66 protein-coding genes, 1 tRNA gene and 1 pseudogene (1 of these 68 running past the window's edge) are annotated in these 54,458 nt (G+C 51.5%); 47 read left to right on the top strand and 21 right to left on the bottom strand.

The annotated features are described in order from the left end of the window. The 29 genes and pseudogenes from tuf to rplQ form a co-directional block, all read left to right on the top strand. Window positions 1–262, top strand: a pseudogene (gene tuf / locus ACT6RZ_RS06475) (elongation factor Tu); the annotation flags it as partial. 58 nt (window positions 263–320) lie between these two features. Beyond that, window positions 321–629: a 30S ribosomal protein S10 gene (gene rpsJ, locus ACT6RZ_RS06480; protein WP_018986280.1), complete on the top strand. Its 309-nt coding sequence runs from the start codon at window positions 321–323 to the stop codon at window positions 627–629. A 138-nt stretch (window positions 630–767) separates the two neighbouring features. Then, window positions 768–1,418 carry a 50S ribosomal protein L3 gene (gene rplC, locus ACT6RZ_RS06485; RefSeq protein WP_442584714.1) on the top strand — a complete coding sequence of 217 codons (651 nt, stop codon included), beginning with the start codon at window positions 768–770 and terminating at the stop codon, window positions 1,416–1,418. After that, window positions 1,418–2,044 carry a 50S ribosomal protein L4 gene (gene rplD / locus ACT6RZ_RS06490; RefSeq protein ID WP_379032507.1) on the top strand — a complete coding sequence of 209 codons (627 nt, stop codon included), beginning with the start codon at window positions 1,418–1,420 and terminating at the stop codon, window positions 2,042–2,044. The genes rplC and rplD overlap by 1 nt, the downstream gene beginning before the upstream one ends. Then, window positions 2,041–2,355 carry a 50S ribosomal protein L23 gene (rplW, locus tag ACT6RZ_RS06495; RefSeq protein WP_444701335.1) on the top strand — a complete coding sequence of 105 codons (315 nt, stop codon included), beginning with the start codon at window positions 2,041–2,043 and terminating at the stop codon, window positions 2,353–2,355. The genes rplD and rplW overlap by 4 nt, the downstream gene beginning before the upstream one ends. Before the next feature lie 11 nt (window positions 2,356–2,366). Next, window positions 2,367–3,200 carry a 50S ribosomal protein L2 gene (gene rplB / locus ACT6RZ_RS06500; protein ID WP_325241270.1) on the top strand — a complete coding sequence of 278 codons (834 nt, stop codon included), beginning with the start codon at window positions 2,367–2,369 and terminating at the stop codon, window positions 3,198–3,200. A 5-nt stretch (window positions 3,201–3,205) separates the two neighbouring features. After that, window positions 3,206–3,481 carry a 30S ribosomal protein S19 gene (rpsS, locus tag ACT6RZ_RS06505; protein ID WP_055827137.1) on the top strand — a complete coding sequence of 92 codons (276 nt, stop codon included), beginning with the start codon at window positions 3,206–3,208 and terminating at the stop codon, window positions 3,479–3,481. Between the two features lie 9 nt (window positions 3,482–3,490). Next, entirely contained in the window at window positions 3,491–3,829 is a 339-nt protein-coding gene (rplV, locus tag ACT6RZ_RS06510; protein ID WP_379032499.1) for a 50S ribosomal protein L22, read from the top strand. Window position 3,830: 1 nt separating this feature from the next. After that, entirely contained in the window at window positions 3,831–4,544 is a 714-nt protein-coding gene (gene rpsC / locus ACT6RZ_RS06515) for a 30S ribosomal protein S3 (RefSeq protein ID WP_444701336.1), read from the top strand. Continuing rightward, the gene (rplP, locus tag ACT6RZ_RS06520) at window positions 4,528–4,944 is read left to right on the top strand and encodes a 50S ribosomal protein L16 (protein WP_055827127.1); all 417 of its coding nucleotides are present in this window, start codon (window positions 4,528–4,530) and stop codon (window positions 4,942–4,944) included. Before rpsC ends, rplP begins: the two co-directional genes overlap by 17 nt. 11 nt (window positions 4,945–4,955) lie before the next feature. After that, complete coding sequence (gene rpmC / locus ACT6RZ_RS06525; protein WP_055827124.1) at window positions 4,956–5,150, top strand: 50S ribosomal protein L29; 195 nt, start codon at window positions 4,956–4,958, stop codon at window positions 5,148–5,150. After that, on the top strand, window positions 5,147–5,404 hold the full coding sequence (gene rpsQ / locus ACT6RZ_RS06530; RefSeq protein WP_444701337.1) for a 30S ribosomal protein S17: 258 nt from the start codon (window positions 5,147–5,149) through the stop codon (window positions 5,402–5,404). Before rpmC ends, rpsQ begins: the two co-directional genes overlap by 4 nt. A 205-nt stretch (window positions 5,405–5,609) precedes the next feature. Beyond that, window positions 5,610–5,978 (top strand): 50S ribosomal protein L14, encoded by a 369-nt coding sequence (rplN, locus tag ACT6RZ_RS06535; RefSeq protein ID WP_019881229.1) that lies wholly within the window; start codon window positions 5,610–5,612, stop codon window positions 5,976–5,978. A gap of 17 nt (window positions 5,979–5,995) precedes the next feature. Further along, complete coding sequence (rplX, locus tag ACT6RZ_RS06540; protein ID WP_444701338.1) at window positions 5,996–6,313, top strand: 50S ribosomal protein L24; 318 nt, start codon at window positions 5,996–5,998, stop codon at window positions 6,311–6,313. A gap of 8 nt (window positions 6,314–6,321) precedes the next feature. Next, the gene (gene rplE / locus ACT6RZ_RS06545; protein WP_379032490.1) at window positions 6,322–6,861 is read left to right on the top strand and encodes a 50S ribosomal protein L5; all 540 of its coding nucleotides are present in this window, start codon (window positions 6,322–6,324) and stop codon (window positions 6,859–6,861) included. 3 nt (window positions 6,862–6,864) lie between these two features. Next, window positions 6,865–7,170, top strand: coding sequence for a 30S ribosomal protein S14 (gene rpsN, locus ACT6RZ_RS06550; protein ID WP_379032487.1), 306 nt, complete (start codon window positions 6,865–6,867; stop codon window positions 7,168–7,170). Window positions 7,171–7,184: 14 nt separating this feature from the next. Then, window positions 7,185–7,580, top strand: coding sequence for a 30S ribosomal protein S8 (rpsH, locus tag ACT6RZ_RS06555; protein WP_379032485.1), 396 nt, complete (start codon window positions 7,185–7,187; stop codon window positions 7,578–7,580). A 12-nt stretch (window positions 7,581–7,592) separates the two neighbouring features. Further along, the gene (gene rplF / locus ACT6RZ_RS06560; RefSeq protein ID WP_444701339.1) at window positions 7,593–8,126 is read left to right on the top strand and encodes a 50S ribosomal protein L6; all 534 of its coding nucleotides are present in this window, start codon (window positions 7,593–7,595) and stop codon (window positions 8,124–8,126) included. 60 nt (window positions 8,127–8,186) lie between these two features. Continuing rightward, on the top strand, window positions 8,187–8,540 hold the full coding sequence (gene rplR, locus ACT6RZ_RS06565) for a 50S ribosomal protein L18 (RefSeq protein ID WP_444701340.1): 354 nt from the start codon (window positions 8,187–8,189) through the stop codon (window positions 8,538–8,540). Between the two features lie 13 nt (window positions 8,541–8,553). Then, a complete protein-coding gene (gene rpsE / locus ACT6RZ_RS06570) occupies window positions 8,554–9,060 on the top strand; it encodes a 30S ribosomal protein S5 (RefSeq protein ID WP_444701341.1) in 507 nt (168 codons plus the stop codon). Window positions 9,061–9,062: 2 nt separating this feature from the next. After that, window positions 9,063–9,260 carry a 50S ribosomal protein L30 gene (rpmD, locus tag ACT6RZ_RS06575; protein WP_325241244.1) on the top strand — a complete coding sequence of 66 codons (198 nt, stop codon included), beginning with the start codon at window positions 9,063–9,065 and terminating at the stop codon, window positions 9,258–9,260. Continuing rightward, complete coding sequence (gene rplO, locus ACT6RZ_RS06580) at window positions 9,260–9,697, top strand: 50S ribosomal protein L15 (RefSeq protein WP_444701342.1); 438 nt, start codon at window positions 9,260–9,262, stop codon at window positions 9,695–9,697. Before rpmD ends, rplO begins: the two co-directional genes overlap by 1 nt. Window positions 9,698–9,721: 24 nt before the next feature. Then, the gene (gene secY / locus ACT6RZ_RS06585; RefSeq protein ID WP_379032474.1) at window positions 9,722–11,035 is read left to right on the top strand and encodes a preprotein translocase subunit SecY; all 1,314 of its coding nucleotides are present in this window, start codon (window positions 9,722–9,724) and stop codon (window positions 11,033–11,035) included. Between the two features lie 111 nt (window positions 11,036–11,146). Beyond that, window positions 11,147–11,260 (top strand): 50S ribosomal protein L36, encoded by a 114-nt coding sequence (gene rpmJ, locus ACT6RZ_RS06590; RefSeq protein ID WP_325241676.1) that lies wholly within the window; start codon window positions 11,147–11,149, stop codon window positions 11,258–11,260. Between the two features lie 110 nt (window positions 11,261–11,370). Continuing rightward, window positions 11,371–11,733 (top strand): 30S ribosomal protein S13, encoded by a 363-nt coding sequence (rpsM, locus tag ACT6RZ_RS06595; protein WP_444701343.1) that lies wholly within the window; start codon window positions 11,371–11,373, stop codon window positions 11,731–11,733. Window positions 11,734–11,771: 38 nt separating this feature from the next. Beyond that, on the top strand, window positions 11,772–12,161 hold the full coding sequence (rpsK, locus tag ACT6RZ_RS06600; protein ID WP_018986256.1) for a 30S ribosomal protein S11: 390 nt from the start codon (window positions 11,772–11,774) through the stop codon (window positions 12,159–12,161). Between the two features lie 48 nt (window positions 12,162–12,209). Then, complete coding sequence (rpsD, locus tag ACT6RZ_RS06605) at window positions 12,210–12,839, top strand: 30S ribosomal protein S4 (protein ID WP_444701344.1); 630 nt, start codon at window positions 12,210–12,212, stop codon at window positions 12,837–12,839. A 56-nt stretch (window positions 12,840–12,895) separates the two neighbouring features. Then, on the top strand, window positions 12,896–13,882 hold the full coding sequence (locus ACT6RZ_RS06610; protein ID WP_055827085.1) for a DNA-directed RNA polymerase subunit alpha: 987 nt from the start codon (window positions 12,896–12,898) through the stop codon (window positions 13,880–13,882). A 32-nt stretch (window positions 13,883–13,914) separates the two neighbouring features. After that, window positions 13,915–14,304, top strand: coding sequence for a 50S ribosomal protein L17 (gene rplQ / locus ACT6RZ_RS06615; protein WP_055827082.1), 390 nt, complete (start codon window positions 13,915–13,917; stop codon window positions 14,302–14,304). Between the two features lie 114 nt (window positions 14,305–14,418). Here the strand turns inward: rplQ and ACT6RZ_RS06620 are convergent, their stop codons facing one another. Beyond that, window positions 14,419–14,652, bottom strand: coding sequence for a glutaredoxin family protein (locus ACT6RZ_RS06620; RefSeq protein ID WP_444701345.1), 234 nt, complete (start codon window positions 14,650–14,652; stop codon window positions 14,419–14,421). A gap of 78 nt (window positions 14,653–14,730) precedes the next feature. On the opposite strand from ACT6RZ_RS06620, the gene mgtE reads away from it, so the two are divergent. Both mgtE and ACT6RZ_RS06630 read left to right on the top strand, forming a co-directional pair. Continuing rightward, complete coding sequence (gene mgtE, locus ACT6RZ_RS06625; protein WP_444701346.1) at window positions 14,731–16,188, top strand: magnesium transporter; 1,458 nt, start codon at window positions 14,731–14,733, stop codon at window positions 16,186–16,188. Between the two features lie 8 nt (window positions 16,189–16,196). Continuing rightward, on the top strand, window positions 16,197–17,492 hold the full coding sequence (locus tag ACT6RZ_RS06630) for a mechanosensitive ion channel family protein (RefSeq protein ID WP_444701347.1): 1,296 nt from the start codon (window positions 16,197–16,199) through the stop codon (window positions 17,490–17,492). 76 nt (window positions 17,493–17,568) lie between these two features. Here ACT6RZ_RS06630 and rpmG read toward each other — a convergent pair whose 3' ends face one another. From rpmG to coaBC, 5 genes are all read right to left on the bottom strand, one after another. Further along, window positions 17,569–17,724, bottom strand: coding sequence for a 50S ribosomal protein L33 (gene rpmG, locus ACT6RZ_RS06635; protein WP_011478679.1), 156 nt, complete (start codon window positions 17,722–17,724; stop codon window positions 17,569–17,571). A gap of 32 nt (window positions 17,725–17,756) precedes the next feature. Continuing rightward, on the bottom strand, window positions 17,757–17,993 hold the full coding sequence (gene rpmB, locus ACT6RZ_RS06640) for a 50S ribosomal protein L28 (protein ID WP_055827066.1): 237 nt from the start codon (window positions 17,991–17,993) through the stop codon (window positions 17,757–17,759). A gap of 93 nt (window positions 17,994–18,086) precedes the next feature. Then, window positions 18,087–18,539, bottom strand: coding sequence for a dUTP diphosphatase (gene dut, locus ACT6RZ_RS06645; protein WP_229007974.1), 453 nt, complete (start codon window positions 18,537–18,539; stop codon window positions 18,087–18,089). 118 nt (window positions 18,540–18,657) lie between these two features. Then, entirely contained in the window at window positions 18,658–20,760 is a 2,103-nt protein-coding gene (locus ACT6RZ_RS06650) for a TonB-dependent receptor family protein (protein ID WP_444701348.1), read from the bottom strand. Window positions 20,761–20,869: 109 nt separating this feature from the next. After that, window positions 20,870–22,060: a bifunctional phosphopantothenoylcysteine decarboxylase/phosphopantothenate--cysteine ligase CoaBC gene (gene coaBC / locus ACT6RZ_RS06655; RefSeq protein WP_444701349.1), complete on the bottom strand. Its 1,191-nt coding sequence runs from the start codon at window positions 22,058–22,060 to the stop codon at window positions 20,870–20,872. 109 nt (window positions 22,061–22,169) lie between these two features. On the opposite strand from coaBC, the gene ACT6RZ_RS06660 reads away from it, so the two are divergent. After that, window positions 22,170–22,937 carry a hypothetical protein gene (locus ACT6RZ_RS06660; protein WP_444701350.1) on the top strand — a complete coding sequence of 256 codons (768 nt, stop codon included), beginning with the start codon at window positions 22,170–22,172 and terminating at the stop codon, window positions 22,935–22,937. 35 nt (window positions 22,938–22,972) lie between these two features. Then, window positions 22,973–23,647, top strand: a complete 675-nt coding sequence (gene radC / locus ACT6RZ_RS06665) for a RadC family protein (RefSeq protein WP_444701351.1) — start codon at window positions 22,973–22,975, stop codon at window positions 23,645–23,647. Between the two features lie 91 nt (window positions 23,648–23,738). Here radC and ACT6RZ_RS06670 read toward each other — a convergent pair. Together ACT6RZ_RS06670 and ACT6RZ_RS06675 are read right to left on the bottom strand one after the other, a co-directional pair. Then, window positions 23,739–23,814, bottom strand: a tRNA-Val gene (locus ACT6RZ_RS06670). Window positions 23,815–23,920: 106 nt separating this feature from the next. Then, window positions 23,921–24,154 (bottom strand): ANTAR domain-containing protein, encoded by a 234-nt coding sequence (locus ACT6RZ_RS06675; RefSeq protein ID WP_444701352.1) that lies wholly within the window; start codon window positions 24,152–24,154, stop codon window positions 23,921–23,923. A 228-nt stretch (window positions 24,155–24,382) separates the two neighbouring features. Here ACT6RZ_RS06675 and ACT6RZ_RS06680 point away from each other — a divergent pair, with 228 nt between their 5' ends. From ACT6RZ_RS06680 to ACT6RZ_RS06700, 5 genes are all read left to right on the top strand, one after another. Next, entirely contained in the window at window positions 24,383–26,452 is a 2,070-nt protein-coding gene (locus ACT6RZ_RS06680) for a carbon starvation CstA family protein (RefSeq protein ID WP_444701353.1), read from the top strand. 11 nt (window positions 26,453–26,463) lie between these two features. Then, window positions 26,464–26,652 (top strand): CstA-like transporter-associated (seleno)protein, encoded by a 189-nt coding sequence (locus tag ACT6RZ_RS06685; RefSeq protein WP_444701354.1) that lies wholly within the window; start codon window positions 26,464–26,466, stop codon window positions 26,650–26,652. Between the two features lie 266 nt (window positions 26,653–26,918). Then, window positions 26,919–28,778, top strand: a complete 1,860-nt coding sequence (gene ilvD, locus ACT6RZ_RS06690; protein ID WP_444701355.1) for a dihydroxy-acid dehydratase — start codon at window positions 26,919–26,921, stop codon at window positions 28,776–28,778. Continuing rightward, window positions 28,775–29,710, top strand: coding sequence for a D-hexose-6-phosphate mutarotase (locus ACT6RZ_RS06695; RefSeq protein ID WP_444701356.1), 936 nt, complete (start codon window positions 28,775–28,777; stop codon window positions 29,708–29,710). Before ilvD ends, ACT6RZ_RS06695 begins: the two co-directional genes overlap by 4 nt. 205 nt (window positions 29,711–29,915) lie before the next feature. Next, window positions 29,916–30,239 (top strand): c-type cytochrome, encoded by a 324-nt coding sequence (locus ACT6RZ_RS06700; RefSeq protein ID WP_442586895.1) that lies wholly within the window; start codon window positions 29,916–29,918, stop codon window positions 30,237–30,239. Window positions 30,240–30,305: 66 nt separating this feature from the next. Here the strand turns inward: ACT6RZ_RS06700 and ACT6RZ_RS06705 are convergent, their stop codons facing one another. The 8 genes from ACT6RZ_RS06705 to ACT6RZ_RS06740 all read right to left on the bottom strand — a co-directional run bounded on the left by ACT6RZ_RS06705 (window position 30,306) and on the right by ACT6RZ_RS06740 (window position 39,070). Then, window positions 30,306–31,703, bottom strand: coding sequence for an amino acid permease (locus ACT6RZ_RS06705; protein WP_444701357.1), 1,398 nt, complete (start codon window positions 31,701–31,703; stop codon window positions 30,306–30,308). A 90-nt stretch (window positions 31,704–31,793) separates the two neighbouring features. Continuing rightward, window positions 31,794–33,098, bottom strand: coding sequence for a M18 family aminopeptidase (locus ACT6RZ_RS06710; RefSeq protein WP_444701358.1), 1,305 nt, complete (start codon window positions 33,096–33,098; stop codon window positions 31,794–31,796). Window position 33,099: 1 nt separating this feature from the next. Then, window positions 33,100–34,014 carry an oxygen-dependent coproporphyrinogen oxidase gene (gene hemF, locus ACT6RZ_RS06715; RefSeq protein ID WP_444701359.1) on the bottom strand — a complete coding sequence of 305 codons (915 nt, stop codon included), beginning with the start codon at window positions 34,012–34,014 and terminating at the stop codon, window positions 33,100–33,102. 11 nt (window positions 34,015–34,025) lie between these two features. After that, entirely contained in the window at window positions 34,026–35,294 is a 1,269-nt protein-coding gene (gene purD / locus ACT6RZ_RS06720; RefSeq protein ID WP_444701360.1) for a phosphoribosylamine--glycine ligase, read from the bottom strand. Window positions 35,295–35,399: 105 nt separating this feature from the next. Beyond that, window positions 35,400–37,004: a bifunctional phosphoribosylaminoimidazolecarboxamide formyltransferase/IMP cyclohydrolase gene (purH, locus tag ACT6RZ_RS06725; RefSeq protein WP_444701361.1), complete on the bottom strand. Its 1,605-nt coding sequence runs from the start codon at window positions 37,002–37,004 to the stop codon at window positions 35,400–35,402. Between the two features lie 73 nt (window positions 37,005–37,077). Then, window positions 37,078–37,314 carry a helix-turn-helix domain-containing protein gene (locus ACT6RZ_RS06730; protein ID WP_379032405.1) on the bottom strand — a complete coding sequence of 79 codons (237 nt, stop codon included), beginning with the start codon at window positions 37,312–37,314 and terminating at the stop codon, window positions 37,078–37,080. Beyond that, window positions 37,314–38,354 carry a tRNA dihydrouridine synthase DusB gene (gene dusB, locus ACT6RZ_RS06735; RefSeq protein ID WP_444701362.1) on the bottom strand — a complete coding sequence of 347 codons (1,041 nt, stop codon included), beginning with the start codon at window positions 38,352–38,354 and terminating at the stop codon, window positions 37,314–37,316. The genes ACT6RZ_RS06730 and dusB overlap by 1 nt, the downstream gene beginning before the upstream one ends. Before the next feature lie 89 nt (window positions 38,355–38,443). Next, on the bottom strand, window positions 38,444–39,070 hold the full coding sequence (locus ACT6RZ_RS06740) for a TetR family transcriptional regulator (RefSeq protein WP_444701363.1): 627 nt from the start codon (window positions 39,068–39,070) through the stop codon (window positions 38,444–38,446). A 216-nt stretch (window positions 39,071–39,286) separates the two neighbouring features. Between ACT6RZ_RS06740 and ACT6RZ_RS06745 the strand changes: the two genes are divergently transcribed. From ACT6RZ_RS06745 to lgt, 5 genes are all read left to right on the top strand, one after another. After that, a complete protein-coding gene (locus tag ACT6RZ_RS06745) occupies window positions 39,287–40,423 on the top strand; it encodes an efflux RND transporter periplasmic adaptor subunit (protein ID WP_444701364.1) in 1,137 nt (378 codons plus the stop codon). 88 nt (window positions 40,424–40,511) lie between these two features. Next, window positions 40,512–43,646, top strand: coding sequence for an efflux RND transporter permease subunit (locus ACT6RZ_RS06750; protein WP_444701365.1), 3,135 nt, complete (start codon window positions 40,512–40,514; stop codon window positions 43,644–43,646). 8 nt (window positions 43,647–43,654) lie between these two features. Beyond that, a complete protein-coding gene (locus ACT6RZ_RS06755) occupies window positions 43,655–45,106 on the top strand; it encodes an efflux transporter outer membrane subunit (protein ID WP_444701366.1) in 1,452 nt (483 codons plus the stop codon). A 103-nt stretch (window positions 45,107–45,209) separates the two neighbouring features. Continuing rightward, on the top strand, window positions 45,210–46,535 hold the full coding sequence (locus tag ACT6RZ_RS06760; protein WP_444701367.1) for an MFS transporter: 1,326 nt from the start codon (window positions 45,210–45,212) through the stop codon (window positions 46,533–46,535). Window positions 46,536–46,587: 52 nt separating this feature from the next. Then, window positions 46,588–47,379: a prolipoprotein diacylglyceryl transferase gene (lgt, locus tag ACT6RZ_RS06765; RefSeq protein WP_444701368.1), complete on the top strand. Its 792-nt coding sequence runs from the start codon at window positions 46,588–46,590 to the stop codon at window positions 47,377–47,379. 7 nt (window positions 47,380–47,386) lie between these two features. Here lgt and ACT6RZ_RS06770 read toward each other — a convergent pair whose 3' ends face one another. From ACT6RZ_RS06770 to polA, 5 genes are all read right to left on the bottom strand, one after another. Continuing rightward, complete coding sequence (locus ACT6RZ_RS06770; protein ID WP_444701369.1) at window positions 47,387–47,656, bottom strand: YkgJ family cysteine cluster protein; 270 nt, start codon at window positions 47,654–47,656, stop codon at window positions 47,387–47,389. 4 nt (window positions 47,657–47,660) lie between these two features. Beyond that, the gene (locus ACT6RZ_RS06775) at window positions 47,661–48,401 is read right to left on the bottom strand and encodes a competence/damage-inducible protein A (protein ID WP_444701370.1); all 741 of its coding nucleotides are present in this window, start codon (window positions 48,399–48,401) and stop codon (window positions 47,661–47,663) included. A gap of 175 nt (window positions 48,402–48,576) precedes the next feature. Continuing rightward, window positions 48,577–48,816, bottom strand: coding sequence for a GlsB/YeaQ/YmgE family stress response membrane protein (locus ACT6RZ_RS06780; protein WP_379056974.1), 240 nt, complete (start codon window positions 48,814–48,816; stop codon window positions 48,577–48,579). Window positions 48,817–48,940: 124 nt separating this feature from the next. Then, entirely contained in the window at window positions 48,941–49,159 is a 219-nt protein-coding gene (locus tag ACT6RZ_RS06785; protein ID WP_379056973.1) for a hypothetical protein, read from the bottom strand. 173 nt (window positions 49,160–49,332) lie between these two features. After that, on the bottom strand, window positions 49,333–52,083 hold the full coding sequence (polA, locus tag ACT6RZ_RS06790; RefSeq protein ID WP_444701371.1) for a DNA polymerase I: 2,751 nt from the start codon (window positions 52,081–52,083) through the stop codon (window positions 49,333–49,335). A gap of 162 nt (window positions 52,084–52,245) precedes the next feature. On the opposite strand from polA, the gene ACT6RZ_RS06795 reads away from it, so the two are divergent. The 4 genes from ACT6RZ_RS06795 to ACT6RZ_RS06810 form a co-directional block, all read left to right on the top strand. Beyond that, window positions 52,246–52,971 carry an LOG family protein gene (locus ACT6RZ_RS06795; RefSeq protein WP_444701372.1) on the top strand — a complete coding sequence of 242 codons (726 nt, stop codon included), beginning with the start codon at window positions 52,246–52,248 and terminating at the stop codon, window positions 52,969–52,971. A gap of 147 nt (window positions 52,972–53,118) precedes the next feature. Next, window positions 53,119–53,463 carry a DUF2782 domain-containing protein gene (locus tag ACT6RZ_RS06800; protein ID WP_444701373.1) on the top strand — a complete coding sequence of 115 codons (345 nt, stop codon included), beginning with the start codon at window positions 53,119–53,121 and terminating at the stop codon, window positions 53,461–53,463. Window positions 53,464–53,509: 46 nt separating this feature from the next. Further along, window positions 53,510–54,436, top strand: a complete 927-nt coding sequence (locus ACT6RZ_RS06805) for a homoserine kinase (protein WP_444701374.1) — start codon at window positions 53,510–53,512, stop codon at window positions 54,434–54,436. A gap of 21 nt (window positions 54,437–54,457) precedes the next feature. Next, a protein-coding gene (locus ACT6RZ_RS06810) for a BPSS1780 family membrane protein (protein ID WP_444701375.1) crosses the window boundary here: on the top strand, window position 54,458 shows a 1-nt sliver of it. The gene runs 785 nt beyond the window's last position; just 1 of its 786 coding nucleotides falls inside the window; its start codon straddles the right edge of the window (only 1 of its three bases is visible, at window position 54,458); its stop codon lies beyond the right edge, outside the window.

Raw genomic sequence — 54,458 nt, forward strand, 5'->3', positions numbered from 1 at the left:
GATCTACGTGTTGGGTAAAGATGAAGGTGGTCGTCATACGCCATTCTTCAACGGCTACCGTCCACAGTTCTACTTCCGTACTACTGACGTGACTGGTGCAGTTGAATTGCCAGCAGGTACCGAAATGGTGATGCCAGGTGACAACGTATCTATCTCAGTAGCGCTGATTGCGCCTATCGCGATGGAAGACGGCTTGCGCTTCGCTATCCGTGAAGGTGGTCGTACCGTTGGTGCTGGCGTTGTAGCCAAGATCATCGAATAATTGATTTTTATCGGCGGCAGGAATTTCCTGCCGCTTTTGCTCTTTTTAAGGAAAAAACATGGCAGCTCAAAAAATTCGTATCCGTCTGAAAGCATTTGACTATCGTTTGATCGATCAATCAGCTTTGGAGATCGTGGATACAGCGAAACGTACTGGTGCAGTTGTAAAAGGTCCGGTGCCATTGCCAACACGTATTGAGCGCTTTGATATTCTGCGTTCCCCGCACGTGAACAAAACTTCACGTGACCAGTTTGAAATCCGTACCCATCAGCGTCTGATGGACATCGTGGACCCTACAGACAAGACTGTAGATGCCTTGATGAAGCTGGATCTGCCAGCTGGTGTGGATGTAGAGATCAAGCTTTAATCAAAAAAGTTTGTCATTCCCGACTTGGCCTTCAAGTTGAAGGCTATTGTCAAATCAAGAATAGTTCGGTATAATCCGCGCTCTTCGGTGGACGGTCAATTGTAATCGTCCACTTTAAACTATTATAAGGAACTGATCATGAGCTTAGGGCTTATTGGTCGCAAGGTGGGCATGACCCGCATTTTTACAGAAGAAGGCGCAAGCGTTCCTGTAACAGTGCTGGAAGTGATCCCCAACCGCGTGACACAAGTAAAGACAGTTGCAACGGATGGCTATACAGGCCTGCAAGTTGCATACGGTGAGCGTCGTGCTAGCCGTATCAACAAAGCGTTGACTGGTCACTTTGCCAAAGCTGGCGTAACTGCCGGTGCTGGTATCAAAGAATTCAATGTGGTTGAAGATGTTCTGGCTAACTTCCAAGTCGGTGGAAATGTCACTGTTGATATTTTCTCTGTAGGTCAGTTGGTAGACGTGACAGGTACATCCATCGGTAAAGGTTTTGCCGGTGCGATCAAGCGTCACAACTTCTCCTCTAACCGTGCTTCTCACGGTAACTCTCGTTCACATAACGTACCGGGTTCTATCGGTATGGCGCAGGATCCGGGTCGAGTATTCCCTGGTAAGCGCATGCCTGGTCATTTGGGCGACGTTAAAGTCACTACCCAAAACCTGGAAATCGTGCGTGTAGACGTAGAGCGTAATCTGTTATTGATTAAAGGTTCCGTACCTGGCTCCAAAGGTGGCAATGTTGTTGTACGTCCAGCCATCAAAGCGAAAGGGGCTGCATAATGGAATTGAAGCTGATTGATCTGAACGGCAAAGTTGCTAAAAAAGGCGTAGATGCGTCTGATGTGACTTTCGGTCGTGAATTTAACGAATCTCTGGTGCACGAAGTAGTTGTTGCTTACATGGCGAATGCCCGTACAGCGACCCGCGCACAGAAGACACGTGCTACCGTTGCCCACACTACCCATAAGCCATATGCGCAAAAGGGTACTGGTAACGCTCGTGCTGGTATGACTTCCAGCCCGATCTGGCGCGGAGGTGGTCGTGCATTCCCTAACAGCCCTAACGAAAACTACAGCCACAAAGTAAACCGCAAGGCTTACCGTGCTGGTATGCAGACTATCTTGTCTGAACTGGTTCGTCAGGACAGGTTGAAAGTGGTTGATACGTTTACTATCGACACACCAAAAACAAAACAATTGGTCCAAAAAATCAATGCGCTGGGTGTAGATGGTGGTGTGTTGGTATTGATCGATGGTTTTGATGAGAATTTGTACTTGTCTTCCCGTAACCTTCCAAACGTTTTGGTAATTGAAGCGCAATTTGCTGACCCGGTCAGCCTGGTGCGTTTCCCTAACGTTTTGGTCACTGCTGGTGCAGTGAAAAAACTTGAGGAGATCTTGGCATGATTACCGCAGCAACCAAAGTTCAAGATCGTTTATTGCAAGTGATTTTGGCACCACAAATTACCGAGAAGGCAACGTTTATTGCTGACAAGCATCAGCAAATTGCTTTTAAAGTGCGTACTGATGCAACCAAGCCAGAAATCAAGGCTGCAGTTGAGTTGGTTTTCAAGGTCGAAGTGGCTTCTGTATCTGTGATTAACGTTGCAGGTAAAGTGAAGCGTGCTGGCCGCCGTGCTGGTAAGCGTAGTGACTGGAAAAAGGCTTATGTGAGCCTGAAGCCAGGTCAAGAAATTAATTTTGCAGCTGGCGAATAAGGAGAGAAGACATGGCATTAGTTAAAGTCAAACCAACTTCCCCCGGTCGTCGTGGTGTATTGAAGGTTGTCACACCTGATTTACACAAAGGTAAGCCTTACGCGCCGCTGTTGGAAAGTCAAAGTAAAAATGCTGGTCGTAATAACAACGGCCGCATTACAACCCGTCACCAAGGTGGTGGTCATAAGCAGCATTACCGTGTGATCGACTTCCGTCGTAACAAGGATGGTATTCCTGCAACTGTAGAGCGTATCGAGTACGATCCAAACCGTACAGCCAACATCGCGTTGCTGTGCTATGCGGATGGTGAGCGTCGTTACATCATCGCACCACGCGGCATTGCTGCCGGTGCGCAACTGGTGAGCGGTTCTGAAGCGCCTATCCGTGCTGGTAATGCATTGCCTTTGCGCAACATCCCGGTCGGTAGCACGATCCATTGTATCGAGATCCAGCCAGGTAAAGGCGCGCAGATCGCGCGTTCAGCCGGTACTTCTGTTCAGTTGCTGGCACGTGAAGGTGCTTATGCTCAGCTGCGTTTGCGTTCCGGTGAAGTTCGCCGTGTGCACGTAGACTGCAAGGCAACCTTGGGCGAAGTGGGTAACGAAGAGCATTCATTGCGTTCTATCGGTAAAGCCGGTGCGATGCGCTGGCGCGGTGTTCGCCCAACCGTACGTGGTGTGGTGATGAACCCGGTTGATCACCCGCACGGTGGTGGTGAAGGCCGTACTGCTGCTGGTATGAACCCGGTTTCACCATGGGGTCAGAAAACTAAGGGTTATCGTACACGTAAGAACAAGCGTACTGATAACATGCGCGTAAGTCGTCGTCCGAGAAATGTAAGGTAATCGCCATGGCACGTTCTGTTAAAAAAGGTCCATTCGTGGACGCTCACTTGGCTAAGAAAGTCGAAACTGCGTCAGCGAACCGCGATAGAAAACCAATCAAAACTTGGTCTCGCCGTTCGACTGTATTGCCTGACTTTATTGGTTTAACCATCGCAGTGCACAACGGTAGACAACATGTGCCTGTGTTGATTTCTGAAAACATGGTTGGTCACAAGCTTGGCGAATTTGCGTTGACACGCACGTTCAAAGGGCACGCGGCTGATAAAAAAGCGAAGAAGTAAGGGGCTGATATGCAAGTTACTGCAGTTTTAAAAGGCGTACACCTTTCTCCGCAAAAAGCGCGTTTGGTGGCCGACTTGGTACGTGGCAAAAAAGTGGATCACGCTTTGAATATTCTCGAGTTCACGCCTAAGCGTGGCGCCGAGATCATCAAAAAAGTGGTGCTGTCTGCGATTGCCAATGCCGAGCATAACAATGGGGCTGATATTGACGCATTGAAGGTGACTTCAATCTACGTTGATAAAGGTGTTGTCATGAAACGTATCCGTGCACGTGCAAAAGGTCGCGCTGGTCGTATTACGAAACCAACGTGTCACATTCATGTGACAGTCGGTGACTCAAAGGAATAATATGGGACAGAAAATTCATCCAATTGGGTTCCGTTTGAGCGTTCAGAAAAACTGGGCGTCACGTTGGTACTCAAATAGCCAGAACTTCCCGGCGATGTTGCAAGGCGACATCAAAGTGCGCGAGTTCTTGAACAAGAAACTGGCTAGCGCTGCTGTGAGCAAGATCATCATCGAGCGCCCGGCTAAAAACGCAAAAATCACTATTCACAGTGCCCGTCCAGGTGTTGTGATCGGTAAAAAAGGTGAAGACATCGAGTCTTTGCGTTCTACTCTGCAAGGGTTGATGGGCGTGCCTGTTCACCTGAACATTGAAGAAGTGCGTAAGCCAGAATTAGATGCAACATTGATCGCACAATCGATTGCGCAGCAATTGGAAAAACGCGTGATGTTCCGTCGTGCCATGAAACGTGCCATGCAAAACGCCATGCGTTTGGGCGCACAGGGCATCAAGATCATGAGTTCCGGTCGTTTGAACGGTATCGAGATCGCGCGTACCGAGTGGTATCGTGAAGGCCGTGTGCCTCTCCATACACTGCGTGCTGATATCGACTACGGTGTGGCAGAAGCTTCTACCACCTACGGTATTATCGGAATTAAAGTTTGGGTATTCAAAGGCGAGATTTTTGACAACAACGCTGCTAACGCTGCAGTTGCTGATGTTGAGCCAGAGAAAAAAGTAAGAAAGCCGAGGGCTAAAGATGCTGCAACCAGCTAGACAGAAATACCGCAAGATGCAAAAGGGTCGCAATAAAGGTATTGCGACTACTGGTAACAAGGTAAGCTTTGGTGAATTTGGTTTGAAAGCGATTGGTCGTGGTCGTTTGACCGCACGCCAGATCGAAGCTGCACGTCGTGTGATGACTCGTCACATTAAACGTGGTGGCCGCGTTTGGATCCGTGTGTTTCCTGATCAGCCAATTTCCAAAAAACCTGCTGAAGTGCGTATGGGTAATGGTAAAGGTAGTGTTGATTACTACATCGCTCAAATTCAGCCAGGCAAAATGTTGTACGAGATGGATGGCGTGAGCGAAGAGTTGGCTCGCGAAGCTTTCAAATTGGCTGCTGCTAAGTTGCCGATTGAAACTACATTCATGACCCGTCAAATCGGCAGTTAAGGAGTAGTTAAATGAAAGCTTCAGAATTTAGAGCAAAGTCAGCTGAAGAGCTGAACACCGAGTTGGTTGAGTTGCGTCGCGCACAGTTTTCACTGCGCATGCAACTGGCTACTCAACAATTGAACAAAGCAGATCAGCTGGGTAAAGTGCGTAAAGATGTAGCTCGCGTGAAGACCGTGTTGGCTGAGAAGGCGAAACAGGCATGATGACTGAAAAAGCGAAAGTAGTACGCACTTTGACTGGCCGCGTAGTGAGCAACAAGATGGATAAAACCGTTGTTGTGCTTGTTGAGCGTAAAGTTAAGCATCCTCTGATTGGTAAAGTGGTTTCTAAATCAAATAAATTTCATGCACATGATGAAGCGAATGCATGCAATGAAGGCGATTTGGTCACAATTACTGAATCACGCCCATACTCCAAGACCAAGTCTTGGATAGTAAGCAAAATCGAAGCTAAATAAGGCTTCAAAATATAAAACTGGAAAAGCGCTTGTCATAAGCGTTTTTTTGGTTGTATAATGTTGGACTTTTCGGTGCCCGCCTTAGATGGCATGTAGCTGGCACCCCAATACTGACCGTGGTCTATTGGCCGAAAATGTTCTTGAATGAAAATTCAAAGCAACGGCTGGTAGTGGTTATAACGGATTAAGTTGGAGATTATTTCTCATGATTCAAATGCAATCTCGGCTCGAAGTAGCCGATAACACTGGTGCGCGTTCCGTGCAGTGTATCAAGGTCTTGGGTGGTTCCAAGCGTCGTTATGCCAGCATTGGCGACATCATCAAGGTCAGCATTAAAGATGCTGCCCCACGTGGTCGCGTCAAAAAAGGTGAGATCTACAACGCTGTGGTTGTGCGTACTGCCAAAGGTGTGCGGCGCCCAGATGGTTCTTTAGTTAAATTCGATGCCAATGCTGCAGTCTTGTTGAACAACAAGCTTGAGCCGATTGGTACACGTATTTTTGGCCCGGTGACACGTGAGTTGCGCAGTGAGCGCTTCATGAAGATCGTTTCATTAGCGCCTGAAGTGCTGTAATAGGCAGGAGACGATAAATGAGCAAAATTCGCAAAGGTGACCAAGTCATTTTGAATACAGGTAAAGACGCAGGTAAAACAGGTGCTGTTTTAAACGTCTTGCCAACCGGCCATGTAGTGGTGGAAGGCTTGAATGTGGTTAAAAAGCACACTCGCCCTAACCCTATGCGTGGTGTTACTGGTGGCATTATCAGCAAGGAAATGCCTTTGGATATTTCCAACGTTGCAATCTTTAACAGTGCAACTAAAAAAGCTGATCGTGTTGGTTTTAAGGTACTCGAAGATGGTCGCAAGATTCGTGTTTACAAATCTAGCGGCGAGTCGATCGACGCATAGGAATACATATGGCACGTTTAAAACAATACTATAAAGATACAGTGGTTTCCAAATTGACAGAACAATTTGGCTACACCTCCTCAATGCAGGTGCCACGTATCGAAAAAATCACCCTGAACATGGGTGTAGGCGAAGCAGTGGCTGACAAGAAAGTCATGGAAAACGCTGTTTCCGATATGGAAAAAATCGCTGGTCAAAAACCTATCGTGACCAAGGCTAAAAAGTCTGTGGCTGCGTTTAAGATCCGTGATGACTATCCTGTTGGTTGTAAAGTCACATTGCGCCGCGAGCGTATGTATGAATTCCTGGATAGGCTGATTACTGTGGCTATCCCACGTATTCGTGACTTCCGTGGTATTTCAGGCAAGTCCTTTGATGGCCGTGGTAACTACAACATGGGTGTTAAAGAGCAGATCATTTTCCCGGAAATCGAATACGACAAGATCGATGCCCTGCGCGGAATGAACATCACCATTACCACGACAGCTCAAACAGATGAAGAAGCAAAAGCACTGTTGGCTGCATTTAGTTTCCCCTTTAGAGGTTAAGTCATGGCAAAAGTATGTATGACAGAGCGCGAACAGAAGCGTCGCGAAACCGTAAAAAAATATGCAGCCAAACGTGCTGAATTGGTTGAGATCATTAACAACCAATCTGCAAGCGTTGAAGATCGTTTCGCTGCACGTTCGAAATTGCAAAGTTTGCCACGTAATTCCAGCCCGGTGCGTACACGTAACCGTTGTGCATTGACTGGTCGTCCACGTGGTGTGTTCAGTAAATTTGGTATCGCACGTAATGAGTTGCGTAAGTTGATGATGGCTGGTCATGTACCAGGCGTCACCAAGGCCAGCTGGTAACGGAGGAATAGAACATGAGTATGAGTGATCCGATTGCCGATATGTTGACCCGTATTCGTAACGCGCAACGTACGAATAAGCCATCAGTTTCAATGCCTGCGTCTAAAGTTAAAGGCGCCATTGCAAACGTACTGAAAGATGAAGGTTACATTGAAGATTTTAACGTTCAAGACAACGAAGGTAAGCCTGTTTTGAACATCAGCCTGAAGTACTACGCCGGTCGTCCAGTAATTGAGAAGATCGAGCGTGTGTCTAAGCCAGGTCTGCGTATATACAAAGGTAGTCAAAACATTCCTCGAGTGATGAACGGTTTAGGTGTAACCATCGTTTCTACCTCTAAGGGTGTAATGACTGATCGTAAAGCACAAGCTGCCGGTATCGGTGGTGAAGTTTTGTGCATCGTGGCCTAAGAGGAGTTTGATATGTCACGTGTTGCTAAAAATCCGGTTGCGATTCCTGCCAAGGTAGAAGTCGTAATCTCTCCAGCCGAGATCGCAGTGAGCGGTCCTCTGGGTAAATTAAACCAGGCGCTGTCTGCAGATATCTCTGTGACGCGTGATGGCGAACAGCTGTTGGTGAAAGCCAACAATGAAACACAGCATGCGCGAGCAATGTCTGGAACTATACGTGCCTTGCTGGCAAATATGGTGTTAGGTGTTTCTGCTGGCTTTACCCGTAAATTGACACTGATTGGTGTGGGTTACAAAGCTAATGCTCAGGGTTCAACATTGAACCTGGAGTTAGGTTACTCTCATCCGATCAACCACAAAATGCCTGAAGGCGTGACTGTGCAGACACCAACACCGACAGAAGTCGTGTTGACTGGTGCCAACAAGCAAGTGCTTGGCCAGGTTGCTGCCCAGATCCGTGGTTACCGTGCTCCTGAGCCATATAAAGGCAAAGGCGTGCGTTATGCGGATGAAGTGGTCGTCATTAAAGAGACCAAGAAAAAATAAGTAAAGCACTTCTAGGTTAGAAATAGCCTGAACAGTGAATCAATATTAAAGGTAAATTCAATGAAAAACGTTAATAACCGATTGCGCAGAGCACGTAAAACCCGTGCCAAAATCGCCGAGTTAAAAGTGACACGTTTGAGTGTACATCGCACCAATACTAATATCTATGCGCAGATCATCACAGAAACAGGTGATCGCATATTGGCGAGTGCATCTACCGTTGAGGCGGAAGTGCGTCAACAACTGAAAAATGGTGGCAACATCGAAGCTGCAACCTTGATTGGCAAACGTATCGCTGAAAAAGCTGTAAAAGCAGGCATCACTGACGTTGCTTTTGATCGTTCAGGCTACAAGTATCACGGTCGTATTAAAGCTTTGGCTGACGCTGCCCGTGAACATGGTCTCAAATTCTAATAGGTGATGAATAATGGCTAAAGATTTTGAACAGCAGCAAACAGACGGTTTGCGTGAAAAAATGATTACTGTTAACCGTGTAAGTAAAACGGTTAAGGGTGGTCGTATCATGAGCTTCGCTGCATTGACCGTGGTTGGTGATGGTGACGGCACTGTGGGTATGGGTAAAGGTAAAGCACGTGAAGTGCCAGTGGCTGTACAAAAAGCCATGGATGAAGCCCGCCGCAGCATGGTAAAAGTGAATTTGAAGAATGGTACTTTGCATCATACAGTTACTGGTGTACACGGTGCTGCTAAAGTACTGATCCTGCCTGCCTCTGAAGGTACCGGTATTATTGCTGGTGGCACGATGCGCGCTATTTTTGAAGTGATGGGTATCACAAACGTGATTGCTAAGAGTCTTGGTTCTTCCAACCCTTACAATCTGGTGCGTGCAACCTTGAACGGTCTGGCTTCCATGAACACACCAGCTGAAATTGCTGCTAAACGTGGCAAGACCTTAGAAGAAATCAGAGGTTAATCATGGCTAAAGCGAAAAAAGAAAACGCTAACTTGAAAGTAACGTTAGTAAGAAGTTTAATTGGTCGTATTGAAGCGCATAAAGCGACAGTACGTGGCTTGGGTCTGCGTCGTATGCATCACACTGTTGAAGTGCAAGATACGCCAGAAATCCGCGGCATGATCAATGCTGTAAGCTATCTTTTAAAGGTTGAAGCATAATGCAATTGAACACGATTAAGCCTGCAGAAGGCGCTAAAAAGGAACGTCGTCGTTTAGGTCGTGGCATTGGCTCCGGTTTGGGTAAAACTGGTGGTCGTGGTCACAAAGGTCAAAAGTCACGTGCCGGTGGTTTCCACAAGGTAGGTTTCGAAGGTGGTCAAATGCCTTTGCAACGTCGTTTGCCTAAACGTGGTTTCAATTCTTTGACCCATGCTGATACCGCACGTATTCGTACTAGCGAACTGTCTTTGGTTGAAGTGGAAGTGATAGACATTTTGGCATTGAAAGCAGCCAAACTGGTTCCGGCTTCTGTGAAATTCGTCAAAGTGTATTTGTCTGGTGACGTGACTACTAAAGTACAGGTTCAAGGTTTGTTGTTGACCAAAGGTGCTAAAGCAGCCATCGAATCCGCTGGCGGCAAAGTACTCGAAGTTTAATTGTTGTCATAAGAGAGTATCAGCTTGGCACAGGATAATATTTTAAGTTCCGTAGGCAAACTTGGCGAATTAAAAGCCCGTTTGTGGTTCTTGTTGGGGGCACTGATCGTTTATCGACTCGGTGCTCATATTCCAGTGCCAGGCATTGACCCTACTGTGTTGAAGCAATTATTCGACACACAAAAGGATGGCATTCTGGGCATGTTTAACATGTTCTCTGGTGGTGCATTATCACGTTTTACCGTGTTTGCCCTGGGGATCATGCCTTACATCTCTGCTTCCATCATCATGCAGTTGCTGACTGTGGTTTCACCACAGTTAGAACAGCTGAAAAAAGAAGGTGAAGCTGGCCGTCGTCAAATCACCAAATACACACGCTACGGCACTGTGTTGCTGGCGACTTTTCAGGCACTTGGCATTGCCATTGCGCTGGAAGGGCAGGCTGGTCTGGTGCTTGATCCAGGTTTGGCTTTCCGCATCACTGCGGTAACCACACTGGTGGCAGGCACCATGTTTTTGATGTGGCTGGGTGAGCAGATCACTGAGCGCGGCATTGGTAACGGTATTTCGATTATCATTTTTGCCGGTATCGTAGCAGGTCTGCCACATGCCATTGGCAGTACTTTAGATTTGGCAAAAACAGGTGCGTTCTCTATTCCATTAGTGATCTTCCTGTTTGTTGCAGTGATTTTAGTTACGGCATTGGTGGTTTTCGTAGAACGTGGTCAACGCAAGATCACTGTGAACTATGCCAAGCGTCAGGTCGGTAACCGTATCTACGGTGGCCAATCGACCCATCTGCCGTTGAAGCTGAATATGTCAGGTGTGATTCCACCGATCTTCGCTTCAAGTATTATTTTGTTCCCAGCCACCCTGGCGGGTTGGTTCGGAAGTAGTGAGCATATGTATTGGTTGAAGGATGTCAGTGCCAAACTGTCACCAGGTCAGCCATTGTATATTCTGTTGTTTGCAGCTGCGATCCTGTTCTTTGCGTTCTTCTATACCGCTTTGGTGTTCAACCCCAAAGAAACGGCAGATAACCTGAAGAAGAGCGGTGCTTTTGTACCGGGCATCCGTCCTGGTGATCAAACGGCAAAATATATAGACAGAATTATGGGACGTTTGACGCTGATCGGTGCGTTGTATATCACGCTGGTTTGTCTGTTGCCGGAATTTCTGGTGTTGAAGTTCAATACACCATTCTATTTTGGTGGTACGTCATTGCTGATTATTGTTGTGGTCACCATGGACTTTATGACGCAGGTGCAATCACACCTGATGTCTCAGCAATATGAAGGTTTGCTCAAAAAAGCAAATTTTAAAGGATCTGGTCGCTAGATTTGCAGCCTGCCAGCTGGCAGAGTTGCTGCAAAGATAACGCTAAATGATTTAACCCGTGCGTGAATAGACATTCCGCACAAAGTAAGTGAATTAACTAAAGGAAATAAGATGAGAGTTCGCGCATCAGTTAAAGCATTGTGCCGTAACTGTAAAGTGGTAAGACGTCGCGGTGTTGTTCGTGTTATTTGTACAGACCCACGTCATAAACAACGTCAAGGTTAATTGGTATAACAATTTCTTGTGAGGGTAGGGATAGGCTGATATAATATGCGGCTTTTCTTTTCTACGCACAAGTTTGATCGTGATGAACGATTGATTATTGGAGTTTAAGTATGGCTCGTATTGCCGGGGTAAATATCCCAAACCACAAACATGCGGAAATCGCTTTAACATCGATCTACGGTATCGGCCGTAATACTGCACAGAAGATCTGTGCAGCTGCTGGTGTACTGACGACAGTGAAGATCAAAGATCTGAGCGATGCAGAAGTGGAAAAGTTGCGTGACGAAGTTGCGAAGTTCACTGTAGAAGGTGACTTGCGCCGCGAAGTAACCATGAACATCAAGCGTTTGATGGATCTGGGTTGCTACCGTGGTATCCGTCATCGTCGCGGTTTGCCAGTGCGCGGACAGCGTACCAAGACCAATGCGCGTACGCGTAAAGGTCCTGTCAAGGCCATCAAGCAAGCTAAATAATCTCTTTGAACATTAGTAGATATTAAGGACAGTACAACATGGCAAAAGCTAATGTACGCGTTAGAAAAAAAGTTAAAAAGAACATTGCCGAGGGTATCGCTCACGTGCACGCTTCTTTTAACAACACGATTATTACGATTACCGATCGTCAAGGCAATGCATTGTCATGGGCTACTTCCGGTGGTCAGGGTTTTAAAGGTTCACGTAAGAGTACTCCATTTGCAGCACAGGTTGCTTCTGAAGTAGCTGGTAAAGCTGCTCAGGAATCTGGCGTTAAGAATCTGGAAGTTCGCATCAAGGGCCCAGGCCCAGGTCGTGAATCTGCAGTACGTGCATTGAATGCTGCTGGTTTCAAAATCACTAGCATCACCGATGTTACACCAGTGCCGCACAACGGTTGCCGTCCACCTAAAAAACGCAGGATTTAATTCATTTCGCTGATCGAATGGTCGGCGAATCGATTAATGGAGAATATTTTGGCTAGAAATCTAGACCCTAAATGCCGCCAGTGCCGTCGTGAAGGTGAGAAGTTGTTTCTAAAAGCTGAAAAATGCTTTACAGACAAATGCGCAATCGAAAAGCGTAACTTCGCACCAGGTCAACACGGCCAACGCCGTGTAGCCCGTATGTCGGACTACGGTGTGCAATTGCGTGAAAAACAAAAAGTGCGTCGTATCTACGGAGTATTGGAAGGTCAATTCCGTGCTTACTACGCTAAAGCAGATGGTCAAAAAGGAATTACCGGCGAGTGCTTATTGCAATTGCTGGAATCACGTTTAGACAATGTAGCTTATCGTATGGGGCTGGCAGGTTCGCGTTCCGAAGCTCGTCAGGTTGTACGCCATAACAGCATTCTGGTGAATGGCAAACGTGTGAACATCCCTTCTTACCAGGTTAAAGCAGGTGATGTGATCAGTGTTTCACAAAAGGCTAAATCGCAATTGCGTATTACAGCTGCAGTTGAAGCAGCTGGGCAACGCGGCTTTCCTGAGTGGTTGGACGTCAACATCAAGGCATTGAGTGGTATGTACAAGGCTAAGCCTCAGCGTGATGCGTTGCCAGTTACCATTAATGAGTCATTGATCGTTGAGTTGTATTCTAAGTAATCACTTAGTCCAGGCTAAGGTTTATTTGTTTATACCCAATTACTCCAAGGAAATATATGCAAAATAGCCCTACAGAATATTTGAAGCCACGCGTAGTAGACGTTGAGGTCATTAATCCTCTGCGTGCGCGTGTGACTTTAGAACCAATGGAGCGCGGCTTCGGCTATACATTGGGTAACGCTTTAAGAAGAGTGCTTTTATCTTCTATCCCAGGCTTTGCCATTACTGAAGTTAAAATCGATGGCGTAGTACATGAGTACTCCACGATTGAAGGCGTTCAGGAAGATGTTGTTGATATCTTGCTGAACCTTAAAGGTGTTGCATTAAAACTGCACAACAAAACTGAAACCATCTTGGTATTAAGCAAGTCTGGTGAAGGTATTGTGACTGCAGGTGACTTTGAAGTTGGTCATGATGCTGAAATCGTCAACCCGAATCACGTGATCGCGCATATCACCAAAGGTGGTAAGCTGAATCTGGAAGTGAAGATCGAAATGGGTCGTGGTTATCAGCCTGTGCCAGCACGCCAGAAAGCAAACGATGAAGACCGCGTGTTGGGCTTCATGATGGTCGATGCTTCTTTCAGCCCGATCAACAAGGTGAGCTACCATGTTGAGAGTGCACGTGTTGAGCAACGTACTGACTTGGACAAGCTGATTATGGACGTTGAAACCAACGGCATCATCGAGCCAGAACAAGCCATACGCGATGCAGCACGTATCCTGATCGGCCAGTTGTCAGTATTTGCAAATCTGGAAGGCGCTTCTGCTGATGTAGAAGTAAAAGCTGCACCACAGGTTGATCCTATCCTGTTGCGTCCAGTGGATGATCTGGAATTGACAGTACGTTCTGCCAACTGCCTCAAAGCGGAAAACATTTTTTACATTGGTGATTTGATTCAACGTACAGAAAACGAGCTGTTAAAAGCTCCGAACCTGGGCAGAAAATCATTGAATGAAATTAAAGACGTGTTGGCCTCCAAAGGCTTGACACTTGGAATGAAGCTGGAAAACTGGCCACCTGTTGGCTTGGAAAAAGCTTAATTTCTAATAAGATAAATACTTAAGGAATTACTATGCGTCACGGTAATAGCAATCGTAAATTGAACAGAACAAGTAGCCACCGCGCTGCTATGTTCCGCAACATGGTGACCTCTTTGCTGCGTCACGAAGTCATCAAGACTACTTTGCCAAAAGCAAAAGAACTGCGTAAATATGCAGAGCCTTTGATCACTCTGGGTAAAACACCTACACTGGCAAATCGTCGCCTGGCTTTTAGCCGTTTGCGTGACCGTGATATCGTTGGCAAATTGTTCGGTGAACTGGGCCCACGTTACAACGCACGTAATGGTGGTTACCTGCGTATCCTGAAATGTGGTTTCCGCAACGGCGACAATGCACCAATGGCATTTGTTGAGTTGGTTGACCGCCCGGAAATTGCTGAAGCACCAGCAGCTGCAGAATAATTCCTGCCGCAATTTTCAAGTAAAAAAGCCAGCATTGCTGGCTTTTTTGTTTTTCAGGGCATTATCACTTTCGAATTCTAAACAATGATTGTTTGCCTGATCTGCAGCAGGCGTTTATTTGTGAGCACTCAGCCATTGAGTGACCTGCTCTGTATTGAATGGCCAGTACAAGTAGCTTTCGCCTGCGCCCTGCAGTACTGGAATGCTGGTGGCAAACTTCTCCAGCAGGCGATTGTCATCAATAATGTCTATTGTTTGGTAAGACAGCGCCAGGGCCTGCAACACCCGCTCTGCATCGTCACATAAGTGACAGCCCAGGGTGCCATATAAAATCAAGTGCTTGTGCATAAATCGCTAGGTAGTGTCATCAACGCTTTGTACAATATTACCTGTAAAAAATAAACCCTGCTCAACATTGGAATAGGCATGACTGAAATTCGTGAACATGATGAGAAGGTGAATGAAAGCAAGGAGAGCCTGAGCGAAACGCTGCAACAGGTGATTCACTTGCTCGGCAAGCACAAGCTGGTAGAGCATGTCGTGCACAAGCAGGATATGCCTAACCACGGCCTGGTTGAGTCACTGGTCCATAAACAAAACCTGAATATCCTGCAGCACAAGCTTGATCAGCTGCATCCGGCTGACGTGGCCTATATCCTCGAGTCACTGCCTTTGGATGACAGGCTCATGGTGTGGGACCTGGTCAAGGCCGAGCGGGATGGCGAGATCCTGCTGGAAGCGTCTGATGCAGTGCGGCAGACGCTGATCGCGGACATGGACAGCGAGGAGCTGCTGGCTGCGGCCGAACAGCTGAATACCGATGAGCTGGCTGACCTGGCGCCCGACCTGCCAAAAGACGTATTGCAGGACTTGATGTACAGCCTGGATACGCAAAACCGCGAGCGTCTGCAATCTGCGCTGTCGTATCCCGAAGACACGGTAGGTGCGATCATGGATTTTGATATTGTCACCATTCGTGACGATATCACTTTAGAAGTGGTATTACGCTACCTGCGCCGGCTACCTAAATTCCCCGACCATACCGATAAATTGTTCGTCATTAATCGCGACGACATCCTGCAAGGCGTGCTGCCTCTTAAACGTATCATTCTGAACGATCCGGAAACTGCAGTTGGCGACATCATGTCTACCGATGCGGTGGTTTTTCACCCTGAAGATATGTCCGACCAGGCGGCGATGGCGTTCGAGCGTTATGACCTGGTGACAGCGCCGGTGGTGGATAATAACCGCAAGCTGGTAGGACGTATCACCGTCGATACCGTGATGGATATCATCCGGGAAGAAGCGGAAGCGGATATGCTCTCCTGGGCTGGTCTGCGCGAAGAGGAAGACTTCTTTGCCTCGATCTGGAAATCAGTACAAAACCGCTGGGCCTGGCTGGCGATCAACCTGGTCACAGCATTGGTCGCATCGCGCGTGATCGGCCTGTTTGAAGACAGTATAGAAAAGATCGTGGCGCTGGCCGCATTGATGCCTATCGTAGCCGGGATAGGCGGTAACTCAGGTAACCAGACCTCGACCATGATAGTGCGCGGTCTCGCACTAGGGCAGATATCCAGCTACCACATGAAATCGCTATTGCAAAAAGAGCTGGGCGTGGCATTGCTCAACGGTTTGCTATGGGGCGGCGTGCTGGGCGTCATTTCCTATATGTTATATGGCAGTTACGCTTTAGGCCTGGTGATGATGTCGGCAATGACATTGAATCTGCTGTTAGCTGCAGTCAATGGTGTGATGATTCCGCTGGTGATGAATAAACTGGGGCGGGATCCTGCGGTGGGCACCAGTGTCATGATCACAGCTATTACCGACAGCGGCGGTTTTCTTATATTCCTTGGTTTGGCAACCATCATTTTGTTATAGATTGAATAATGGATAACGATATCAACTTCCTCTGGAAAGAGATCGCTCAGGATTTTAGTACTGCTTCTGCCTTGTGGCAGTTATTGGTGGTGGGGTGCATTCTTGCTGTGAGTGGCTTGCTTAATTGGCATCTGCGTAAGCAGATCCAGGCTGGCCGGGTAAATGTGGTTTACAAAATGCTACTGGGTGGCATTCAACGCCTGTTTTTTCCTTTTGTCGGCTTTTTGTTATTGGTGATCGCGCGCTACTCGTTACAACACTGGATGCATGTAGGCTTGATCCGGTTGGCCGCGCGTATGCTGCTGGCCATGATCATCATTCGTAGCGTTGTGTATGTGCTGCGCTATGTGTTTTCTCCAAGCGCCTGGTTGCATTCGTTTGAACGTGTGATCGGCTGGACTGTTTGGGTGATAGTCGCCTTGCATATAGGCGGCTTCCTCGACCCTGTATTGCAGGTGCTTGAGGATGTGCAATTCAGTGTCGGCAAGCAAAAATTAGATCTGCTACTGCTGATTCAAGGCGGATTAACCATCATTATTACCATGCTGGTCGCCTTGTGGCTGAGCCGTATGCTAGAGCTGCGACTGATGGCCTCGGAGAAAATCGATAGCAACTGGCGTGTCATCATGGTCAAGCTGGTGCGTATGGTGGCGATCGTGATCGCCTTGCTGATGTCTTTGGCCGCTGTAGGTATTGATGTCACCATGCTATCGGTATTTGGTGGTGCTCTGGGTGTGGGTCTGGGTTTTGGCTTACAGAAGATCGCCAGCAACTATGTGAGTGGTTTTATTATCCTGATGGATAAGTCACTACATATGGGCGATATCGTGACCATACGCGGTTTCTATGGCATGGTGGGAGAGCTGCGCTCGCGCTATATTGTCTTGCGCAAGCTGGATGGAACTGAATTCATCATCCCTAATGAAACCATCATCACGGACGTGGTGATTAATCATACCTCTGCAGCGCACAAAGCAAAGGTGCCGGTTTCGGTGCAGATCTCCTATGAAAGCGATCTTGATTTAGCCATCAAACTTTTACAAGAAGTTGGTAGAACGCATGAGCGCACTATCAGAGATGACAGTGCGGTAGAGGTGATCATCAAATCATTCGGTCAGTATGGAATTGATCTGCAGTTGGCGATAGGCGTGCTTAATCCTGAAGAAGGCACCGCCAAGCTGCAAAGTGAGGTCTATTACGAGATCTGGCAGCGCTTTAAAGCGAATAATATTCAGATCCCATACCCACAGCAGGATGTGCGCATTATTTCCGGCCAGGGCGCGTTTAATGCGGCTACAGAGTAACTAAAGATCAGTTGAAGTTACAGCCAATAAAAAAGCCTGCATATGCAGGCTTTTTTATTTAAGCAGTCAGAAACAGTTATTTCAATTTTGTTTCTTTGTACAGTACATGCTTGCGAGCAACTGGATCAAATTTCTTGATCTCCATTTTCTCAGGCATGGTACGTTTGTTTTTAGTAGTGGTATAGAAATGACCTGTACCAGCACTTGATTCCAATTTGATTTTTTCACGCATGATAATATCCTTTGCAGACTAAATGTCGCGAGTTAGATTTTTTCGCCAGCTGCACGCAAATCAGCCAACACAGCGTCGATACCATTTTTGTCGATAGTACGCAAAGCAGCGTTAGTAATACGCATTTTTACCCAGCGATTTTCGCTCTCAACCCAGAACTTACGGTTCTGCAAGTTAGGCAAGAAACGGCGTTTTGTTTTGTTTTGTGCGTGAGAAACATTGTTACCCACCATCGGCTTTTTGCCTGTTACCTGACATACACGTGCCATGGTTATCTCCAAATACTTTATCTTTTTCAGAAAGAGCGAGATTATAGAATGAAAAGCAAGACTAAATCAAGCAATTGTTATGCATTTTAGTGATTAATGTTTTCCTGTGCTACCAAAGCCGCCTTCACCGCGTTCACTCGAGGTAAATTCATCCACAATATGAAAATCTGCTTGCACTACCGGCACGATCACCATCTGCGCGATACGCTCCAGCGGATTCAGAATAAATGCCTCTTTACCACGGTTCCAGCATGAAACCAGCAGCTGGCCCTGGTAATCTGAATCGATCAGCCCGACCAGGTTGCCCAGCACGATACCGTGCTTATGGCCCAGTCCGGAGCGCGGCAGGATCAGGGCGGCATAATAGGCGTTATCAATGTGAATCGCCATGCCGGTGGGGATCATGATGGTTTCACCCGGCTGTATGGTTTGCGTATGCTCGATACAGGCGCGCAAATCAAGCCCTGCAGAACCAGGCGTCGCATAGGTCGGCATCATGTGGTGCAGGCGCGGGTCGAGGATTTTGAGGTCTACAGTAATTGACATATTCGCTCCAAAAATATTGCGCTATTAAAGCATGAAACATGCTGCAAAATCACTTAGCGCGATAACTAGCTCGCAATAAAAAAGCCAGCGGGTGCTGGCTTTAAGGTGTGTGGCTATTTTAAAACTTGTATTGAGCGTTTAATCCGATCAGGTAATTACGTTCAGCAGAAGGTTCAAAAAACCTGCTATTGGCATCATTGATGCGAACAGAGCCAAGGTATTCTTTATCAGTAAGGTTTTCAACGCGGATAAACTCTTTGAAGATCCAGTTGCTGACTACTTGCTCAAAGCCGGCACGGACATTGAAAATAGTGTAAGAGGATGCGGAATCCGTATTCCTGTCATTTACATACACCTTACTGTTATATCTGGTCTCAAGCGCGGTATGGAAGCCGAGAGGCTCATATTTCCAGCGTATCTCACCATACGCTTGATTGCTGTAGGTGCCTGGAATATGGTTGCCTGACGCAATTAAACCTGTTGCACTATTAAATGCAGAGTCAAACTTTGCACTTAACAATGTATATGAGAAGTAGGTGGAAATGTTGTTGCTGAAATTAGATTCTAATGAAAGCTCGGCACCTTTTCTCACGGTTTTATTCGCATTTGCGAATATGCTTCTGTTGGCGACATCAACTAAGCTGGCCACGATTTCATCATCTGTCTTTATGTAGTAAAGGGTCAGGTTTGCGCGGGTGTTATCAGTCAGATACGCCTTGGTGCCAATTTCAAAGTTCTCGCTGGTACTAGGTTTCAGGCTCAAGTTGGGCGTAGCGCCACTGGTGGCTGAATTGTAGGCCGCCTCCACAAAAGTAGGTGTTTCAAAACCTCTGCCATAATTGGCGTACAGATTTACTTCAGGAGTGACTTTCCATGTTGCACCAATGACTGGATTTGTTTTGTTATATGAAACGGAGCCACTGTTGTTGCCGAAGCCTGCAATGGTAGTGAAGTTGTCATTCACTTTTAGATTGACTTTGGTTCTTCTGACGCCGGCATGGATGTCTACCGTATCAGTTGCTGCAAGCTTACCCTGGACGTAGCGATCGTAATTGGTCGAAATATTTTCTTCATCCCGGTTAGTCACGTTAGCAGGAGCGCCAGCCACTTGGGTGTTAATGTCTAATCGATCATCTTGGGATTTTCCGTAATTCATCCCTACGCTGATATTATAATTTTTGCCGAATACCTCACCATTGTTATCCCACCTAAGATCAGCGCCGTAGAAACTGCGCTGAATCTCACTGGTTCTCGCATTCGTTCCCAAGGCGTTAACTGGTAGCACTTGTGAGTTACGTCTAGTACCTACATAGGGAACAAATGAGATCTTATTCATTTCATTGATGGCATGCTCCAGATTGAAACCAACTTGTGTATGGCTTCTGGATACTCGTGTATTTGCGTTATTCGCGGCGGCTACTACCCCTTTTCTGTCAGTGTTTACGCCGGCTCTGGTTAAACCCAGAGGATCTTGTGCATCTTGATCAAACCAGTTAACCAATGTAGTCAGCTTGGTATCTTCACTGATATTGAATTTGAATTTAGCGGTGCCCATTTGTTTGTCACTACTGCTGCGGTCACGGTATCCATTAGACTCAAAGTTTGAGACGTTGAGCATATACTCCACACCTTCTGATCGCCCTGCGGCCTCAAGCACATTGCGCTTGGTATCGTAACTACCAAACATGGTCGTGGCACCAATGGTAGGAGTGGCTGGTGCGTCGGCTGTGAACATTTGAATGACGCCGCCGGATGAGTTACCGTAAAGTGATGAGAAGGGTCCGCGCATGACTTCTATACTTTTTATCGCGGAAAGGTCGACCACACCTGGCTGACCCTGACCATCCGGCATGGTCAGTGGAATGCCATCAACGTAGACACGTACACCGCGGACACCGAATGATGAGCGTGAGCCAAAACCACGGCTGGAGATCTGCGGGTCTTGTGATTGCTGGGTGCGGTTTTGGGCGGTGATGCCGGGCACGCGGATCAGGCTTTCGGATAATTGCATTTGCAATTGCCCATCTTTGATATCTTTTTCAGTCACCACATCGATCGCTACTGGCAGGTCAAAGCTGTTTTGCGCCTGGCGGGTGGCAGTCACTACCACGGGTGAGAGTATCAGGGTTTTTTCTTCTTCGGCCTCGGCCACGGATAAACCGCTGAACGCGGATGAAATCGCCAGGCAGACTGGCGTTAAGCGGAACACAAAAGCGCGCATAAGGTACTCAATACGAATGAAATCAAATGGCGCGATTGTAAGCTGTTTGTCAGCCTGCGCCCCTCAGTATTTTCATGAATATCTTGAGCGGCGCGGTGTTTCTGCCGGATTAATTCAGTTGGTATTGCAGGTGGGTGAGGATTTTTGTCGCAATGGTGGTTTTGTCTGCGGTTTCCAGCGGATATTCGCCGCTGTCATCAATCAGGGTGACGATGTTGGTGTCGCTGCCTAAAGCCAGGTTGGCCTGGTTTGCCACGATGAGCGGGATGTTTTTGGCGTGCCGCTTTTGTCTGGCATGTTCCAGTACGCGTTCAGTTTCGGCGGCAAAGCCTACACAATATGGCGGGTTGGGCAATGAGGCAACGTCTGCCAGAATGTCCTTATTCTTTTTGAGTTGTATGGTAAGTGACTCTTCACTTTTTTTGATTTTTTGCTCTGCAGCAATCAGCGGGCTGTAATCTGCCACCGCTGCTACGCCGATAAAGACATCCTGATTCTTGATATGCTGCATCACGCTTTGATACATGGCACTGGCCGTGCCTGCAAAGTAGGCATGGCTGACTTCAGGCCGCGAGGCCGTGGCGTGACCATGAACCAATGTCACTTCAGCGCCCATTTGCATGGCGACTTGAGCCAGTGCAAAGCCCATTTTGCCACTGCTAATGTTGGTGATGCCTCGCACCGGGTCCAGCATTTCCATAGTGGCGCCAGCGGTGATCAGGACTTTTTTGCCTGCCAGCAGTTTGGGGGTGAAGTGTGTTTGCACCCCTTGCAGCAGCATTTCAGGTTCCAGCATCCTGCCCTGGCCGACTTCGCCACAAGCCTGTTCGCCGCTGTCTGGCCCGAGTAGGGTGACCTGGTCTTTGAGCAGCTGTTCGATATTGCGTTGTGTGCCTGGGTTTTCCCACATCTGTTTGTTCATGGCTGGTGCGATCAGGAGTGGGCACTCACGCGCAAGGCATAGTGTAGAGAGCAGGTCATTGGCAAAGCCATGCGCCAGTTTGGCAATAAAGTCCGCGCTGGCCGGTGCAACCAGAATGGCATCTGCGGGTCGACTTAATTCTATGTGTGGCATCGCGTTTGCAATGCGGGTATCCCAGCTATCGATAAATACCGGATTGCCAGACAGGGCCTGCAATGTGGTTGGAGTGATGAAATGCGTGGCGGCCTCTGTCATCACCACTTGCACGGTATGACCCTGTTTGATCAGCAGGCGTATCAGTTCGGCAGTTTTGTAGGCTGCGATGCCGCCGGTGACACCTAGAAGTAAATGATGAGGCTGTGAGTGCGCACTATTCATCTGTGTATTTTAACTGTAAAGCGCGCATATTTGGACGCATATTTGGAACCCGGCCGCTTAGCATAAACTTTAAACATGTTAAGATATGCCAGTCAAATGGGTTAAGTAGATGCTAAAAACCGTCAGAATCATTTTCTGGGTAGTCGTGGTAGCGACAGCACTGATGCAGGTGTGGGATGAGTATCAGGCGCTACAGTGGCGCAAGCCTTTGCATGTGGCTTTGTATCCGGTGAATGTCGATGACTCCGCAGAAGTCGAGGCTTATATGGCGACCTTGCACGAAGATGATTTTAAAGTCATTGCGCAATATTTTGCCCGCGAGGCGCGCAGGTATCAGTTGCCATTGTCACAGCCTGTTGTTTTTCACCTGGGGCCAGTTATCAAACAGATCCCGCCTGCACCGCCCGCCGTGAACGCGCCTTTGCTTGACATCATCTTGTGGAGCCTGAAATTCCGCTGGTTTGCCTGGCAACATCAGCCACCCGTAGGCCTGCCTGTCGATATCAAACTTTATCTGTTGTATCACGATGCACACACCCATAGCCGCTTATTGCATTCGACGGCGTTACAAAAAGGCCGTATCGGTCGCGTGAACCTGTTCGCAGTCGCCGCTCAGCATGAGCAGAATACGGTGGTGATCGCGCATGAGTTGCTGCATACCCTGAGTGCCAGCGATAAATATGATCTGAATACCAATGCACCCTTGCGCCCGCAAGGCTACGCCGAGCCATACATGCAACCGTTGTATCCGCAAAAAAAGGCGGAGATCATGGCTGGCAAGATCCCGCTTTCTGCAAGCCGGGCGCGCATGGCCATCAATCTGGATGAGACTATCATCGGTAGAACTACATCCAGGGAGATAGGCTGGGCCCAGTGACCTTATGTCCAAGTAACCTTATATAAGGATAAGCCATGGCAATCACCGACTGGCCCGAACAAGAGCGTCCGCGCGAAAAGTTATTGCGGGCTGGCACCATGGCGCTTTCGGATGCGGAGTTGCTCGCCATTTTTTTAAGGGTAGGTGTGGTGGGTAAAACGGCCGTCGATCTGGCGCGCGATCTGTTGCAACACTTTCACAGCCTGAATGGCATTTTTGCTGCCAGCCTGGATGAGATGCAGCAAGTGCATGGCATGGGTGCAAGTAAATATTGCCAGCTGCAAGCGGTGCTGGAAATGAGCAAACGCGCGCTGGGCGAAACTTTGCAGCAGGCAGATAGCTTCAACTCGCCGGTACAAGTGAAGGCATTTTTACAGTTGCAGTTATCACATCTTCTGCGCGAAGTGTTCGGCATCCTTTTTCTGGATGCGCAAAACCGCTTGATCACTTATGAAACCATGTTTGAAGGCAGCTTGATGCAGACCAGCGTTCACCCCAGGGAGGTGGTCAAGCGGGCAATGGCACTCAATGCGGCTGCAGTGATCCTCAGCCATAATCACCCTGGTGGCAGCGCTGTGCCCAGTCGTGCCGATAAGCAATTGACGCAAACGTTAAAACAGTCTTTAAGCCTGGTGGATGTGAAGGTGCTGGATCACATCATCGTGGCCGGTCAGGACACATTTTCGTTTAACGAACAGGGATTGATCTGAATCTGTGGATTTAAAGCTATGTGGATATAAAACTACGTGGATTTAAAGCTAAGGGGGGTGAATCTATGCATTTGAAGCCAAGGCAGGGGAGTGGTGGGTGCTAACGGGGTCGAACCGCTGACATTCGCCTTGTAAGGGCGACGCTCTACCAACTGAGCTAAGCACCCGTGCCTTGTAACGAAGGCCGCATTATACCTAACCCTTTTGTTCTTGCAAGAGGGGCAGCTGAGTTTTTAACAGCGAGTGCTGTGTCAGCCATGCCGGGAGCAAAGCTTAAACCGTCAAGCGCTTGGTGATGTTGATCAGCTGCAATGAAATATCTGCCATCCCCGTTCTGCGTTTGTCTGCCATTTCCGAAAGCAGGGTATAGGCTTCTTCTTCATTCAGGGCGCGCTGGCGCATTAAAATATCCCTGGCGCCATCCACCAGTTTTTGATCTTCCAGACTCAAACGGGCATGGCGTGTCGCGTCAAACGGAGCAGAAGTGGCGGGTGTGGAGGGTCTCATTGGTCAAAAAGTAAAGTAAGTTTAATGCTAAACAGGATTTAGCAATCTGTGTGCCAGTTAACTTCGTGATTGTAAGTGTATGATTGTTAAGGTATATTGCCCACACTGTGCACATGGGGTAGCATGCCAGATTGCACCACTGCAGTGCTGCTGCACCAAGCCGCGGAGCTGAGTGCATCAGCAGGCTTTTTACCGATAAGAAAAACATGAAAAATAGAAAGAATTGATATGAAGGGTTTTTTAGGGCGTGCCGGCTGGGCTGTGCTGACATTGCTGGGGGTGTTCGCAGTCGCGCAAATAGCGCTGTCAAGGGGAGAATCGCTGAATGTTCTGTGGCTGATCACCGCAGCACTTTGCGTGTATGTCATTGCCTACCGTTTTTATGCTGCCTGGATCGCCGCCAGCATATTGAGTCTGGATGCCACCAGAGCGACGCCGGCCGAACGCCTGAATAATGGCCGTGACTTTGTGCCAACCAACCGCTGGGTGGTGTTTGGCCATCATTTTGCTGCCATTGCCGGGCCTGGGCCACTGGTCGGGCCTACCTTGGCGGCGCAGTTCGGCTATTTGCCAGGCACACTCTGGATACTGATAGGCGCCGTGCTTGGCGGTGCGGTGCAGGATATGGTGATACTGTTTCTTTCCACCCGTCGCAATGGCCGCAGTCTGGGGCAGATGGCCAGAGACGAAATCGGTGCCATAGGTGGTGTCGCCGCCATGTTCGGCACTTTTATGATCATGATCATCCTGATCGCCGTGTTGGGCCTGGTGGTGGTGAATGCCATGAAGCACAGCCCCTGGGGCACCTCTACTGTGGCAGCTACTATCCCTATTGCCATGATAGTCGGCGTTTATATGCGTTATTTGCGGCCAGGGCGGGTGCTTGAAGCTTCGCTGCTGGGTGTGGTGTTGCTGTTGGGTTCTGTTGTGCTGGGTGGCTGGGTCGATCATCACCCGCTGCTGTCAGGCTGGTTTGACCATGAGGGGTTGCCGCTGGCCTTTAGTGTCATCGCCTATGGCTTTGCCGCTGCCGTGCTGCCGGTCTGGTTGCTGCTGGCGCCGCGTGACTATTTATCCACTTTTATGAAACTGGGCACAGTGCTGATGCTGGCGATCGCCATTCTTTGGCTGCGCCCGGATATTCGCATGCCGGCCATCACGCCATTCATAGATGGCACTGGCCCTATCTTTGGCGGCAAGCTGTTCCCGTTTGTGTTTATCACCATAGCCTGCGGGGCGATTTCAGGTTTTCATGCCCTGATCGCCAGTGGCACAACGCCCAAACTGATCACCAGTGAATGTGATATCCGCATGATAGGCTATGGCGCCATGCTGCTGGAAAGCTTTGTCGCCATGATGGCCATGATAGCAGCGACCATTCTTGAGCCCGGCGTATTTTTCGCCATCAACAGCCCGGCCGGTGTGGTGGGCAAAGAAGCGTTAGATGCAGTGAATACCATCAGCAGCTGGGGCTACCAGGTGTCTGTAGAACAAATGCAGCACCTGGCCAGCGCCATGGGTGAAAGCACCCTGTTTGCCCGCACCGGTGGTGCGCCTAGCCTGGCGGTGGGCATGGCCAGTATACTCGGCACTGTGTTTGGCGAGCACCTGCTGGCCTTGTGGTACCACTTTGCCATTATGTTCGAAGCCATTTTTATCCTGACCACCCTGGATGCCGGTACTCGCGTCGGCCGCTTTATGTTGCAGGATATGCTGGGTAATCTGCACCCCAGGCTGGGCGAGACTTCTTATACACCTTCCGTAATCCTGACCAGTGCACTAGTGGTGGCCGGTTGGGGTTATTTTCTTTATATAGGCGTGATCGACCCCAATGGTGGCGTCAATATCCTGTGGCCACTGTTTGGCATTGCCAACCAGATGCTGGCCGCGATCGCCTTGTCAGTCGGCACCGGCATATTGATCAAATCTGGTAAAGCCGGCAAAGCCTGGATCACCGGCCTGCCTTTAGTCTGGCTGCTTACCATTACCACAACTGCAGCTTACGAAAAAATCTTCAGCGATGATATTCGAGTCGGCTTTTTCGCCGCCGCTAATGATCTGTCACACAAGCTGGCTGCCGGTTTATTGCCGCCGGACAAAGCTGCCGTGGCGCCACAGCTGATTTTTAACCAGCAACTCGATGCCTGGCTGACCCTGTTTTTTGTGCTGGTGCTGTGGGTGGTGTTTGTTGATATGTTAGTCATGAGCTGGCGTTACTTTAGCGGCAGGCCGATGTTAGCTTCGACCGAGACGCCTTATGTGCCTAGCGCTTATGTCTCAGGCAAGTTTTCAGGCTGATGGAGGGCGATATGAACTGGTTCAGGCAGTGCTGGCGACGCATCCGTCAATTATCCGGGGATGATGTCTACGAACGTTATCTGGCGCATTATGCCGAGCACCATGCGCAGGGTGCTGACGCAGCGGCACCCTTGTCGCGGGCTGAGTTTTTCAAACAGTGGCAGGATGATAAGTGGCAGGGCATCAAACGCTGCTGCTGAATGGTTATCCTCATTTCAGCCAGCTGGCACTCTCTGAAAAAGAGCACGGCGAGTGGGCCGCCTGGTCAGGCCCGCGATTGATCTTGCACCTGATAGCAGGGCGGTTTGCTAACAAAACCGCCTTGATCACTAGTGTTTGCCGTGCCATTTTCCAGATTTAACAATCATTGATAAAGCGTGCACGAATGTAACAAAGCTGTATCAGGCGCGCATGCTGCTGCGTATTCGGTTAAAATAAAACATTAACGACTATCCTAGTGTTTCAGATGCCTAAATACCGCTCACACACGACTACGCAAGGTCGTAACATGGCTGGTGCCCGCGCGCTTTGGCGAGCCACCGGCATGAAAGATGAAGACTTTTCCAAGCCTATCATCGCTATCTCAAACTCGTTCACCCAGTTTGTGCCTGGGCACGTGCATCTTAAAGACCTGGGGCAGTTAGTCGCCCGTGAGATTGAAAAAGCAGGTGGCGTAGCCAAAGAATTCAATACTATTGCTGTGGATGACGGTATCGCCATGGGCCACAGCGGCATGCTGTACAGTCTGCCCAGCCGTGACCTGATCGCCGACAGTGTGGAATATATGGTGAATGCGCATTGTGCAGATGCGCTGGTGTGTATTTCAAATTGCGACAAGATCACGCCCGGCATGTTGATGGCGGCATTACGCCTGAATATCCCGGTGGTCTTCGTTTCCGGCGGCCCTATGGAAGCCGGTAAAGTGAACTGGCAGGGCACAGTGCGTAAACTGGATCTGGTCGATGCCATGGTCGAGGCGGCAGATAGCAAGGTCAGCGATGAAGAAGTGGCAGAGGTCGAACGTTCTGCCTGCCCGACTTGCGGCTCCTGTTCCGGCATGTTTACCGCCAACTCGATGAATTGCCTGACTGAGGCATTAGGCCTGAGTCTGCCTGGCAATGGTTCAACGCTGGCGACGCATGGCGCGCGTAAACAATTGTTCTTGCAGGCTGGTCGCCTGATCGTCGACCTGGCCAAGCGCCATTACGAGCAGGATGATTATTCAGTCCTGCCGCGCAATATCGCCAATATGCAGGCATTTGAGAATGCCATGAGCCTGGATGTGGCCATGGGCGGTTCTACCAATACCGTGTTGCACCTGCTGGCTGCAGCGCACGAGGCGGGGCTGGATTTCACCATGCGTGACATAGACCGTATTTCTCGCCAGGTGCCTTGTGTGTCTAAAGTGGCGCCAGCGACCAGTAAATACCACATGGAAGATGTGCACAGGGCCGGTGGCGTGATGGGTATCTTGGGCGAACTTAATCGCGCCGGTGTCATCCATACCGATGTACCGACCGTTCATAGTGCCAGCATGGGCGAAGCATTGGCCAAGTGGGATATCGTCACCACGCAAGATGAAGAAGTGAAAAAGTTTTATCGTGCAGCGCCTGGCGGTATCTCTACCACCATCGCTTTCAGCCAGAGCATGTTATGGCCGGAGCTGGATGATGACAGGGAGAATGGTTGTATCCGCAACAAAGAACACGCTTACTCGCAAGATGGTGGTCTGGCAGTGTTGTACGGCAATATCGCGCTGGATGGCTGTATCGTTAAAACCGCCGGTGTCGATGACAGTATCCTGAAATTCACTGGCCGCGCACGGGTGTTTGAAAGCCAGGATGATGCGGTGGAAAGTATCCTGGCTGACCAGGTGGTCGCTGGCGATGTGGTTGTCATTCGTTATGAAGGGCCGCGTGGAGGGCCGGGCATGCAGGAAATGCTGTATCCGACTTCTTACCTGAAATCCAAAGGCCTGGGTAAAGCGTGTGCCTTGCTGACAGACGGGCGTTTTTCAGGCGGTACCTCTGGCCTGAGTATAGGCCATGCCTCGCCGGAAGCGGCAGAAGGTGGCGCTATCGGGCTGGTGGAAGAGGGCGATACCATAGAGATAGACATCCCTAACCGGACCATACATTTAGTCATCAGTGATGAAGACATGGCGCACAGACGTGCCACCATGGAAGCCAAAGGGCACCATGCCTGGAAACCGATCAGCCGCGAACGTGTGGTCTCACCAGCGTTGCGTGCCTATGCCGCCATGAGTACCAGCGCCGCCAGAGGCGCAGTGAGAGATGTGTCACAAATTGAAAGGGGTAATAAATGACCGCACACGCAACACTGGAACAAGGTCAACCCGATATGACTAAGCGCATGAAACTGCATGCGCACGTCAACCAGCTGCAAGATGAACATGGCCTGCAATATCTGGAGATCGATAACCCGCTGGCGACTGGCAAGATCGCCTTGCAAGGCGCACACGTCATGCAATGGCAACCCAAGTTCCTGGCTGATCCAGTACTGTGGTTGTCGAGTAATGCGCGCTATGTCAAAGGCCGTTCTATCCGTGGTGGCACACCTATCTGCTGGCCATGGTTCGGCGCCCACCCGACAGACAGCACTTTATGTCCGCACGGGTTTGCACGTGTGATCCCATGGCGGGTGATGGATATTGATGCCACCCCTACAGGTGCGACGCGTATCATCCTCGAGATGCAACAAACCCCGGAAGCGCAACGCCAGTTGTCCTACCCCTATGAGTTGACCCTGACTATCACCATAGGCCGCCGTTTGCGTATAGACCTGGCGACCACCAACCTGGCCAAGCACCCGTTTGTCATCAGTGAAGCTTTCCATACCTATTTTAATGTCAGCGATATCTCCAATATCAAGATCACTGGCATGCAAGACTGCGTCTATCTGGACAAGCTGCTGGATTATGAACGTAACGTCGAGCACAATGCGCTGGCCTTTGATGGCAGCGAGTATGACCGCGTTTACGTGCACCATAGTTCGGATTGTGCGATACATGACAGCGGCTTTAACCGCATCGTACATATCGCCAAATCTGGCAGTGATGCAACCGTGGTATGGAACCCGGGTGCCGAAAAAGCCGGCTCCATGGGTGATATGGGCGTGGGCGACGAATGGCGCAAAACCATTTGTGTAGAAACCACCAATGCCCTGGATAACATGGTCGTCATCAACCCTGGCCGCAAACACATTCTCAGCGCTGAATACTCCATCGAAACGCTGTAAGTCCCCTTTAAAACGCGCGTGTCAACGCATTCATGACATGCGCGTTTTACCCCTGTTGGCAAAATACCAATCAAACTGAAAATATTTGATGCACCTTGCATTTTCACGGCTTCATGCTTGTGGAATTCGCATGGTCAGGTAAGATGCCACATGCATGAAAAATGCATTGGGGATTTATTATTTTAAAGATATTCAAGGAGTGCGCATGAAAGTTTTATTTTCTGCAATCACAGCAGCCATCTTACTAATGGCTGGTCAGGCTCAAGCTGCAGATGCAGCGGCGGCAAAAGCATTGGCACAAAAAAGCGGCTGTCTGGCTTGCCACAGTGTAGATGCAAAAGTATTGGGCCCAGCGTATAAAGATGTTGCGGCAAAATACAAGGGTGACAAATCAGCAGAAGGCAAGCTGATCGATAAAGTGAAAAAAGGTGGCAGCGGTGTTTGGGGAAACATTCCTATGCCAGCTAACAGCCCGCAAGTAAAAGACGAAGATATCAAGACCATAGTTGAGTGGATCCTGGCGCTGTAATCTTTGCCTGAGCAATAAAAAAGCCGACTTCGTGTCGGCTTTTTTATTATGGTCATGACGTGACTGCTAATGACGCAATTTGCTATGACGTATGGAATAGACGAAATAGAACACCGCCCCTACCAGCGCCCAGCTGATAAAGCGATGCCAGGTCTCTGCCGGCAGAAAAGACATCAGAGCGCCGCAGGCAACGACGCCAGCCACCGGGATCAGCGGGTTAAATGGATTCTTGAACGGGCGTGGCAGATGCGGGTGCGTCATGCGCAAGCGGATCACACCGACACAGACCATGATAAAACTGGCCAGCGTGCCGATATTGACCGTTTCGGCCAGCTCGCCCAGTGGAATAAAGCCGGCGACGATAGACACCACAAAGCCGCACATCAGAATGATCTTGCTGGGCGTTTGCCGGTCTGGATTCACTTCGGAAAAGATGGGCGAGATCAGGCCGTCCCTGCTCATGGCGAACAGGATGCGGGTCAGGCCGTAAAGCAGCACCAGCAATACGGTGATCAGCCCGGCGATCACCCCGGTAGCCACCAGTGTGGATGACCAGTGATAACCCAGTTTGGTCAGCGCGAACGCTACTGGTGAAGAAGTGTTTAGTTCTGCATATGGCACCACGCCGGTCAGCGTGCCCGAAACGATGATGTAGATAATGGTGCAGAACAGCAGGGAGGCGATCAGGCCTATAGGCAGATCGCGTTGCGGATTCTTGCATTCTTCGGCCGCAGTAGACACCGCATCAAAGCCGAAATAGGCAAAAAACACCAGCGATGCGCCGGCGAATACGCCTATATTCTTGCCATTTTCCAGCGTTTCAAACCAGCCGAATGGCATGAACGGCTGCCAGTTATCTACATTGATATGACCCACCGCCAGAATAATAAAGGTGGCGATGGTGGAAAGTTTGATCGCCACCATCAGGTTGTTGGCGCGCGCGCTTTCCTTAACGCCTACCATCAGCAGCAAGGTCAGGATCCAGATGATCGCAAAAGCCGGCAGGTTGATGCTGCCACCAAGCACCGGGGCTTTAGTCAGGTGCTCGGGTATATGAAAGCCCAGGCTGCTGGCGGTATTCACAAAATAGCCCGCCCAGCCATTGGCCACCGCGGCGGCGCCGACGCCATATTCCAGTAACAGCATCCAGCCCATCATCCAGGCTGCAAACTCGCCAAATGCGACATAGCTATAGCCATAAGCGCTGCCCGAGCCGCCGATAGAAGACGCCAGTTCAGCATAAGCCAGCGCGGCAAAGCCGGCGGCGATGCCGGCGATGATAAATGAAAGGACCACTGCCGGGCCCGATTGGGTGGCGGCGGCGATGCCGGTGAGCACGAAGATACCTGTCCCTATCGCACCGCCTATGCCGAGTAATGCCAGGTCAAATGCGGTTAAACATTTTCTCAGGCCGGTGTGCACATGCGGCTGTATAGGTTTTTTACGTAATAATTGTTTTAGCATTGCTGAGTCCCCTTGTCATACAAGGGTAAAGCAATCGTTATACCAGCGTCAATGTAAACCACAAATTAGCTGGTGTGGCAGCTGGCGAAGTTAGCTGGCGTAATGCTGCTGCAAGGTGGCTATCATATAACTATGATCCAGCACGCCTGCGCTCTCACGTATGCTGTGCATGGCCCACATCGGGTTGCCTACATCCACCGTGGCGATGCCCAGCTGGGCCGCCATGATAGGGCCTATGGTGCTGCCGCAGCCGAGGTCGGTCCTGTGGGCGTATTGCTGGTAAGGCACGCCAGCCTGCTGGCACAGCTGGATAAAGCGCGCAGCGGTGGCGGCGTTGGTGCTGTAACGCTGGTTGGCATTGGTTTTGATCACCGGCCCCTGGTTCACCTGCACATGGTGGCAAGGCTCGTAACTGCCTGCGTGGTTAGGATGAAAGGCATGCGCCATATCGGCACTGATAAAGAAACTGTGCGCAAAACTGCGTAATTTATCTTCCTGTGTCAGCTGTTGGGTGTAACTGATGCGTTCCAGCACATCCAGCAGAAAACTGCCGCCAGCACCGGTGGCAGTCTCAGAGCCAACCTCTTCGTGGTCGAATAATGCACAAATAGAGGTCGCCTGCGGTTTTTCGGTGCCCAGCAAAGCTTGCAAAGCTGCGTGGCAAGAAGCCAGGTTATCCAGCTGGCTATCGGCAATAAACTCTTGTTCCATGCCCCAGAAGCTGCCGGCTTGCGTGTCATAAAGCGCCAGGTCCCAACTTAAAATATCGTCAGCCGACACCTGCAAATGACTGGCCAGGGTGTCTGACAGTAATTGTCTGGCCGCTTCGCTATTGGCGGCATGGCCAAAAATCAGGGGCAGGCCGGTTTGCTTGTTCAAGGCCAGACCCTTTTCATTCACTTCGCGGTTCATGTGGATCGCCAGGTTAGGCAGGCGGGCAACTGCTTGTTCCAGCCTGAGCAGGTGAGAGGCATGACCGGCAGCGGTTTTAACGATCACGCGCCCGGCCAGGCTGAGGTCGCGGTCGGTAAAGGTGGCCAGGATAGGCCCGCCGTAAACTTCTACCCCGAGTTGAGCGATACCTTCAGTGCTGTAAGCTGCCCTGGGTTTCAAGCGCAAGCCCGGCGAATCGGTATGCGCGCCTACGATGCGGAAACCCTGTTCGGCCACGGGCTGAAGACCGAGCACGAACGCAATAATAGAACCGCCATCCCGTACGACGTAGTATTTGCCGCCGGGGGTGCATTGCCAGGTGTCCTGCTCATGCAGCCGGCTGTAGCCATGCGCGACCAATGCCTGTTCAACCTGGGTGACGGCATGCCAGGGGCTGGGGCTGGTATCAATAAAGTCCAGCAGGGCTTGTGCGCGTTGTCTGGCATCTATTGAGATTGGCATGTTAAACCCAGTCTTTCTCGATTAAAAAATCTGTGTACAGTTTGTCTTCCGGGCTGCCGGTTTCTGGTTTCCAGTCATAGCGCCATTTGACGATGGGCGGCATGGAAAGCAGTATGGATTCGGTGCGGCCATTGGATTGCAAACCAAAAATGGTACCACGGTCATAAATCAGGTTGAATTCGACATAGCGGCCACGTCTGTAAGCCTGAAAGTCACGCTCGCGCTCACCATACGCCTGGTGCTTGCGGCGCTGCACGATAGGCAGGTAGGCATGCAGGAAAGCATCGCCCACTGCCCGTTGCAGGGCAAAACTTTGTGCAAACCCCAGTTCGCTGAAGTCATCAAAGAAGATACCGCCCACGCCGCGCGGTTCTTTGCGGTGTTTGAGGAAGAAATATTCGTCACAAGCCTGTTTGAAGGCCGGGTAGTATTGTGCGCCAAACGGGGCCAGGGCTTCTTTGTTCACGCGGTGGAACTGGATGCAGTCCTCTGCGTCGCCATAGTAAGGGGTGAGGTCCATGCCGCCGCCAAACCACCAGATATCCTGTTCACCGGCCTGCTGGGCCCTGGCGACAAAAAAACGCACATTCATATGCACGGTAGGGATGTAGGGGTTATGCGGATGAAACACCAGTGACACGCCCATGGCTTCCCAGGGCCTGCCTGCTGCTTCCGGGTGGGCGATACTGGCTGCAGGCGGTAACTTGTTACCTAATACATGCGAGAAACCGACGCCGGCGCGCTCGAACACATTGCCGTTTTCCAGCAGGCAGGAATTACCGCCGCCACCTTCCGGCCTTTGCCAGCTATCCTGCAGGAAGTTCTTGCCATCTACCAGCTCCACCGCCTCGACTATGCGTGCCTGCAACCCTTGCAGGAAATCGTAAACGGCTTGCGGCTGGATAGTGTCTGTCATGGCTTCACTCTTTATTGGCTGATAGCGCGGTAACCGATATCCTGGCGATGTTGCGCACCTTCAAACTTGATGGCTTCAAGGATGCGGTAGGCGGCTTGCTGGGCTGTTTTTACGTCTGCCCCCAGTGCTGTCACGCATAATACACGCCCGCCGCTGGTAACGACCTTGCCATCTTTCAGGCTGGTGCCGGCATGGAACACATGCCCATCCTGCACAATGTCAGGCAGGCCGGTGATCTCATCGCCCAGTTTCGGTGTTTCCGGGTAGTTGGCGCTCGCCATGACCACGCCTAAAGCAAAACGGCTATCCCATTCTGTGGTGGCCTGGTCCAGCGTACCATTTACGGCATGCTCAGCCAAAGCCACCAGGTCGGATTTCAGCCGCATCATGATAGGCTGTGTTTCCGGGTCACCCATGCGACAGTTGAATTCCAGCGTCTTCACTTCACCCGCTGGTGAGATCATCAGGCCGGCATATAAAAAGCCGGTGTAAGGAATACCGTCCTTCGCCATGCCTTCTACGGTCGGGATAATGATTTCGCGCATGGCCCTGGCGTGTACTTCCGGGGTCACTACCGGCGCCGGTGAGTAAGCGCCCATGCCACCTGTGTTGGGGCCCTGGTCAGCATCCAGCAAGCGTTTGTGATCCTGGCTGGTGGCGAGTGGCAAGATGTTCTTGCCATCGACCATCACCATAAAGCTGGCTTCTTCGCCTTGCAGGAACTCTTCGATCACGACGCGGGCACCGGCATCACCCAGTTTGTTGTCAGCCAGCATGGCATCCACGGCGGCGTGCGCTTCTGGCAGTGTCATCGCCACCACTACCCCTTTGCCAGCGGCCAGGCCATCGGCTTTGATCACGATAGGTGCACCGTTGGCATCTATATAAGCATGCGCTTCGGTGACGTCGCTAAAAGTCTGGTATTTGGCGGTAGGGATATTGTGGCGGTACATGAACGCCTTGGCAAAATCCTTGGAGCTTTCCAGCTGCGCAGCGGCTTTGCTCGGGCCGAATATTTTCAGGTCAGCGACACGGAAAGCATCGACCACGCCTTGCGACAGCGGTGCTTCCGGGCCAACGATGGTAAGGTCTATCTGCTCGTCTTGCGCAAACTTCACCAGGTCAGCTATCTTGCTGATGGGCACATTGGTCATGGCCGGGTCAGTCGCGGTGCCAGCATTGCCAGGCGCAACAAATATGCGGCTGACTGCTTTGTTATGTGATACTTTCCAGGCCAGGGCATGCTCGCGGCCGCCAGAACCAATCACTAAGATTTTCATATTTAACTGCCTAAGTTATAGCCACAGAGGGCACAGAGCACACAGAGAACTTCAAGATTACAAAGCATTTTACTCTGTGATCTCTGTGTCCTCTGTGGCAAAAATTTAATGTCTGAAATGACGGATGCCGGTCACTACCATGGCCAGGCCACGTTCATCTGCCGCTGCGATCACTTCTTCATCGCGCATGCTGCCGCCCGGGTGGATCACACAGCTGGCACCGGCGTCGGCCAGTACGTCTACGCCATCACGGAACGGGAAGAAAGCGTCGGAAGCGACCACCGAGTTCTGCAGGCTGAGTCCGGCATTTTGTGCCTTGATGGCGGCGATCTTGGTGCTGTCCACGCGGCTCATCTGGCCGGCGCCTACGCCCAGGGTCATGCCATTGCCGCAGAAGACGATGGCATTTGATTTTACATATTTCGCGACATTCCAGGCAAACAGCAGATCCTGCAATTGCTCAGGCGTTGGCTGGCGCTTGGTGACTATCTTGATATCCGCCAGTTGCAGATCGTGGTTGTCGGCAGATTGCAACAGGATACCGGAGCCCACGCGTTTGGAATCCACCGCATTGCGGCCTTGCTCCCAGGCGTTGCTGCCACCTTTGGGCAAGTCTATCTTCAGCACACGCACATTGGCTTTGGCGCTAAAGATAGCCAGGGCTTCTGGCGTAAACGCAGGCGCGATCAATACTTCTACAAACTGTTTGCTTACCGCTTCGGCAGCGGCGCCATCCAGGGTGGTGTTAAAAGCGATGATGCCGCCAAAAGCCGAGGTAGGGTCGGTTTTAAAGGCCTTGCTGTAGGCTTCAAATGCATGGGCGCCTATGGCCACACCGCATGGGTTGGCGTGTTTGACGATGACGCAGGCCGGGGTGTCGAATGATTTTACTGCTTCCCAGGCGGCATCGGCATCGGCGATATTGTTATAACTTAATTCCTTGCCCTGCAGTTGCTCGGCGGTGGCCAGGCTGCCTGGCGCCGGATACAGGTCACGGTAGAAAGCCGCTTGCTGGTGGCTGTTTTCGCCATAGCGCAGATCCTGCACTTTGATGAAATTGCTGTTCATCTGGCCAGCAAACTGGCTCAACACCGGTTTGCCCGCAGTTTCTGTTGCAGCAAAATCAATCGCAGACAGGTAGTTGCTGATGGCGGCATCGTATTGGGCGATACGGTTGAACGCCGCTACCGATAATTTGAAGCGTGTGGCTTTGGACACTGCGCCCTGGTTGGCTTTCAGCTCGGCGGTGACTTCGGCGTATTGTGCGGCATCGGTCAGCACTGCCACGTCGTTCCAGTTTTTGGCCGCAGAGCGCACCATGGCCGGACCACCGATATCGATATTCTCGATCGCATCTTCCAGCGTGCAGTCTGCTTTGGCGACGGTGGCTTCAAACGGGTAGAGGTTGACGACCAGCAGGTCTATATTCTCTATGCCATACTCCTGCATGGCAGCGACATGCTCAGGCAGATCGCGGCGGCCGAGTAAGCCACCATGTACTTTGGGATGCAGGGTCTTGACCCGGCCATCCAGCATTTCAGGAAAGCCGGTAAAGTCGCTGACTTCCTTGACCGCGATCTGGTGATCACGGAAAAGTTTGGCGGTGCCGCCGGTAGAAAGCAGTTCTACGCCCAATTGCTGTAAGGTTTGTGCCAGTTCCAGCACTCCGGTTTTATCTGAGACACTGATAAGCGCGCGTTTAATTGTCATGGTATTTGATCTGAGAGTTTGCTTGATAATAAAAAGTGGTTGGCTCTAGCGTCAGAGCCGGGTAGGGCGTTTGTTACTCAAGGCCGTAAGCGGCCATTTTTTTGCGTAAGGTATTACGGTTGATGCCCAGCATATCGGCCGCTTTGCTTTGATTGCCGCCGACTTTGATCAGCACGACTTCCAGCATGGGCTTTTCGACACAGCCTAATACCATGTCATAAATGGCATGTGGCGGCTGGCCATCAAGGTGGGTGAAATATTCGTCCAGTGACTCGCGGATGGCGAGACTGATTTTGCCATCGGTTTGCATTATGCTGCCAGCTCCTGGTTGTTTTCTTCTTCGTTTTCAGTCGACTCATCAGCGTAGACCAGCCTGTCATTTTTGGCTTTAAGCTCGACAAAAAAGCCGTTGATGGCTTCCAGTTGCAGGTCTATGGTTTGCAGGGTGTTCATGTTGTGGCGGAAAGCGGCAGAGCCGGCCAGGCCTTTGGTGTACCAGGAGATATGTTTGCGGGCGACCCGCATGCCGGTCAGCTCACCATAAAAGGCATATAGATCATGCAGATGCTCGAGCATGACCTGGTGGATCTCATCTACAGTAGGCGGCAGCATATGCTCGCCGGTGTTCAGAAAATGCTCGGTCTCGCGGAATATCCACGGCCGGCCTTGTGCAGCGCGGCCTATCATCACCGCATCGGCTTTGGTGTAATCGAGTACGAACCTGGCTTTTTCCGGGGTGGTGATATCGCCATTGGCGATCAGCGGGATGCGTATGGCTTGCTTGACGGCAGCGATGGTGTCGTACTCGGCATCGCCATGGTAAAGGTCGTTACGGGTACGGCCGTGTATGGTCAAGGCCTGGACGCCGATATCTTCAGCCATTCTGGCGATCATGATGGCGTTTTTGTTTTGTCTGTCCCAGCCGGTACGGATCTTGAGGGTGACTGGTACATCAACGGCATTGACTACCGCCTTCAGTATCTGTGACACCAGCGGCTCGTCTCTCAGCAAGGCAGAACCGGCCATCACATTACAGATCTTTTTGGCCGGACAGCCCATATTGATATCGATGATCTGGGCGCCGTTATCTACATTGTGTCGTGCGGCTTCGGCCATCATGGCTGGTTCGGCCCCGGCGATCTGCACCGAGATCGGGCTGACTTCACCTTCGTGGTTGGCGCGGCGTTTGGTTTTTTCACTGCCATATAACAAAGAATTGGAGGTGACCATTTCGGAAACGGCCAGTCCGGCACCCATTTTTTTGCATAGCATGCGGAAAGGACGGTCGGTGACGCCAGCCATGGGCGCTACAACCAGGTTATTCTTTAAGAGATGGGGTCCGATTTGCATGAGGATCAGCAGGCTCTGATAAGTCAGTGAAAAGACTGACTATTTTAACTGTAAATCGGAATGTATGGAATTGTTTAAGACTAATTTGCTTATTTTTTACGCAGTTTGATATGTGTATCTATCAGTTGCAGGGCGTTATCGCGGAACAGCGTGCCTTCGGTATCCTTGACCCACATATGTAACAGGCCGGAGAAAAACAGGTGCGTATCCAGCGCCAGTTCACCCGCAGTCGCCTGGGTGCCCACTTGCCCCATTTCCTGCGCTTTGGCGTAAGCCTGCTCTAATTTGTGGATTAATCCGCTGCAATTGCCTAGAATAGATTTCAAAACATCTGCGAACTCATCTACGTATTCGCACTTGGTCATCATCACTTCATAAGTCTCGCGTGCGGTCAGATCCTCATCGAGCATTTGTATGGTGTTTTCCAGATGTTTGCGTATGCGACCCAGTGGGTCGAAACTGCCGCCTTCGGGGTTACCTAACAAGGTATCTTCCATGCGGTCTATCAGAGGCAGGTAAACTTCTTCGCGCATGGCATGGAACAACTCTGCCTTATTGGCAAAGTGCCAGTAAACGGCACCACGTGTGACGCCAGCGTGAGTCGCAATGTGCTCCAGGCTGGTGCGGCTTACCCCTTTGATCAGGAACACTTCACGTGCGGCGCTGACTATGCGTTGACGGGTGATTGCGGCGTCTTCTTTGGTTTTTCGTACCATGCTAAAGCGTCACTCCATAATAAAGAAAAGAATAATAGCGGTTAAGTTGCGGGATGCGACAAACAATATGAATTTTTTGCGTAACCCATTTACATACATCCGTGTTTGTATATAATATACATCCAAGATTGTATGTAATCAAGTTTATTTTGAAAATTATTAAGGGATAACATGTTGATTTCACAGAGTATCCAACCTCATCGTGCAGTGATTTTAGTGGCTTTGAGCGTTGTATTAAGTGCTTGCGGAAAATCTTCCAACGAACAAGGGCCTGCCGCAGGCGGCATGCAAGCCATGCCGGTCAGTGTGCAATCAGTCACTGCCGAAACAGTGCCTATCCAGACCGAAGTGGTCGCACAGACCGAAGGTGCCAAGCAGATAGAAGTGCGTCCCCGCGTCGGCGGTATCGTGCTCAAACGTTTGTATCAGGAAGGTGAGTCAGTCAAGGCTGGCCAGGATATGTTCCTGATAGACCCTATGCCTTTCCAGCTGCAGGTAGACCAGGCGCGCGCCATGATCGCCCAGCAAAAAGCCAGGATAGACCAGACTGCGCGTGAAGCGCAGCGTCTGAAAGGCTTGCTGGAGACTAAATCGATCAGCCAGCGTGAGTTCGATAATGCTACTTCTGATAACTCAGTGGCGACTGCGACCATGATGCAATACCAGGCGCAATTGCGTGAAGCCGAGCTGAATTTATCTTATACCCACGTCAAGGCGCCGGAAAGCGGTATCGCTGGCCGCTTTGTACTGTCTGAAGGTGCGCTGGCAAGTGCCAATACCACTTTGCTCAGCACCATAGTGCAAGTGTCGCCGATCTGGGTGCGTTTCAGTTTGTCAGAGTCTGACCTGATCAGCCTGGGTGGTCATCTGCGTCCGGGTAAAGTACAGGACGTACGTTTGATCCTGGGCGACAACAGCGAGTATCCGCAATCAGGCAAGATCAACTTCTCTGCCAGCCAGATCGATCCGGCACTGGGTACCCAGCAGTTACGTGCCGAGTTCCAGAATCCTGACAGCGCCTTATTGCCCGGGCAATTTGTCCGCGTACGTTTGACCACTGGCAAGCGTGATGGCGTGTTCCTTATCCCGCAAACTGCGGTGTTGACCGGCCAGCAAGGCAAGTTCGTGTTCGTGGCTGAAAAAGATAAAGAAGGCAAAACCGTTGCTGCTCCTCGCCCTATCGTGGCCGGTGGCTGGTTCGGTGAACGCTGGAGCGTGCTGGAAGGCCTGAAGGCGGGTGATCAGGTGATTCTTGATAATCTGATCAAAGTCCGTCCAGGTGCGCCGGTCGCACCGCATGCACCTGATGCTGCACCAGCAGGTCAGCCCGCAGCAGAAAAAGCCAAGTCTTAAGCCGGTTTCATTAGGTTTTTTAGTAGCGAATATCATGTTATTTACGGCCTGAGCAACTTTTGTTCAGGCCGATTTCAGGAAAAACGATATGACCCGATTTTTTATCACACGCCCGATCTTTGCCAGCGTGCTGTCTATCATCATCGTGTTGGCAGGATTGGCAGCGGCATTTAAATTGCCGATCGCACAGTATCCGCAGATCGCACCGCCAACCGTACTGATCACAGCGACCTATCCTGGCGCCAGTGCCGAGACACTGTCTAAAACCGTGGCTGCTCCTATCGAGGAGCAGTTGAGCGGGGTGGAAAACCTGCTCTACTTCAACTCTAGTTCAGACAGTAGCGGCACACTGACCATCACTGCGACTTTTGATATCGGTACCGATGTCGATCAGGCGACCTTTAACGTCAGTAACCGCGTGAATATCGCCTTGCCCAGGCTGCCGGAAGATGTACGCCGGACTGGTGTCGTGGTGCAAAAGCGCTCCAACGATATCCTGCTGGTGGTGATGCTGATCTCCAAGAAAAAAGAGCATGACCGTTTGTTCCTGAGCAACTACGCCACCCTCAATGTGCTGGATGAATTCAAGCGTATCAAAGGCGTGGGCGATGTCACCATTTTTGGTGGCCAGGATTACTCCATGCGTATCTGGTTGCGTCCTGACCGTATGGCGCAACTGGGTGTTTCCACCACTGATATTTCTGCCGCCATCAATGCACAGAACGCGCAGTATGCTGCGGGTAAGATAGGTGCCGAACCGGCCCTGCCTAGCCAGCAATTGTCGTTTACGGTGACCGCCAAAGGGCGTCTGATAGAGCCTGAAGAGTTCGGCAACATCATTATTCGTGCGCAAGGCCCTAACGGCGTGCTGCGCCTGAAGGATGTGGCGCGTATCGAGCTGGGTGCGCAAACCTATAACGTAGCCTCTGCCCTGAACGGGCAACCAGGGGTGGCGCTGCCTGTGTTCTTGCAGACCGGTGCCAATGCGCTGGAAACCGCTGAAGCGATCAAGGCCAAAGTCGATGAGTTGAAAGCCAAGTTCCCTGAGGGCATGGATTACAACATTCCTTACGATACCAGTGACTTTGTTAAAGCCACCATCGAAGAAGTGTTCCACACCTTTGGTGAAGCGCTGATCCTGGTGGTGCTGGTGGTGTTCCTGTTCTTGCAGAGCTGGCGCGCGACCCTGATACCGATGATTGCGGTCCCTATCTCTATCGTCGGTACTTTTGCCGGTTTATATCTGTTCGGTTTCTCCATCAACCTGCTGACCATGTTTGCGATGATTCTCGCCATCGGTATCGTGGTCGATGACGCCATCGTGGTGCTCGAAAACACCGAACGTCTGATGAAGGAAGAGAACCTCAACCCGTTACAAGCGGCGATCAAGTCTATCGCCCAGGTACAGGCTGCGGTGGTGGCGATCGTGCTGGTGCTGTGTGCGGTTTTCGTGCCGGTCGCTTTCCAGGGTGGTATCGCCGGTGAACTGTATAGGCAGTTTGCGGTAACCGTTGCCATCTCTGTGGTGATCTCGGGTGTGGTGGCGTTGACGCTGACGCCAGCCCTGTGCGCCATGATCCTGAAAAACAGCCATCATGAAAACGGATTCTTCCGTGCGTTCAACCGTGGCTTTGGCCGTTTGACCAACTGGTACACCGGCACAGTGAACCTGACCCTGCATCATAAGATCATAGGCGCGGTGGTGTTTGGTGGCATGGTGATCGTCATGATCTTCCTGTTCCGTGCAGTACCGGGCGGCTTTGTGCCACCAGAAGATCAGGGCTATGTGATCAGTATCGTGGTCATGCCGGACGGCGCGACCTTGAAACGCACTTCACAGACCGTGGAAAATATCCGCTCTGCCATCGCCAAAGACCCTGCCACCGCGCATGAGTTTGCGGTGAACGGTTTCGAGCTGCTGACAGGTGCCAACAAAACCAATGCCGGTACCATGTTTGTGCGTATGACAGACTGGGATAAGCGGACCACCAATGCCGACCAGATGGTAGGCAAGCTGATCGGTGTTGGCATGAGCCAGCCTGATGGTATGGGCTTTGCGGTGAACCCGCCAGCGATCCGCGGTTTGGGTTCTGCCGGTGGTTTTGAAGTCTATGTGCAAGCCCATGGCGATACCGATGCCATCAAGCTGGCGCAAGTCATGAATAACTTTATGGATGCCATGCGCGCTAACCCGCAATTGACAGGTATCAACAGTTTCTTCCGCCCCACCGTGCCGCAGTTGTTCATCGAGGTGGATGAAGCCAAGGCCTTGTCACAAAATGTGAAGATCGCCGATATTTATGCCACTTTGCAAAGCACCATGGGTTCGCTGTATGTGAATGACTTTAACCGTAGTGGCCGTACTTACCGCGTCCAGTTGCAAGCCGAAGCCGCTTATCGGATGAAGCCGGAGGACTTGGGCAAGGTCTATGTGCGTAGCCAGCCGACCGAAGACAGCCCTAACGGCAATATGGTGCCTATGTCGGCGCTGGCTAAAGTCAGCAACATCGTCGGTGCTGAACAGCTTGAGCGCTACAACGGCCTGCTGTCTGCCAAAGTATTTGGTAGCGGTGCCCCTGGCGTGAGCTCTGGCGATGCGATCAAACTGGTGGAGAAGATCGCCAGGGAGAACCTGCCGGATGGTTACCAGATCGCCTGGACTGGTCAGGCTTACCAGGAGAACCGTACCGGCTCTGCCGCACTGGTTGCCTTTGGTTTTGCGACCATTATGGTGTTCCTGATCCTGGCGGCACAGTTTGAAACCTGGGCATTGCCACTGGCAGTGATCATGGCGATCCCGTTTGCGATGACAGGCGCGTTGATCGCGGTGCTGACCCGTGGCATGAATAACGATATTTACTTCCAGATCGGGCTGATCACGCTGATCGGGCTGGCGGCGAAGAACGCGATCCTGATCGTGGAGTTCGCCTCGCAGAAAATGGAAGAAGGCATGCCGTTGGCTGAAGCCGCACTCGAAGCCGCACGTCTGCGTTTCAGACCTATCGTGATGACTTCGATGGCGTTTATGCTGGGTATCCTGCCGCTGGTGTTTGCGACAGGCGCTGGCGCGGCGGCGCGGCAGTCTATGGGTACCGGCGTGTTTGGCGGTATGTTGCTGGCGACCTTTATTGCCACCATCTTTATCCCATTGTTCTTTACCTGGTTGACCAACGAGAAAAAAGTGCGTCACCACGGTCATATTGAAGAAGAGGAATCGGTATGAAACCGACAATGAAATTGACTTTAAAACCATTGCAACAGTCGCTGCTGTTAGGGCTGGTCACCATGTCACTGGCTGGTTGCCAGGTGCTAGGGCCATTTTATTCACGGCCTGAGCCGGTGGTGCCTGCAGAATATACCACTGGCCAGGCTGGCCAGCTGACCCAGGAACAGCAACTGGCACTGCAACAATGGTGGACATTGTTTAACGACAGCAAGCTCAACCAGCTGGTAGATACTGCGCTGGCGAAAAACAACAACTTGCAATCCGCAGTTGCCCGCATTGAAGAAGCAGACGCATTTGCGCGTGAGAGTGGTGCCAGCCTGTTGCCTACCGTGACCGGCACCGGCTCTGGCATACGTAACCGGGTGACTGAGTCCGGCATCTTCCCGGTGTTTGGCGATAACCCGCGTAAAACCTACAAGATAGGTTTGAACGGCAGTTATGAGCTGGATTTCTGGGGCAAACTGCGCCGGGGCAATGAGGCCGCACGCGCGCAATTGCTGGCGACCCGCTATGCCAAAGAGGCGGTGACCTGGTCACTTTCCAGCCTGGTCACCAACAATTATCTGATGATACGCAGCCTGGACGGCCAGTTGCTGGTCAATCAGCAAAACCTGAAAACGGCACAAGACAGCCTGGACCTGGCTAAACGCCGGGTTGAGGGTGGTGTGTCTACCATACTCGATGCACATCAGGCAGAGTTAGTGGTCACCACGCTGCAAACGCAGGCGCTGGAACTGAAAAGACAGCGTGCTTTAAGCGAGCATCAGCTGGGACTGTTAACCACAGACCTGGGCCTGAAGATCCCGGCCGGTGACCTGATGGCGATGCCACAGCCACTGACACCACCTACAGGCCTGCCTTCAGCATTGATGGAAGCCCGGCCGGATGTACGCCAGGCTGAGCAGGCCATGATCGCGGCGAATGCCAATATAGGCGTGGCGCGAGCAGCTTTCTACCCAAGTATCGCGCTGACCACCACCTATGGCGGTGAAAGTATCGCGCTGAATAACTTGCTGAAATCACCGGCACGCGTCTGGTCACTGGGGCTGGATATCAACCTGCCTATCTTTAATGGCGGGCGACTGAAAGCCCGTGAAGAGCAGGCGACTGCGCAGCAAAAGCAGACCCTGGCCAGTTACCAGAACACCTTGCAAACCGCGTTTACCGAAGTCAGCGATGCGCTGGTGAATACCAGCCAGTATCGCGAGCAGGAAGCGCTGGCGCAATCCAAGGAGAAAACCACCGCTAATATCCTGACCGTGGCGCAAAACCGCTATCAGGCCGGTTACACCAGCTATCTGGAAGTACTGGATGCGCAGCGTAACCATAACGAAGCGACCCAGGCCATGGTACAAAGCCGCCAGAACACCCTGATAGCCACTGTCGACCTGTTCAAGGCCCTGGGTGGCGGCTGGAAACCAGAAAGCGTGAAACAGGAAGAGTATTACAAAAAGTAATTGTTGACTCTGTAGTCTAAAAAACCGGGTGTGCAGCAGCTTGCACACCCGGTTTTTTTGTTTCCTGCTTTGCAAAACACGCCAGCCCACCTAAGATGGCGCCATGCATACCTCCTCAACAGACACACTTTCCGTACCATCGTCCTCTACAGGCGCACCCACAGTAGCCGCGCCTTCCCTGAGCCGCATCGCGTTTGCCAGCTTTATCGGCACCGCCATAGAGTTCTATGACTTTTATATCTATGCCATGGCCGCGGCGCTGGTGATAGGGCAGGTGTTTTTTCCCGCCAGCGACCCTGCCGCACAATCTTTAAACGCTTTGCTGACGTTTGGTCTGGCATTTATCGCCCGCCCGTTAGGGGCACTGCTGTTCGGCCACTTTGGCGACAGGATAGGGCGTAAATCGACGCTGGCGGCTTCGCTGCTGGTAATGGGCACCTCTACTTTTCTGATCGGCTTGTTGCCGGGTTACGACACGCTGGGCATGTGGGCGCCGCTGTTGCTCTGCGTGTTGCGTTTCGGCCAGGGCATAGGGCTGGGCGGCGAGTGGGCAGGGGCGGCGTTACTGGCGACTGAATATGCGCCTGCAGGCAAGCGCGGCTGGTATGGCATGTTTCCGCAGTTGGGGCCTTCGATAGGTTTTTTGCTGGCGACGCTGACGTTTCTGGCATTGAGCCTGGGGTTAACCGAAGCCCAGTTCGTTCTGTGGGGCTGGCGGGTGCCTTTTATCATCAGTGCGGCACTGGTGCTGGTGGGCCTGTATGTCAGGTTCAAGCTGGCTGAAACCCCGGTGTTTGCAAAAGCGCAGGCCGCACACCATTTGCATCACTGGCCACTGAAAAGCCTGTTGTTACAGCATGGCCGCGCCATTGTGCTGGGTGCCCTGGCCATGAGTGTGTGTTATCACTTGTTTTATACCGCTACCGTGTTCTGCCTGAGTTATGGCACGCAGGCATTGCATATCTCACGCCCGGTATTCCTGCTGCTGTTATGTGTGGCAGTGCTGGGGATGGCGCTGGCGACCCCACTGGCTGCCTGGTGGGCAGACCGTGCGGGCAGGCGGCCGGTCTTGCTGGCCGGTCAGGCGCTGGCGCTGCTGCTAGGCTTTGTCCTGGCACCTATGCTGGGCAGCGGGCAATTGGTCTGGATCGCCCTGTTTCTGTTTCTGGCGCTGTTTTTAATGGGCGTGACATTTGCCCCCATGGGCGCTTTTTTACCCGAGCAGTTCCCGGTCGCCGTGCGTTATAGTGGTGCTGGCCTGGCCTACCAGCTGGGCGGCATCCTGGGTGCGTCATTCGCACCGGCTATCGCGCAGTATCTGGTGCAGCAGGGCGGCTTGAGCTGGGTGGGCTGGTATATGTCGGTGATGGCGGCTATCAGCGCATGGGCAGTGTGGCAGATCAGGCCACAAGAGTGCGTGCATGACTGAAGTTTTAGCGCAGCAGGTATAATGCAGCTTTTTTACAGCAAAGCCATTGAGTATGTTTATCCATCCCGGGTTTGACCCTATCGCGTTGCAGATCGGCAGTTTTGGCATCCACTGGTACGGACTGATGTATCTGGTGGGCTTTTTTGGCGGGCTGTGGCTGGGGCAATACCAGGTCAAGCGCCTGCGCAAGCTCGACCCCCACTCGCCCTGGCAGCACAAAGACCCTGACGATATGCTGTTTTATATCGCGCTGGGTGTGGTGCTGGGTGGCCGTCTGGGCTATGTATTGTTTTATCAGCCGCTGTATTTCTTGCAGCACCCGCTGGAGATATTTGCCTTATGGCAGGGCGGCATGTCTTTTCACGGCGGCTTTATCGGCGTGATGGTGGCGATGGCGCTTTTTGCGCGCAAACGCGGCGTGATCTGGTTGCAACTGATGGATTTTGTCGCCCCGCTGGTGCCTGTCGGTTTAGGCGCAGGCCGCTTCGGTAATTTTATCAACGGTGAACTATGGGGCAGGCCTACCCAGGCTGACTGGGGCATGGTGTTTCCACAAGTAGACGCCCTGGCCAGACACCCTTCACAGCTATATGAGTTTGCACTCGAAGGCGTCGCCATGTTTGTGATCTTGTGGTGTTTTACGGGCAAGAAACGGCCGATAGGCGCGGTCTCGGCGGTTTTCCTGCTGAGCTATGGCAGCTTCCGTTTCCTGGTCGAGTTCACGCGTGAACCAGACAGTTTCCTCGGCTTGTTGTCTCTAGGCCTGAGCATGGGCCAATGGTTGTGCCTGCCCATGATAGTGGCCGGTTTGGCCATGTTGCGCTGGTCTTATCGCAAACCTTGACCCCGGATCAATATGCGGGCTGCGTCGCCAGCTCTAGTGCATTCAGCCAGGTGATGGCATAGTCGCGGCTTTGCTGCGGCGTACCGCACATTTCCAGGCTGGGTTGCAGGCCGCCACAAAACGCCGGGCGTTCCGGCTTGCCGAATAATTTGCAGCCATAATGCTCATCCAGCTGCACACAGGCGACCCCCGCCGGTTTGCCATCTGGCATGCCGGGGATAGGGCTGGTGATAGAAGGGGCGATACAACAGGCCCCGCATTGCGGACGGCACTGCATATGCTTAAACGTCCACCCACGGATAACCCAGTGCCGTGACTCCGGCTTTGAGGTGCAGCATGGCCTGTTCAACCAGGCCGCTTTCGCCTTTCATGCCGACTTCTGTGGTACGGCGCTGGTTGGTGCGTGGCAGGCTGAACAGCTTGAGCATGGGGTATTGCAGCAGCATCTGGTTCATCAGGTCTATCAAATCGCTTTCGCCTGCTTCAGTCACCACGATCGCTTGCTCCAGATAATCCAGCGTATGAAATAAATGGCTGTAATGGGTATCCAGCACCCATTCGATCATAGGGTGCGCCATTTCAGGAAAGCCAGGCACAAAATAATGCTGGTTGATGCTGAACCCGGCGACCCGGTTGATAGGGTTAGGGATCAGCTCACAGCCTAGTGGAAAGTCGGCCATCAGCACCCGTTTGGGGTAAGCGCCTGCGCCGTATTGCGCCTCTATATTCGCGACCGCACCAACATGCCGCGCTATCGGCACCCCGGCTGCTTCTGCCGCGCATTGGCGGGTATGGTCATCCGGCGTAGCGCCTATGCCGCCAAAGCTGAACACCACTTCGCCACGCGCCATGCTGGCTTTGAGGTGGCTGGTGATCTGCTCGGGGATATCCGCAATAAAATACGCCCAGCTTAGCTGCAGGCCGCGCGCAGAAAGTAAGGCGATGACTTTGCTCAGGTGCGCATCCTGGCGTTTGCCGGACAGTATTTCGTCGCCGATGATATAGATGCCAAAGGACTGCATAGTGAGTAAAACAAATGATGTGATGCAAACTATTATACCGCTGGCTGCGGCATATTTAGTTCTGCGCCAGTCGGCAATGCAGCAAGCCAGCACGAAAGAAAAATGGCGATGACTGTCAGGTCATCGCCACTTCACATCATTATCCAGCTACTGGCTGCGGGTCAGCGCTTACGCATCAACCTTTGCGCAATGCCCGCGACAGGAAGATCAGGAAGATCGCACCTATGGTCGCGACCACTATGCTGCCGATCAAACCGCCACTGGCACTCAAGCCCAATAAGCCAAACAGCCAGCTACCTACTACTGCACCGGCGATACCCAGGATCAGATCCCAGATCAGGCCATAGCCGTCGCCCTTCATAATCAAACCTGCCAACCAGCCAGCAATAATTCCAATTACGATGGTCCAAATCATAGTTCATTCCTCATTGTTGTTATCAAATGTTTGAGCAGCCATATTAATTGTTACGGCATGCTACATCTGTCAGAGCTTGTAGGAAAAACTTGTCAGAAATGGCTGATACTGGAATCCCCTCGGTTTATTTTTTCAAGCCTACCAATACTATGCCTGCGCCGGCAATGATCAGGATCACGCTGAGTGCTTGCGGGATCTCAACATCTTTAGTGATATCGGCACTGGCTTCCAGCGAACCGATTTTTGCCACAGTCTCTTTGCTTTCATAACTGAAGCCTTTGTAGATCAGACCGGCAGAGCCAAGTGCGATCAGGATGATACCGATGATGAGAGATGATTTCATGATACTGCCGCCCCTTATTTAGTTGAATGAAACATTACCTTAACATAGCGTGCGCGCTTTTCCCATGCATGCAGCGCTTGGCCTGGTTGGCAGTCGACTATGGCTCTGGTTTTTGTATCCTCTGCGGTGAGTCGCTGCGGCCAGCCAGTGCTGCATCCATCCAGTGCCGCTCGCTAGTGGGCACTTTCCCAGTTATTGCCCACGCCGACTTCGGCCAGTAACGGTACATCCAGCGTAGCGACGCTTTGCATCAGCAGCGGTAACTGTTGTTTGACCAATGCGAGCTCTGCCTCTGGCACTTCCAGCACCAGTTCATCGTGCACCTGCATGATGAGTTTTGTTTGCATTTTTTCCTCGGTCAGCCATTTATCCACTGCGATCATGGCCAGTTTAATCAGGTCGGCGGCCGTGCCTTGCATGGGGGCGTTAATGGCGGCGCGCTCGGCGCCGGCACGGCGATTGCCATTGGCGCTGTTGATCTCCGGCACCCATAACCTGCGGCCAAAAATGGTTTCTACAAAGCCTTGCTGTTTGGCCAGCTCGCGCGTGTCGCTCATATATTTGCGCACGCCGGGGTAACGGGCGAAATAACGCTCTATATAGCTTTGTGCGGCGCTGCGCTCGATATTCAGGTTTTGCGCCAGGCCGAATGCGCTCATGCCATAGATCAGGCCAAAGTTGATCACTTTGGCATAACGGCGCTGTTCATTATCGACACTGGTTTTTTCTACGCCGAATATTTCAGCCGCAGTCGCGCGGTGGATATCCTCATTATTGGCAAATGCACTGAGCATGCCTGCGTCCTGCGACAGGTGCGCCATGATACGCAGCTCGATCTGCGAATAGTCGGCGGATACGATATGGCTGCCGGGGGCGGCGATAAATGCTTCACGGATACGACGACCTTCTGCCGTACGCACCGGGATGTTCTGCAGGTTGGGGTCACTGCTGGCCAGCCTGCCGGTGATCGCAACGGCCTGGTTGTAGTTGGTATGCACGCGCCCGGTGGCGGCGTTGATCATTTTCGGCAGTTTGTCGGTATAGGTCGATTTCAGTTTGGCCAGGCCGCGGTATTCCAGCAGCACTTTGGGCAAGGGGTGATCCAGCGCCAGTTCCTGCAGTACATCTTCATCGGTAGAAGGCACACCTGAAGGCGTTTTCTTTAATGGCTTGATGCCCAGTTTTCCAAACAATATTTCTTGTAATTGTTTGGGACTGCCCAGGTTGAATGGCTGGCCTGCCAGTTCATAAGCCTGTTTTTCCAGTTCCATCAGGCGCAGGCCGATCTCGTTGCTCTGGCGGTTGAGCATGTGGCTGTCTATCAGCACGCCGTGGCGCTCCATGCGTTGCAACGCCAGCATGCTGGGCATTTCAACCTGCTGGTAGATGAATTCAAGTTTGGATGATGCGGCCACTTGCGGGTGCAGCGCTCTATGCAGCTGCAAGGTGATATCTGCATCTTCGGCCGAGTATTCACTGGCCTGTTCCACGGTGACCTGGTTAAAGCCCACCTGTTTGGCCCCTTTGCCTGCCACCGCCTCGAACGGGATAGGAGAGATGCCCAGATGGCGCTCGCTCAGTTCATCCATGCCATGGCCTTTGTGGCTCTCAAACACATAAGACTGCAGCAGGGTGTCGTGGGCGACGCCCTGCAGGTGTATGCCGTGATTGGCCAGCACATGCATATCGTATTTCAGGTTCTGGCCGACTTTTTTGATGGCCGGGTTTTCCAGTATGACTTTCAGTTTGTCCAGCGTGGCCTGCAGCGGCAGCTGGGCAGGGGCGTCAAAATAATCATGGGTGAGCGGCACGTAAGCGGCCTCGCCTGGCGTGACACTGAATGACACGCCGACTATCTTGGCCTGTAGCGGGTCCAGCGAGGTGGTCTCGGTGTCAAAACACAGCAACTCTGCCTGCTGCAGACGTGGCAGCCAGTCATCCAGCGCTGCCTCAGTCAGAATGGTCTGGTACTGGCGGCGGGTGTCAGGCACATAATCGTTTTTGATCGCGACTGGTGCTGCCGGGCTTGCAGGGTAGGGGCTTTCGGTCGCGCCGTCCGTCAGTTTATCCAGCTCACGCTTCCAGGTGCGGAACTCGAAGTGATCGAACAGGCCATGCAGTTTTTCTACATCCGGCGCCTGCTGGGTCAGGTCATCAAATTTTTCACATAAGCCGACATCGCAGCGTATGGTGATCAGTTCGCGGGCAGTCGGTAACCACGGCAGGGCTTTGCGCAGGTTGTCGCCGACCACGCCTTTGATATTGTCCGCATTGGCGACGATATTATCCAGTGAGCCGTATTCCTTGAGCCACTTCACGGCGGTCTTGGGGCCGACTTTCTCCACACCAGGGACATTGTCCGAGGTGTCACCGACCAGGATCAGGTAATCAATGATCTTGTCAGGCGGGATACCGAACTTGTTCTCCACGCCTGCGATATCCAGCACGTCATCGGTTTTACGGAAAGCATCCCGCATGGTGTTGACGACGGTGATATGCGCGTTGACCAGCTGGGTGATGTCTTTGTCGCCGGTAGAGATAATGGTTTTAATGCCTTCTTTTTCTGCCTGTTTGGCCAGGGCGCCGATCACATCATCGGCTTCAACCCCTTCTTCAATGATCAGCGGCCAGCCCATGGCGCGTATGGTTTCATACAAAGGCTCTATCTGCACGCGCAGATCATCCGGCATGCTGACACGATTGGCTTTGTATTCCGGATAAAGATCATCGCGGAAAGTCTTGCCTTTGGCATCGAACACACAGGCGCTGTAATCGGAAGGGTAGTCTTTGTGCAGGCGGCGCAGCATGTTGAGCACGCCCTGTATCGCCCCTACCGGCTCATTGGCCGAATTGCGCAGATCAGGCATGGCGTGGAAAGCGCGGTAAAGGTAACTGGAGCCGTCAACCAGGAGCAGGGTCTTCATTATTAAGTTCTCAAGGATTCATTGTTTGGGTCGAATTGAACAGATTCAATTCAACAGGCTGATGCCATTGCTGACAGTCAAAAACATTTCACAGGCGTATTTTACGCAATTCAAAGCCACTTCATGTACACTAATTTTGTTTGTAATTTGAAGGACTGATGTATGAACAACCAAAAGCTGCCCAGCATGGTTGAGCCTGAATTGCTCAACGGTGCCGATGCCAGCCATGAATCCTGGCACGCCTTTGAGATCATGGCTGAGTTTGTGGGGGCGACCGAGAACCTCAAAGCCATCATGCCTGCCGTGTCGATTTTTGGCAGCGCGCGTACCAAACCCGATCATCCTTACTATCAGCAGACCGAAGAGATCGCCAGGTTACTTTCCGATTCCGGCTTCAGTGTGCTGTCTGGCGGAGGCCCCGGCATCATGGAAGCGGCCAATAAAGGGGCTTTCCCCGGGCGTGGTGCCAGTGTAGGCCTGAATATCCGGCTGCCTTTTGAGCAGCATGGCAACCCCTATCAGGATATAGGCATCAGCTTCAAGTATTTCTTCATGCGCAAAGTCATGTTCGTCAAATATGCCAGTGCGTTTGTGGTCATGCCGGGCGGTTTCGGCACGCTGGACGAATTAATGGAGGCGATCACGCTGGTGCAAACCGGCAAAACACGCAAGCTGCCTATCATCCTGGTCGGCAGCCAGTACTGGGCTGGCCTGGTCGACTGGTTGCGTAATACGCTGGTGGCCGAGGGGATGGCGTCAGAGGCCGATATGGACCTGATCCAGCTTATTGATGAGCCACAGAAGATCGTGGATGCCATCTTCAAGCATTATGAAACGACCGGCTTCGAGCTCACGCCTGCCGAACGCAAGCTGCAGCTTTATTTGTAACGCTTTTTGGCTAAAACATCATCAGTGCATGCACCGCGCCCGTGTATTTGATTCATTTGGTTATTTATTTCGCGGTTATTGTGGTTGCAGTTGTCGCCGAGTGGCGGCTTTTTGCTAGAATAGCAATCACTGATTAAGGAGTTATCCATGCGTGACTTTCCCCGTTTCTTGCTTGCTGTTGTATGTGTTGCCGGTTTTTCATTGCCGGTTTGGGCAGCCGCCCCGGGCGATGCGGAATTGCTGGAGGAAGTCCCTTCGCCACCAAAGATCATTGAGGGCCAGCCGATAGACAAGCCGACCATCACAAAACGCAAGGATGGCGAAAATGAGCTTGAGGAATACAGCATCAATGGCGACGTCTATATGGTCAAGGTGACACCGCCTAGCGGCAAGCCTTATTATCTGCACCGCGAAGACCGCAATGGAGACTGGGTGAATGATGGCCCGACCCGCCCGCTGTCCGTGCCTAAATGGACACTGTTCCGATTCTAATCCTAATCTTTGAGGTCTGCCCGAAATGGGCGGGCCTGTAAATCACATGTCTGTTTTTACCACCCTGAGTTTGGAAGAAGTGCGTCAGTGGCTGACGCCTTTTAATATTGGCGAGTTGCAGACTTTGCGCGGCATTGCTGCCGGGATCACCAATACCAATTATTTTGTCGAAACCAGCCAGGCGCGCTATGTACTGACGGTGTTCGAAAAAAATGATTTTGATGAGCTGCCGTATTTCGTCCATTTGCTGGCGCACCTGTCACGGCATGGTGTGCTGTGCCCGAGACCGATCGCCGATAGCAATGGCGTCGCCCTGCACCGCATACACGGCAAACCGGCACTGATGGTCAGCTGCCTGAAAGGCAGCGATGTAGACCAGCCCAACCTGGCGCAGATAGAAGCAGTGGCACTGACGCTGGCACGCATGCATTTTGCCGGGCTGGATTTCAATGAACAGTCACACAACCAGCGCGGGCAAGGCTGGCGCGCCATGACGGCCCAGCAGGTCATGCCCAAACTGACTGCCGTACAGCAACATTTATTGCAGGAAGAGCTGGAATTTCAGCACGGCCTGGATCTATCCGATGTGCCGCACGGTGTGATCCATGGCGACCTGTTCCGCGACAATGTGCTGTTTGACGGCGATGCGCTGGGCGGCTTTATTGATTTTTATTATGCCTGCCACGATGTGCTGGCCTATGACGTCGCAATTGCTGTCAATGAGTGGTGCGTAGACGCCAATGGACATTTTGTCGATGAAAAACTGGCAGTATTCATGAATGCCTATCAGTCTGTGCGTGCCTTTACGCCTGCCGAAAAAACGCATTGGCCGGCATTGCTGAGGCGGGCTGCCTTGCGTTTCTGGTTATCGCGCCTGTATGATTTTCATTATCCGGTCGCGGGTGAACTCACCCATGCCAAAGACCCCGCCCATTTTGAGCGGGTGCTGCTTAACCGCAAAGCTTTCACTTAAAAAGATAAAAAAGGGAGAATCA

It is taken from the genome of Methylophilus sp., assembly GCF_052437885.1.
In the GTDB taxonomy this organism is placed as follows: Bacteria; Pseudomonadota; Gammaproteobacteria; order Burkholderiales; family Methylophilaceae; genus Methylophilus.

Bases quoted from the DNA above. Each gene is read 5' to 3' on its own strand.
- rpsJ (WP_018986280.1), top strand. From the start codon at position 321: ATGGCAGCTCAAAAAATTCGTATCCGTCTGAAAGCATTTGACTATCGT.
- rplC (WP_442584714.1), top strand. From the start codon at position 768: ATGAGCTTAGGGCTTATTGGTCGCAAGGTGGGCATGACCCGCATTTTT.
- rplD (WP_379032507.1), top strand. From the start codon at position 1,418: ATGGAATTGAAGCTGATTGATCTGAACGGCAAAGTTGCTAAAAAAGGC.
- rplW (WP_444701335.1), top strand. From the start codon at position 2,041: ATGATTACCGCAGCAACCAAAGTTCAAGATCGTTTATTGCAAGTGATT.
- rplB (WP_325241270.1), top strand. From the start codon at position 2,367: ATGGCATTAGTTAAAGTCAAACCAACTTCCCCCGGTCGTCGTGGTGTA.
- rpsS (WP_055827137.1), top strand. From the start codon at position 3,206: ATGGCACGTTCTGTTAAAAAAGGTCCATTCGTGGACGCTCACTTGGCT.
- rplV (WP_379032499.1), top strand. From the start codon at position 3,491: ATGCAAGTTACTGCAGTTTTAAAAGGCGTACACCTTTCTCCGCAAAAA.
- rpsC (WP_444701336.1), top strand. From the start codon at position 3,831: ATGGGACAGAAAATTCATCCAATTGGGTTCCGTTTGAGCGTTCAGAAA.
- rplP (WP_055827127.1), top strand. From the start codon at position 4,528: ATGCTGCAACCAGCTAGACAGAAATACCGCAAGATGCAAAAGGGTCGC.
- rpmC (WP_055827124.1), top strand. From the start codon at position 4,956: ATGAAAGCTTCAGAATTTAGAGCAAAGTCAGCTGAAGAGCTGAACACC.
- rpsQ (WP_444701337.1), top strand. From the start codon at position 5,147: ATGATGACTGAAAAAGCGAAAGTAGTACGCACTTTGACTGGCCGCGTA.
- rplN (WP_019881229.1), top strand. From the start codon at position 5,610: ATGATTCAAATGCAATCTCGGCTCGAAGTAGCCGATAACACTGGTGCG.
- rplX (WP_444701338.1), top strand. From the start codon at position 5,996: ATGAGCAAAATTCGCAAAGGTGACCAAGTCATTTTGAATACAGGTAAA.
- rplE (WP_379032490.1), top strand. From the start codon at position 6,322: ATGGCACGTTTAAAACAATACTATAAAGATACAGTGGTTTCCAAATTG.
- rpsN (WP_379032487.1), top strand. From the start codon at position 6,865: ATGGCAAAAGTATGTATGACAGAGCGCGAACAGAAGCGTCGCGAAACC.
- rpsH (WP_379032485.1), top strand. From the start codon at position 7,185: ATGAGTATGAGTGATCCGATTGCCGATATGTTGACCCGTATTCGTAAC.
- rplF (WP_444701339.1), top strand. From the start codon at position 7,593: ATGTCACGTGTTGCTAAAAATCCGGTTGCGATTCCTGCCAAGGTAGAA.
- rplR (WP_444701340.1), top strand. From the start codon at position 8,187: ATGAAAAACGTTAATAACCGATTGCGCAGAGCACGTAAAACCCGTGCC.
- rpsE (WP_444701341.1), top strand. From the start codon at position 8,554: ATGGCTAAAGATTTTGAACAGCAGCAAACAGACGGTTTGCGTGAAAAA.
- rpmD (WP_325241244.1), top strand. From the start codon at position 9,063: ATGGCTAAAGCGAAAAAAGAAAACGCTAACTTGAAAGTAACGTTAGTA.
- rplO (WP_444701342.1), top strand. From the start codon at position 9,260: ATGCAATTGAACACGATTAAGCCTGCAGAAGGCGCTAAAAAGGAACGT.
- rpmJ (WP_325241676.1), top strand. From the start codon at position 11,147: ATGAGAGTTCGCGCATCAGTTAAAGCATTGTGCCGTAACTGTAAAGTG.
- rpsM (WP_444701343.1), top strand. From the start codon at position 11,371: ATGGCTCGTATTGCCGGGGTAAATATCCCAAACCACAAACATGCGGAA.
- rpsK (WP_018986256.1), top strand. From the start codon at position 11,772: ATGGCAAAAGCTAATGTACGCGTTAGAAAAAAAGTTAAAAAGAACATT.
- ACT6RZ_RS06610 (WP_055827085.1), top strand. From the start codon at position 12,896: ATGCAAAATAGCCCTACAGAATATTTGAAGCCACGCGTAGTAGACGTT.
- rplQ (WP_055827082.1), top strand. From the start codon at position 13,915: ATGCGTCACGGTAATAGCAATCGTAAATTGAACAGAACAAGTAGCCAC.
- ACT6RZ_RS06620 (WP_444701345.1), bottom strand. From the start codon at position 14,652: ATGCACAAGCACTTGATTTTATATGGCACCCTGGGCTGTCACTTATGT.
- mgtE (WP_444701346.1), top strand. From the start codon at position 14,731: ATGACTGAAATTCGTGAACATGATGAGAAGGTGAATGAAAGCAAGGAG.
- ACT6RZ_RS06630 (WP_444701347.1), top strand. From the start codon at position 16,197: ATGGATAACGATATCAACTTCCTCTGGAAAGAGATCGCTCAGGATTTT.
- rpmG (WP_011478679.1), bottom strand. From the start codon at position 17,724: ATGCGTGAAAAAATCAAATTGGAATCAAGTGCTGGTACAGGTCATTTC.
- rpmB (WP_055827066.1), bottom strand. From the start codon at position 17,993: ATGGCACGTGTATGTCAGGTAACAGGCAAAAAGCCGATGGTGGGTAAC.
- dut (WP_229007974.1), bottom strand. From the start codon at position 18,539: ATGTCAATTACTGTAGACCTCAAAATCCTCGACCCGCGCCTGCACCAC.
- ACT6RZ_RS06650 (WP_444701348.1), bottom strand. From the start codon at position 20,760: ATGCGCGCTTTTGTGTTCCGCTTAACGCCAGTCTGCCTGGCGATTTCA.
- coaBC (WP_444701349.1), bottom strand. From the start codon at position 22,060: ATGAATAGTGCGCACTCACAGCCTCATCATTTACTTCTAGGTGTCACC.
- ACT6RZ_RS06660 (WP_444701350.1), top strand. From the start codon at position 22,170: ATGCTAAAAACCGTCAGAATCATTTTCTGGGTAGTCGTGGTAGCGACA.
- radC (WP_444701351.1), top strand. From the start codon at position 22,973: ATGGCAATCACCGACTGGCCCGAACAAGAGCGTCCGCGCGAAAAGTTA.
- ACT6RZ_RS06675 (WP_444701352.1), bottom strand. From the start codon at position 24,154: ATGAGACCCTCCACACCCGCCACTTCTGCTCCGTTTGACGCGACACGC.
- ACT6RZ_RS06680 (WP_444701353.1), top strand. From the start codon at position 24,383: ATGAAGGGTTTTTTAGGGCGTGCCGGCTGGGCTGTGCTGACATTGCTG.
- ACT6RZ_RS06685 (WP_444701354.1), top strand. From the start codon at position 26,464: ATGAACTGGTTCAGGCAGTGCTGGCGACGCATCCGTCAATTATCCGGG.
- ilvD (WP_444701355.1), top strand. From the start codon at position 26,919: ATGCCTAAATACCGCTCACACACGACTACGCAAGGTCGTAACATGGCT.
- ACT6RZ_RS06695 (WP_444701356.1), top strand. From the start codon at position 28,775: ATGACCGCACACGCAACACTGGAACAAGGTCAACCCGATATGACTAAG.
- ACT6RZ_RS06700 (WP_442586895.1), top strand. From the start codon at position 29,916: ATGAAAGTTTTATTTTCTGCAATCACAGCAGCCATCTTACTAATGGCT.
- ACT6RZ_RS06705 (WP_444701357.1), bottom strand. From the start codon at position 31,703: ATGCTAAAACAATTATTACGTAAAAAACCTATACAGCCGCATGTGCAC.
- ACT6RZ_RS06710 (WP_444701358.1), bottom strand. From the start codon at position 33,098: ATGCCAATCTCAATAGATGCCAGACAACGCGCACAAGCCCTGCTGGAC.
- hemF (WP_444701359.1), bottom strand. From the start codon at position 34,014: ATGACAGACACTATCCAGCCGCAAGCCGTTTACGATTTCCTGCAAGGG.
- purD (WP_444701360.1), bottom strand. From the start codon at position 35,294: ATGAAAATCTTAGTGATTGGTTCTGGCGGCCGCGAGCATGCCCTGGCC.
- purH (WP_444701361.1), bottom strand. From the start codon at position 37,004: ATGACAATTAAACGCGCGCTTATCAGTGTCTCAGATAAAACCGGAGTG.
- ACT6RZ_RS06730 (WP_379032405.1), bottom strand. From the start codon at position 37,314: ATGCAAACCGATGGCAAAATCAGTCTCGCCATCCGCGAGTCACTGGAC.
- dusB (WP_444701362.1), bottom strand. From the start codon at position 38,354: ATGCAAATCGGACCCCATCTCTTAAAGAATAACCTGGTTGTAGCGCCC.
- ACT6RZ_RS06740 (WP_444701363.1), bottom strand. From the start codon at position 39,070: ATGGTACGAAAAACCAAAGAAGACGCCGCAATCACCCGTCAACGCATA.
- ACT6RZ_RS06750 (WP_444701365.1), top strand. From the start codon at position 40,512: ATGACCCGATTTTTTATCACACGCCCGATCTTTGCCAGCGTGCTGTCT.
- ACT6RZ_RS06755 (WP_444701366.1), top strand. From the start codon at position 43,655: ATGAAATTGACTTTAAAACCATTGCAACAGTCGCTGCTGTTAGGGCTG.
- ACT6RZ_RS06760 (WP_444701367.1), top strand. From the start codon at position 45,210: ATGCATACCTCCTCAACAGACACACTTTCCGTACCATCGTCCTCTACA.
- lgt (WP_444701368.1), top strand. From the start codon at position 46,588: ATGTTTATCCATCCCGGGTTTGACCCTATCGCGTTGCAGATCGGCAGT.
- ACT6RZ_RS06770 (WP_444701369.1), bottom strand. From the start codon at position 47,656: ATGCAGTGCCGTCCGCAATGCGGGGCCTGTTGTATCGCCCCTTCTATC.
- ACT6RZ_RS06775 (WP_444701370.1), bottom strand. From the start codon at position 48,401: ATGCAGTCCTTTGGCATCTATATCATCGGCGACGAAATACTGTCCGGC.
- ACT6RZ_RS06780 (WP_379056974.1), bottom strand. From the start codon at position 48,816: ATGATTTGGACCATCGTAATTGGAATTATTGCTGGCTGGTTGGCAGGT.
- ACT6RZ_RS06785 (WP_379056973.1), bottom strand. From the start codon at position 49,159: ATGAAATCATCTCTCATCATCGGTATCATCCTGATCGCACTTGGCTCT.
- polA (WP_444701371.1), bottom strand. From the start codon at position 52,083: ATGAAGACCCTGCTCCTGGTTGACGGCTCCAGTTACCTTTACCGCGCT.
- ACT6RZ_RS06795 (WP_444701372.1), top strand. From the start codon at position 52,246: ATGAACAACCAAAAGCTGCCCAGCATGGTTGAGCCTGAATTGCTCAAC.
- ACT6RZ_RS06800 (WP_444701373.1), top strand. From the start codon at position 53,119: ATGCGTGACTTTCCCCGTTTCTTGCTTGCTGTTGTATGTGTTGCCGGT.
- ACT6RZ_RS06805 (WP_444701374.1), top strand. From the start codon at position 53,510: ATGTCTGTTTTTACCACCCTGAGTTTGGAAGAAGTGCGTCAGTGGCTG.